The sequence below is a fragment of the Hymenobacter sp. CRA2 genome, assembly GCF_002007105.1.
Lineage (GTDB): Bacteria > Bacteroidota > Bacteroidia > Cytophagales > Hymenobacteraceae > Solirubrum.
This window is the reverse complement of record NZ_MVBC01000001.1, coordinates 689,344-747,014: the sequence shown is the minus strand read 5'-3', so window position 1 is coordinate 747,014 and position 57,671 is coordinate 689,344. Positions and strand designations below refer to the sequence as shown.

50 protein-coding genes (2 of these 50 only partly in view) are annotated in these 57,671 nt (G+C 60.7%); 40 read left to right on the top strand and 10 right to left on the bottom strand.

From position 1 onward, the window contains the following. The 3 genes from B0919_RS03010 to B0919_RS03000 all read left to right on the top strand — a co-directional run. A protein-coding gene (locus B0919_RS03010; RefSeq protein WP_078010698.1) for a thioredoxin family protein crosses the window boundary here: on the top strand, positions 1 to 462 show its 3' portion. Its footprint begins 159 nt before the window's first position; the window shows 462 of its 621 coding nt (coding positions 160–621); its start codon lies beyond the left edge, outside the window; its stop codon occupies positions 460 to 462. Positions 463 to 530: 68 nt separating this feature from the next. Further along, a complete protein-coding gene (locus tag B0919_RS03005) occupies positions 531 to 1,118 on the top strand; it encodes a nitroreductase family protein (protein WP_078010697.1) in 588 nt (195 codons plus the stop codon). 81 nt (positions 1,119 to 1,199) lie between these two features. Continuing rightward, complete coding sequence (locus B0919_RS03000) at positions 1,200 to 1,910, top strand: pirin family protein (RefSeq protein ID WP_078010696.1); 711 nt, start codon at positions 1,200 to 1,202, stop codon at positions 1,908 to 1,910. Between the two features lie 83 nt (positions 1,911 to 1,993). Here the strand turns inward: B0919_RS03000 and B0919_RS02995 are convergent, their stop codons facing one another. Then, positions 1,994 to 2,842 (bottom strand): DUF4382 domain-containing protein, encoded by an 849-nt coding sequence (locus B0919_RS02995; RefSeq protein ID WP_176132826.1) that lies wholly within the window; start codon positions 2,840 to 2,842, stop codon positions 1,994 to 1,996. Positions 2,843 to 3,218: 376 nt separating this feature from the next. Further along, positions 3,219 to 6,314, bottom strand: coding sequence for an AsmA family protein (locus B0919_RS02990; protein ID WP_078010694.1), 3,096 nt, complete (start codon positions 6,312 to 6,314; stop codon positions 3,219 to 3,221). A 154-nt stretch (positions 6,315 to 6,468) separates the two neighbouring features. Here B0919_RS02990 and B0919_RS02985 point away from each other — a divergent pair, with 154 nt between their 5' ends. After that, positions 6,469 to 7,539, top strand: a complete 1,071-nt coding sequence (locus tag B0919_RS02985) for a PorP/SprF family type IX secretion system membrane protein (RefSeq protein ID WP_078010693.1) — start codon at positions 6,469 to 6,471, stop codon at positions 7,537 to 7,539. Between the two features lie 71 nt (positions 7,540 to 7,610). Beyond that, positions 7,611 to 8,879 carry an SUMF1/EgtB/PvdO family nonheme iron enzyme gene (locus tag B0919_RS02980; protein ID WP_078010692.1) on the top strand — a complete coding sequence of 423 codons (1,269 nt, stop codon included), beginning with the start codon at positions 7,611 to 7,613 and terminating at the stop codon, positions 8,877 to 8,879. Between the two features lie 82 nt (positions 8,880 to 8,961). On the opposite strand, the gene B0919_RS02975 is transcribed toward B0919_RS02980, so the two are convergent. Continuing rightward, positions 8,962 to 9,663: a ComF family protein gene (locus tag B0919_RS02975; RefSeq protein ID WP_078010691.1), complete on the bottom strand. Its 702-nt coding sequence runs from the start codon at positions 9,661 to 9,663 to the stop codon at positions 8,962 to 8,964. A 170-nt stretch (positions 9,664 to 9,833) separates the two neighbouring features. On the opposite strand from B0919_RS02975, the gene B0919_RS02970 reads away from it, so the two are divergent. From B0919_RS02970 to B0919_RS02910, 15 genes are all read left to right on the top strand, one after another. After that, positions 9,834 to 10,217 (top strand): carboxymuconolactone decarboxylase family protein, encoded by a 384-nt coding sequence (locus B0919_RS02970; protein ID WP_078010690.1) that lies wholly within the window; start codon positions 9,834 to 9,836, stop codon positions 10,215 to 10,217. After that, a complete protein-coding gene (locus B0919_RS02965; protein WP_078010689.1) occupies positions 10,217 to 10,582 on the top strand; it encodes a hypothetical protein in 366 nt (121 codons plus the stop codon). The genes B0919_RS02970 and B0919_RS02965 overlap by 1 nt, the downstream gene beginning before the upstream one ends. Before the next feature lie 136 nt (positions 10,583 to 10,718). Beyond that, positions 10,719 to 11,483 carry an exodeoxyribonuclease III gene (locus tag B0919_RS02960; RefSeq protein WP_078010688.1) on the top strand — a complete coding sequence of 255 codons (765 nt, stop codon included), beginning with the start codon at positions 10,719 to 10,721 and terminating at the stop codon, positions 11,481 to 11,483. Positions 11,484 to 11,633: 150 nt separating this feature from the next. Next, positions 11,634 to 15,050 (top strand): DUF4175 family protein, encoded by a 3,417-nt coding sequence (locus tag B0919_RS02955; RefSeq protein WP_078010687.1) that lies wholly within the window; start codon positions 11,634 to 11,636, stop codon positions 15,048 to 15,050. Between the two features lie 42 nt (positions 15,051 to 15,092). Further along, on the top strand, positions 15,093 to 15,530 hold the full coding sequence (locus tag B0919_RS02950) for an ATP-binding protein (RefSeq protein WP_078010686.1): 438 nt from the start codon (positions 15,093 to 15,095) through the stop codon (positions 15,528 to 15,530). 100 nt (positions 15,531 to 15,630) lie between these two features. Next, positions 15,631 to 16,065, top strand: coding sequence for an rRNA maturation RNase YbeY (ybeY, locus tag B0919_RS02945; protein WP_139361893.1), 435 nt, complete (start codon positions 15,631 to 15,633; stop codon positions 16,063 to 16,065). Between the two features lie 78 nt (positions 16,066 to 16,143). Further along, entirely contained in the window at positions 16,144 to 16,872 is a 729-nt protein-coding gene (locus B0919_RS02940; protein ID WP_254846461.1) for a GNAT family N-acetyltransferase, read from the top strand. Between the two features lie 309 nt (positions 16,873 to 17,181). Then, entirely contained in the window at positions 17,182 to 19,044 is a 1,863-nt protein-coding gene (gene mnmG / locus B0919_RS02935) for a tRNA uridine-5-carboxymethylaminomethyl(34) synthesis enzyme MnmG (protein ID WP_078010893.1), read from the top strand. A gap of 20 nt (positions 19,045 to 19,064) precedes the next feature. Next, positions 19,065 to 19,436: a hypothetical protein gene (locus B0919_RS02930; protein WP_139361864.1), complete on the top strand. Its 372-nt coding sequence runs from the start codon at positions 19,065 to 19,067 to the stop codon at positions 19,434 to 19,436. A 324-nt stretch (positions 19,437 to 19,760) separates the two neighbouring features. Then, entirely contained in the window at positions 19,761 to 20,075 is a 315-nt protein-coding gene (locus B0919_RS25485; RefSeq protein WP_139361863.1) for a hypothetical protein, read from the top strand. 183 nt (positions 20,076 to 20,258) lie between these two features. Further along, positions 20,259 to 21,113 carry a class I SAM-dependent methyltransferase gene (locus B0919_RS02925; protein ID WP_254846460.1) on the top strand — a complete coding sequence of 285 codons (855 nt, stop codon included), beginning with the start codon at positions 20,259 to 20,261 and terminating at the stop codon, positions 21,111 to 21,113. Positions 21,114 to 21,168: 55 nt separating this feature from the next. After that, positions 21,169 to 21,486 carry a hypothetical protein gene (locus B0919_RS25115; protein WP_176132824.1) on the top strand — a complete coding sequence of 106 codons (318 nt, stop codon included), beginning with the start codon at positions 21,169 to 21,171 and terminating at the stop codon, positions 21,484 to 21,486. Next, complete coding sequence (locus B0919_RS02920) at positions 21,470 to 23,095, top strand: Ig-like domain-containing protein (protein WP_176132823.1); 1,626 nt, start codon at positions 21,470 to 21,472, stop codon at positions 23,093 to 23,095. The genes B0919_RS25115 and B0919_RS02920 overlap by 17 nt, the downstream gene beginning before the upstream one ends. Before the next feature lie 929 nt (positions 23,096 to 24,024). Beyond that, a complete protein-coding gene (locus B0919_RS02915) occupies positions 24,025 to 24,516 on the top strand; it encodes a DUF4385 domain-containing protein (RefSeq protein WP_078010682.1) in 492 nt (163 codons plus the stop codon). Between the two features lie 120 nt (positions 24,517 to 24,636). Beyond that, positions 24,637 to 25,116, top strand: a complete 480-nt coding sequence (locus B0919_RS02910) for a hypothetical protein (protein ID WP_078010681.1) — start codon at positions 24,637 to 24,639, stop codon at positions 25,114 to 25,116. Between the two features lie 201 nt (positions 25,117 to 25,317). Here B0919_RS02910 and B0919_RS02905 read toward each other — a convergent pair whose 3' ends face one another. Further along, positions 25,318 to 26,718 carry an inorganic phosphate transporter gene (locus B0919_RS02905; RefSeq protein ID WP_078010680.1) on the bottom strand — a complete coding sequence of 467 codons (1,401 nt, stop codon included), beginning with the start codon at positions 26,716 to 26,718 and terminating at the stop codon, positions 25,318 to 25,320. A gap of 341 nt (positions 26,719 to 27,059) precedes the next feature. Between B0919_RS02905 and B0919_RS02900 the strand changes: the two genes are divergently transcribed. Beyond that, positions 27,060 to 28,580, top strand: coding sequence for a glycine--tRNA ligase (locus B0919_RS02900; protein WP_078010679.1), 1,521 nt, complete (start codon positions 27,060 to 27,062; stop codon positions 28,578 to 28,580). A gap of 75 nt (positions 28,581 to 28,655) precedes the next feature. Here the strand turns inward: B0919_RS02900 and B0919_RS02895 are convergent, their stop codons facing one another. After that, complete coding sequence (locus B0919_RS02895; RefSeq protein WP_078010678.1) at positions 28,656 to 29,060, bottom strand: hypothetical protein; 405 nt, start codon at positions 29,058 to 29,060, stop codon at positions 28,656 to 28,658. A 198-nt stretch (positions 29,061 to 29,258) separates the two neighbouring features. On the opposite strand from B0919_RS02895, the gene B0919_RS02890 reads away from it, so the two are divergent. The 6 genes from B0919_RS02890 to B0919_RS02870 all read left to right on the top strand — a co-directional run bounded on the left by B0919_RS02890 (position 29,259) and on the right by B0919_RS02870 (position 39,454). Continuing rightward, positions 29,259 to 31,793: an efflux RND transporter permease subunit gene (locus B0919_RS02890; RefSeq protein WP_078010677.1), complete on the top strand. Its 2,535-nt coding sequence runs from the start codon at positions 29,259 to 29,261 to the stop codon at positions 31,791 to 31,793. A 147-nt stretch (positions 31,794 to 31,940) separates the two neighbouring features. Then, the gene (ileS, locus tag B0919_RS02885) at positions 31,941 to 35,378 is read left to right on the top strand and encodes an isoleucine--tRNA ligase (RefSeq protein WP_078010676.1); all 3,438 of its coding nucleotides are present in this window, start codon (positions 31,941 to 31,943) and stop codon (positions 35,376 to 35,378) included. Between the two features lie 358 nt (positions 35,379 to 35,736). Next, on the top strand, positions 35,737 to 36,375 hold the full coding sequence (locus B0919_RS02880; protein WP_078010675.1) for a lipoprotein signal peptidase: 639 nt from the start codon (positions 35,737 to 35,739) through the stop codon (positions 36,373 to 36,375). A gap of 164 nt (positions 36,376 to 36,539) precedes the next feature. Beyond that, positions 36,540 to 36,920, top strand: a complete 381-nt coding sequence (locus B0919_RS24555; RefSeq protein WP_139361862.1) for a hypothetical protein — start codon at positions 36,540 to 36,542, stop codon at positions 36,918 to 36,920. Positions 36,921 to 36,985: 65 nt separating this feature from the next. Next, positions 36,986 to 37,372 (top strand): hypothetical protein, encoded by a 387-nt coding sequence (locus tag B0919_RS02875; RefSeq protein WP_254846459.1) that lies wholly within the window; start codon positions 36,986 to 36,988, stop codon positions 37,370 to 37,372. Positions 37,373 to 37,471: 99 nt separating this feature from the next. Continuing rightward, positions 37,472 to 39,454, top strand: coding sequence for an ABC transporter ATP-binding protein (locus tag B0919_RS02870; RefSeq protein ID WP_254846458.1), 1,983 nt, complete (start codon positions 37,472 to 37,474; stop codon positions 39,452 to 39,454). 130 nt (positions 39,455 to 39,584) lie between these two features. Here the strand turns inward: B0919_RS02870 and B0919_RS02865 are convergent, their stop codons facing one another. Then, positions 39,585 to 40,082, bottom strand: coding sequence for a DUF2199 domain-containing protein (locus B0919_RS02865; RefSeq protein ID WP_078010672.1), 498 nt, complete (start codon positions 40,080 to 40,082; stop codon positions 39,585 to 39,587). Positions 40,083 to 40,479: 397 nt separating this feature from the next. Here B0919_RS02865 and rnr point away from each other — a divergent pair, with 397 nt between their 5' ends. Further along, entirely contained in the window at positions 40,480 to 43,125 is a 2,646-nt protein-coding gene (gene rnr, locus B0919_RS02860; RefSeq protein ID WP_078010671.1) for a ribonuclease R, read from the top strand. Between the two features lie 288 nt (positions 43,126 to 43,413). Here rnr and B0919_RS02855 read toward each other — a convergent pair whose 3' ends face one another. Next, the gene (locus tag B0919_RS02855) at positions 43,414 to 43,932 is read right to left on the bottom strand and encodes an energy transducer TonB (RefSeq protein ID WP_176132822.1); all 519 of its coding nucleotides are present in this window, start codon (positions 43,930 to 43,932) and stop codon (positions 43,414 to 43,416) included. A 510-nt stretch (positions 43,933 to 44,442) separates the two neighbouring features. On the opposite strand from B0919_RS02855, the gene B0919_RS02850 reads away from it, so the two are divergent. From B0919_RS02850 to B0919_RS25480, 3 genes are all read left to right on the top strand, one after another. Then, a complete protein-coding gene (locus B0919_RS02850) occupies positions 44,443 to 45,420 on the top strand; it encodes a polyprenyl synthetase family protein (protein ID WP_078010669.1) in 978 nt (325 codons plus the stop codon). A 44-nt stretch (positions 45,421 to 45,464) separates the two neighbouring features. Beyond that, complete coding sequence (locus B0919_RS02845) at positions 45,465 to 46,100, top strand: rhomboid family intramembrane serine protease (RefSeq protein ID WP_317043879.1); 636 nt, start codon at positions 45,465 to 45,467, stop codon at positions 46,098 to 46,100. Between the two features lie 107 nt (positions 46,101 to 46,207). After that, positions 46,208 to 46,489 (top strand): PLD nuclease N-terminal domain-containing protein, encoded by a 282-nt coding sequence (locus B0919_RS25480; RefSeq protein ID WP_217700987.1) that lies wholly within the window; start codon positions 46,208 to 46,210, stop codon positions 46,487 to 46,489. Positions 46,490 to 46,571: 82 nt separating this feature from the next. Here B0919_RS25480 and B0919_RS02835 read toward each other — a convergent pair whose 3' ends face one another. Continuing rightward, the gene (locus B0919_RS02835) at positions 46,572 to 47,201 is read right to left on the bottom strand and encodes a DUF2939 domain-containing protein (protein ID WP_139361861.1); all 630 of its coding nucleotides are present in this window, start codon (positions 47,199 to 47,201) and stop codon (positions 46,572 to 46,574) included. 194 nt (positions 47,202 to 47,395) lie between these two features. Here B0919_RS02835 and B0919_RS02830 point away from each other — a divergent pair, with 194 nt between their 5' ends. Then, on the top strand, positions 47,396 to 48,250 hold the full coding sequence (locus B0919_RS02830; RefSeq protein ID WP_078010667.1) for a glycerophosphodiester phosphodiesterase family protein: 855 nt from the start codon (positions 47,396 to 47,398) through the stop codon (positions 48,248 to 48,250). Between the two features lie 323 nt (positions 48,251 to 48,573). Continuing rightward, positions 48,574 to 48,948, top strand: coding sequence for a hypothetical protein (locus B0919_RS24550; protein WP_139361860.1), 375 nt, complete (start codon positions 48,574 to 48,576; stop codon positions 48,946 to 48,948). 398 nt (positions 48,949 to 49,346) lie between these two features. Here the strand turns inward: B0919_RS24550 and B0919_RS02825 are convergent, their stop codons facing one another. Beyond that, complete coding sequence (locus B0919_RS02825) at positions 49,347 to 49,664, bottom strand: DUF721 domain-containing protein (protein WP_078010666.1); 318 nt, start codon at positions 49,662 to 49,664, stop codon at positions 49,347 to 49,349. 83 nt (positions 49,665 to 49,747) lie between these two features. Continuing rightward, the gene (gene recF, locus B0919_RS02820) at positions 49,748 to 50,860 is read right to left on the bottom strand and encodes a DNA replication/repair protein RecF (RefSeq protein ID WP_078010665.1); all 1,113 of its coding nucleotides are present in this window, start codon (positions 50,858 to 50,860) and stop codon (positions 49,748 to 49,750) included. A gap of 75 nt (positions 50,861 to 50,935) precedes the next feature. Between recF and pdhA the strand changes: the two genes are divergently transcribed. The 7 genes from pdhA to B0919_RS02785 all read left to right on the top strand — a co-directional run. Next, positions 50,936 to 52,099: a pyruvate dehydrogenase (acetyl-transferring) E1 component subunit alpha gene (gene pdhA / locus B0919_RS02815; protein WP_254846457.1), complete on the top strand. Its 1,164-nt coding sequence runs from the start codon at positions 50,936 to 50,938 to the stop codon at positions 52,097 to 52,099. A 61-nt stretch (positions 52,100 to 52,160) separates the two neighbouring features. Continuing rightward, positions 52,161 to 52,934 carry a tetratricopeptide repeat protein gene (locus tag B0919_RS02810; RefSeq protein WP_139361859.1) on the top strand — a complete coding sequence of 258 codons (774 nt, stop codon included), beginning with the start codon at positions 52,161 to 52,163 and terminating at the stop codon, positions 52,932 to 52,934. Between the two features lie 135 nt (positions 52,935 to 53,069). Further along, a complete protein-coding gene (gene ribH / locus B0919_RS02805) occupies positions 53,070 to 53,546 on the top strand; it encodes a 6,7-dimethyl-8-ribityllumazine synthase (protein WP_078010664.1) in 477 nt (158 codons plus the stop codon). A 231-nt stretch (positions 53,547 to 53,777) separates the two neighbouring features. Continuing rightward, positions 53,778 to 54,161, top strand: coding sequence for a TraR/DksA family transcriptional regulator (locus B0919_RS02800; protein ID WP_078010663.1), 384 nt, complete (start codon positions 53,778 to 53,780; stop codon positions 54,159 to 54,161). 204 nt (positions 54,162 to 54,365) lie between these two features. After that, on the top strand, positions 54,366 to 56,189 hold the full coding sequence (locus B0919_RS02795) for a pseudouridine synthase (protein WP_254846456.1): 1,824 nt from the start codon (positions 54,366 to 54,368) through the stop codon (positions 56,187 to 56,189). Between the two features lie 81 nt (positions 56,190 to 56,270). After that, positions 56,271 to 57,014, top strand: coding sequence for a type III pantothenate kinase (locus tag B0919_RS02790; protein WP_078010662.1), 744 nt, complete (start codon positions 56,271 to 56,273; stop codon positions 57,012 to 57,014). Between the two features lie 13 nt (positions 57,015 to 57,027). Further along, positions 57,028 to 57,671: the beginning of a hypothetical protein gene (locus B0919_RS02785; protein ID WP_139361858.1), read on the top strand. The gene runs 673 nt beyond the window's last position; the window shows 644 of its 1,317 coding nt (coding positions 1–644); it begins with the start codon at positions 57,028 to 57,030; its stop codon lies off the right edge, out of view.

Genomic DNA, 57,671 nt, shown 5'->3' with positions numbered 1-57,671 from the left:
GAGCAGCGCATGTCGCGCATCGACAAAACCATTCAGCTGCTGCCCGAAGTGCAGGCCGAGCTGCAGCGCCTGCAGGGCCGCTACGTGTGGCTGGTACTCACCGAAGGCTGGTGCGGCGACGCGGCCCAGATTGTGCCCGCCCTCGAGGCCATTGCCCAGGCCAGCCAGGGCAAGCTGACCAGCCACTACCTGCTGCGCGACGAAAACCTCGACCTGATGGACCGCTACCTCACGGGTGGGGGCCGCTCCATTCCCAAGCTCATCATCCTGCAGGCCGACACCCTGACGGAGGTGGCCACCTGGGGCCCGCGCCCCGCGCCGGCGCAGGAGCTGTTTCAGTCGCTGAAAGACCAGCAGGTGCCCTACGAGGAATTCGTGACCCAGCTCCACGGCTGGTACGCCAAGGACAAAACCCGCAGCACCCAGCAGGAAATCCTGGGCCTGTTGCAGCGTCTTGCTTGATCTAGCCTGTATTTTTCGGCCGATTTTTCGCCCCCGGCCTAAGTGGGCCGGTCGTATTCCTTCTTTACATGTCGCACAAACCCGCACAAACCCACTTTCCCGTCGCCGATTTTATTAAGCACCGCTGGAGCCCACGCGCTTTCACGTCGCAGCCCATCGAAGACGACGCGCTGCGCACGCTGTTCGAAGCCGCCGCCTGGGCCCCCAGCGCCATGAACGAGCAGCCCTGGCAGTTCATCTACGCCCACCGCGAGCAAACGGAAGCCTTCCAGAAAGTCTGGAACTGCCTGCTGCCCGGCAATCAGCCCTGGGCCAAAAACGCGGCGGTGCTCGTCATCGTGTTGGCCCGCAAGAGCTTCTCTTCCAACGGCGCCGACAACCGCCACTACCTGCACGACGTGGGCATGGCCACCGCCAACCTGCTGCTGCAGGCCGGCACCATGGGCATCCACGGCCACGTGATGGGCGGCTTTGACTTGGCCAAAACGCAGCAGGAGTTCGGCCTGCCCACCGACCTGGAGCCGGCCACGTTCCTGGCGCTGGGCTACGTAGGCACGGCCGAGCAGCTGGAGGAACCGTTCCGCTCGCGCGAGCTGGCCGGCCGTTCGCGCAAGCCGCTCGACGAGTTCGTGTTCGAAAACCAGTTGTCCGCCTAGAAACGCGCCTTGCGCCGGCGCGCGGCGGATTCAGCCCAACGATTGAGGCGCAAGCAGGCGTCTCTACATGCCCTTACTTCCATGCACACCCAACGCTTCCCCGCCACTGAGCGCGGCCTCAAAGACATCGGCTGGCTGCAAAGCAACTTCACGTTCAGCTTCAGCTCGTATCCGAACCCCGTGCGGGCCGGGTTTGGGCTGCTGCGCGTCTTCAACGACGATTTTGTGCAGCAAGGGGGCGGCTTCGGCATTCACCCGCACCAAAACATGGAAATCATCTCGGTGATGCTCGCCGGCCAGATGAACCACATCGACTCGCTGGGCTACAAGGAAGTGGTGCAGCAGGACTGGGTGCAGATCATGAGTGCCGGCTCGGGCCTGCGCCACGAGGAGCACAACGTAGGCGACGACACGGTGAACTTCCTGCAGATCTGGATTGAGCCGAAGCTGCAGAACGTCAACCCGCGCTACCAGCGCCGGCAGTTTCCGCGCGAGAAGCGGCGCAACCAGCTTACCACCGTCGTCTCGAACGAGGAGGGGCAGGTGCACTGCTGGATCAACCAGAACGCCAAGCTCAGCCTCGGTTACTTCGAGGCTGGCCGCACGGTGACGTACGCGCTGAACCCGACCAACAAGTGCGTGTTCGTTTTCGTCATCGAGGGCGAAATCCGCATCGGCGACGACACGGTGCCGCAGCGCGACGCCCTCGGGCTGTGGGACACGGCTGAGTTCAGCATCGAGAGCCGGACGGAAAGCCAGTTTCTGATCATCGAAGTGCCCATCAATCATTAGGCGGTCCGGCTTAACACACAAAAAAGGCCCGGCTGGTACTACCAGCCGGGCCGTTTGGCTTAATCAAAGTGTACCACTAAGGCTTACTGCAGCGCCGTGGAGCCCAGGTCGGTGGTAGCGTTGTTGGTCACCGTTACGCCCGCGCGCGTGACTTCGCGGTAGGGCGTCTGGTTGGCGGGGGCCGAAGTAGTGGGGAAGTACTTCACGGTGTAGGTACCCGCGGGCAGGCTCAGCAGCTGGTAGGCGCCGCTGGCATCGGCCATGGTGCTGAAGGTATCAGGCACGGTGATGCTGGAGCGGATGGCCAGCACCTGCGGCGCGGCCGCTGTAGGCGTGACGGTGCCGCGGATGACGCCGTTCAGCTCCTGCGCCACCACCCGTATGACGGGCTTCAGCAGGTACCGCTCGTTGGGGTTGTTGCCATTGCCATTGCCGCGCTCCACAATGGACTTGGCCACGTCGAAATCGAGCAGCAGCTGGTAGGTCTGGCCGGCCTGCAGGTTCACGTTCTGCAGCTTGAGCTTCACGCCCGAGGTCTGGCCGCTGGGCGTTTTCAGCGCGTAGGTGCGCCCATCACGGGCCAGCACCGTGTTGTTGGGGCCGAGCACCAAGCGGATTTCCTGGGGCGTGCCGGGGTTGAAGTCCGTATCCACCAGCAGGGCCGAGCGGCCGTTCACGTACTCCAGCACGTTGATGGTTTGGGGCGTGAAGGGCAGCGTCTGCCAGCCGTTGGGGTCGTTTTCGGCGTTCAGGTGCAGCTCGATGCTGCGCACATCGAGGTTGACGGCCCGGAAGTCGCCGGGCGCGTCGGTGAGGCGGATTTGCAGCTTAGCGGCCCCGTTGTCGTTATCGTTGTCCTTGCCGCAGCTGGCCAGGCTCAGCAGGGTGCCCATTGCCAGGGCTGAGGTCAGGAAAGAAAAGGTCGGTTTCATCGGCGGGGAGAAGTCGTTACATGAATAATGCAAGCCCATATAGGCTTTGCACGATGCTGACAAAAGCGCCGGCAATAAATATACCATTTACTCCGGCCAGCTCAGTACAGGCTCGTAACGCAGGCCATTCGCTGAAGGATACGCTGGGCGCACGAAAAAGCCCCGTTGGGTGCTGGGGGCCTTCCACATCCCAAGTCCGTTGTCAGCATTGGCTAAGTAGGGACCAACTACCGGGCATCAAAAGGTTTGGCGCATCCAACGGGAAGGCGAAGCCAGTGGTGCCGATGTCCACGTGGCCACGCCTTCAGCAAGAAACCGCCTCACCAAACCTGTACAGGATTCAGCGAGGCGGCTTCAATTGCCGGCTCCGGTAAGGCTATTTGCCGCCGGCTTTGGCCGTGTCGGCCTTGGCCGGCTCCTGCGTCGGCGCTGGCTGGGCCGGCTGAGCAGGCTTCTTGGGCTTGCCGAACAGGTTGTTCAGGCCCTGCTGGGCTTTCTGCTTGAGCTTGGCTTCGGCTTCGAGGCGCTTCTTCTCGATTTCCTGCTGAGCCTTGGCTTGCAACTCCAGCTGCTTCTTTTCCAGCTCCTTACGGGCGCTATCTTGGGCTACCTGGGCTTTGGCGGCCAGCTTCAGCTTGGCGTCGTCCACCTTGCTTTGCACCACGCTGGTTACCAGGTTTTTCGCTAGTTCCTTGGCCTGGGCCTTGGTGCCGGCCGTCGTCAGCTTCACCTCGGGGTTGGTGATGGATCCGCCGATTTTCAGGCCCATGGTCACGCGTTCGGTGCCCTTGATGTCCTGCACGCCCGTGAGCTGCGTCAGCTTGGCATTCAGGGCGTTGCCCACTTTGCCGGTGGGCACGTCCAGCGCCATTACGTAGTCCACGCCCCCGCCCACGTTCGAGGAGCCGCCCACCGTGGCCTTGATCTGGCCCACGGCAAAGTCGAAAGGCTTCACGATGAGGTTGCCGTTGAGCATTTCGGCCGCCACGTCCTTGTTGTTCACGGCGAAGTTCTTCAGTTCCTGCAGCTGGGTGAGGTTGCTGATTTTGGTCAGCACCGGCGAGGCGCCCACGGCCGCGCGCACCACCTCAAACAGGCCTTTGCCCGTGAGCGTGCTGTACACCGGCATCATGTCCTGGCCCATTTCGCCGCTCACCGAGAAGTTGGTGCCGAAGATGCCCTCCACCTGCTGGGCCAGCGGCAGCAGCTTCTTCACCGAGGGGAAGGCCGCAAACGCGTTCTGGAAGTTCAGGTTCTTGATGTTCAGCCCGAAGTTGAATTTGGGGTGTTGCAGGTCCTTGCTGCTGTAGCTGCCGTTGGTAGCAAACTGCCCGCCCAGGGTATTGAAGGTCAGTCCGTTCAGGTTCACCGCCTCGTCTTTCACCGCCACGGTACCCTTCAGGTTGTCCAGCTTAAGGTTGTCGTACACCACCTGGTCGGCATTGGCATTCAGCTTCAGGTCGAAGAACTTCGGAATCTGCAGCACGCCGTCGGCCGCAGCCGGGGCGGTGGGCGCTTTAGCGGCCGTTTTGGCGCCGGCCGAAGCCTTCCCGTCGGGCTCCACCATCCACTCGTTCACGTTGAAGCGGCGCGAGTTGACCGTCAGGTTGCCGCGCAGGGGCTGGCCGGGCGTAAACAGGTATCCCATGTAGTTCGAGATGGTACCCGAGGCCGCCACGTCCGACGAGCCCACGAAGCCCGTCATGTTCTGCAGTACGATATTGGCGTTGTTGAACGTGGCCGTCGCGGCCGTCACTTTCATGCCCTGCGGCAGGTCGGTGCTCTTGTAGGTCACGTTCTGCGCCTGCACCGTGCCCGAGGCCACGATGTTCTGGTAGCGCTCCGCCTCGATGTCGGCCATGCTGCCCTTGGCGGCGATGTTGCCGTTCAGGCGCCCGGTCACCGTCATGCCTTCCAGCGGGAAGATCTTGGTCATCTTGGTCAGGTCGATGATGCCCTTCACGTTGGCGTCGAACACCGGCTTGTCGATGTTCTGGGCCGCCAGCCGGCCTTCCAGCGGCTCGCCGTCGAGCAGCATCCGGAACTGGGGAATATCGATGCGCGTGTCGTTGACCTGGCCCGTAGTATTCACCACCGTACCGTTCAGCGTCAGGTTCTCAATCGGGGCCGGGAAGGCTTTGGCTTTCACGTAGCCGTTGGTCAGGCGCATCACGGCCCGCGTCACCGGCATCTGGGTTTTGGAGTAGGTGCCCTTGGCCGTAGCATCCACCGCCAGCAGGCCGCGCAGCAGCATATCCGGCACAGGGTACACCTTGGTAGCCTCGGCCAGGTCGATGTTGGCCTTCACGCGGCCGTCCACTTTCATCGGCTCCAGCCCGTCCACGATGACGTTGCCGTCCACGGGGTTCTTGCCCAGGTCGAGGTGAAACTTCTTCACGTTCACCTTCACGTTGTTGGTGAAGCCCGAGGGGTTGTCCACCTGCATGTCCACGTTGATATTGCGGGCCGCCTGCGGCAGGCTCGGGTACTTAAACATGCCGTTGCTAACCACCAGGTTTACCCCGTAGCCCGGCATTTTCACCGCGTTCTGTACGCCCTTGAAGTAGCCGTCGAAGGCCACTTTGCCCGACGTTTCAATGTCCTTGAAATCCTTCGTAAACACGCCCGGTACTAGGCTCAGAATGTTCTTGAAGTCGGTTTCCAGTGCCTTAAACGTCAGGTCGTAGGTGATATCCGTAGCGTTGGGTAGCCCGATCTGACCCTGGAAGCTGAACGGAAAGTCGTTCAGCCGTACCTGATTGTCCTTGAAGGTGAAGAGCATCTTGCCAAGGTCCATACCCATGGTCACGTCGGCCGTCAGCTTTTTCTTCTCGATGTACTTGGTCCCGTCGTAAACCATCGTCAGCGCCTCGGCCGTGGTCTTCGAGTCCATGTCGAACACATCCTCGGCGAAGTCGCCGGAGCCCGAGTGGTTTACCCCACGCAGCTCCATGGCAAAGGGAATAGTCAGGTCCTCGTAGCGGATGTGCCCGTCGTCGATTTTCCAACCCTTAATGGCAATCTTGGGCGAGGCCGTCGTGTCCACGCCCTTGGTCGCCAGCGCCGAGTCCGGAATGACAATGTCCCAGTTGGCACGGCCGCTCTTGAGCACTTTGGCTTTGATGTCGGGCCGCTCCAGGTTCACGGAGTTGATCTTGATTTCGTCGCCGCTGATGACGCTCATCAGATCCAGCCCGATGTCGAGGCGCGGCAGATAAGCCAGCGTGTCGCGGGCAAAGGAATCCTGCCCAATCACCCGCAGCTGCTCGATGCTCAGGTCGAGGTCGGGGAAGGTGCGGATCAGGCTTACGCTCACGTTTTCGGGCTGGTACTCCACCCGCGCCGCGAGCTTTTGCGCCAGCTGCTTGTCGAGCGCAGCCTTGAGCTTGTCTTTGAAGAGCACCGGCGTCAGCGCCACGGCAGCTACTACTACCACGAGGAAAATGAGTAGCCCCAGAAAAAATTTTCGCATGCGTTAATGAGTTGACAACTAGCTTACAGCTCCCTAAAGAGTCGCATGGCCTAGTCGAGGTGGCAACTTAGACAGGAGCGAATTTGCAATTTTAGTTCCGCCACCCAGCAACCGCGCACCAAACGCGCGTCACCGGCCGTTAGAGCACCCACTTATGCGCGCCACTTTTCTGCCGCTTTTCCTGCCTCGCCGGCGGCCCCGGCCCGCGGCTGTGTGCGCCGGTGTTACGCTCCTGCTGACGAGCTTGGCCCTGATGCCTACGGCCCAGGCGCAGGACGTGTTCTATTCCCAGCCCTACGCCACCCGGCTGCAGCTCAACCCCGCCTTCACCGGCCTGTTCAACGACGCGAGCGTCACGCTGGCTTACCGCAATCAGTACCCCACGCTCATTGGCACGCTGCAGTCCAGCCAGCTCGCGGCCGATTACCGCTTCCAGAACCAGCGTAGCGCCGTGGGCCTGCTCATCAACGCCGACCGCGGCGGCGCCCTCGACCTCACCCGTTTCGAAGGGGGCTTCACTTACGCTTACCGCACCAAGATTGCGCCCGAGGTCTACGTTAGCGCCGGTGCCCACGCGGCCTACGGTTCGCAGCGCATCAGCTACGGCAATCTGCTCTTCGGCGACCAGGTCGACGGCAACGGCCAGGTCGGCGGCCCCTCCGCCGAGCCCATTCCGCAGGTCTACGACCCGGTGAAATACTTTACCCTCGGCGTGGGCGGGCTCCTCTACACCGGCAACGTGTGGCTCGGGGCGTCCGCCGCGCACCTGAATCAGCCGCAGGTCGGGCGGGCCAACAATGCTACCCTGCCGTTTCGCCTGTCTTTGCACGGCGGCTACAAATACTATTTCCTGAAGACCACCGTTAAGAGGCAGTACCGCGAGGTAAGCCTCTCGCCCACGGCCGCTTACACCTACCAGGGCGGCTCGGAGCGGGCCGAAATTGGTCTGTACGGTACCTGGACTCCCCTGACCGCCGGCCTCATCTGGCGGGGTGCTACGCCCGGCCCGGGCAAAACCCAACAGACCCTCGTTGCCCTTGTGGGCGTGGCCTGGAACGGTTTCCGCCTCGGCTACAGTTACGACGTGAGTCTCAGCCGCTTCAGCCGCGAAGTCGGCGGCGCGCACGAGCTCACATTGTGTTTAGAAAAGATTGACTTGCTCGAAGCCGCGAACCGTCGTCTCAGGCGCAAAAATTACGCGGCTCCCCCTTGTCCCACCTTTTGAAACTTCGTAACATTGCGTTCAGATTGCCTTTCCCAAGCCTTTTTCGCTCAAGGAGTTCCACGTAAACAAGTATGAATCTTTCTAAGTACCTGCTATTGGCCGGTGTCGGCGCCTGCGCCCTGTCGGCTTGCAAAAGCGGTCCGCCGTCGGCTCAGAAGCCCGGTAAGTACTCGTCCACTACGGGCATCGAGTACAACACCGAGGAGGGCATGAAGGTGGCTGACTACCAAGGCATTCCGGAAGGACCCGGCCTGGTGTTCATCGAAGGCGGCCGTACCGTGCTGGGTTCGGGCGAGGAAGATGTGGCCATGACCCACGACAACCTCGAGCGTACCGTGACAGTGGCCTCGTTCTACATGGACGAAGCGGAAGTAGCTAACATCCACTGGCTTGAGTACCTGCACTACGTGCGCAAAGACTCGTCGGAGGAGTTCTACCAGTCGGCCCTGCCCGACACCACGGTGTGGGCCCGCGACCTGTCGTTCAACGACCCCTACGTCGACTACTACCTGCGTTACCCCGGCTTCCGCTTCTTCCCCGTAGTGGGTGTGAGCTGGCTGCAAGCCAATGACTTCTGCACCTGGCGTACCGCCAAGGTGAACGAAAACCTCGCCGGCGAAGCTGGTGAAGGCGACGCTCCCAAGAAGAAGGGCGGCCTCTTCGGCAAGAAGAACAAGGGCGGTGATGCTGCCGACGGTGCTGAAGGCACGGCTGCTGGTACGGAGGAGGGCAAGACCCGCATTTCCATCGAGAACGGCAACACCCTGCCGAACTACCGCCTGCCCACCGAAGCTGAATGGGAATACGCTGCTCAGGCTATGATCGGCACCCAGGAAGTGGGCAACGAGAACCAGGAAAACAAGCGCGTATACCCGTGGGATGGCCGCCAGGTGCGGAACAACTACGGCAAGAAGATGGGTCAGTTCCTGGCCAACTTCAAGCGCGGCCGCGGTGACTACGCCGGTATTGCCGGTTCGCTGAACGACGGCGCTATGATCACCGAGTACGTATACGCTTACCCCCCGAACGACTACGGCCTCTACAACATGGCTGGCAACGTGAACGAGTGGGTGCAGGACGTATACCGCCCGCTGTCGTTTGAAGACATGGAAGACCTGAACCCCTTCCGCCGCAACGGCGTGCTTGACGAAGAAACCAAGTACGACAAGAAAGGCTACCAGTCGCTGATCGACGACCACGTACGCGTTTACAAAGGCGGTTCGTGGAAGGACGTAGCTTACTGGCTCTCGCCTGGCACGCGTCGCTTCATGTCTGAAGACTCGGCTACGGCCAGCATCGGCTTCCGCTGCGCGATGATCAACCCCGGCTCGAACAAGTAAGCCTTACGGGTTACCCAATTACCGAAACGGCCCGGACTCTCGTAGTCCGGGCCGTTTTGCGTTTATGCTTCTGTCGGGCAGCTTAGTGTTCGGCGCAGGCGATGGTAGCTACGCTGACGGCTGCGGCGCCGGCTTCGAGCAACTTGATGGCGCAGGCTTCCAGGGTAGCCCCGGTCGTGAGCACGTCGTCCACCACCAGTACGTGCTTGCCGAGCACAGCTTCGGGTTGGGCTACTTCGAATACCTCGGCCACATTCTGCCACCGTTCCGCGCGGCTCTTGCGCGTCTGGGAGGCGGTAAAGCTGACGCGGCGTAGCGCAGTGGTCGACCACGGCACTTGTAGGCTCAGAGCCAGACCTTCGGCGAAGGTGTCGGATTGATTGTAGCCGCGCTTGGCTAGCTTGCGCCGGTGCAGCGGCACGGGCACGATGAGGTCGATATCGGAGCCCAGGCCGCTGTCCGCTAGCTCCTGCCCGTACATCTGGCCCAGCGCTGTGCCCACTTCCTGCTGGCCCTGGTACTTGAGCTGGTGCAGTAAGTGCTGCACGCGGCCACGGCGCAGGAAACGGAGGTAGCTCAGCACATACTGCACGGGCACACGCCCCCAGAAGCGGCGCGCCAGCGGGTTACCGGTGGGGGAGAGGCGGTGGTAATCGGTGTAGGGTAACTGGGTGCGGCAGGCAGTACACAGGTGCGTTTCGCCGCGGGCCAAGGACTGCTGGCAGGCCAGGCAGGTGCGGGGAAAGATCAGCGAGACAAAATCGGCTAAAGCAGAGGAAAGCATAGTGCGTTTAGGATTCAGGCAAAACCAAACGCAATAGGTGGGGTAAGAAGATGCCGCGGAACGAGGCGTCGGAGCGTGGGTAATTGACGGTTAATATAAACCTTTGCGCCGCGAATTTCCTTTTGCAAGACCACGTCGGGCTACCGACTGCTTACTACCTACAACTCAACATGAGCCTCGTCACCGAATTCAACGACTACCGCTCGCGCATGAACGAGAAGATCATGGCGGCGGACAACAAAGTCATCAAGCGTTTCTTCAACCTCGACACCAATACCTACCAGGCCGGCGCCCTGGACGTGAAAACCAAGGAAATCGTGGGCCTGGCCTGCTCCATGGTGCTGCGCTGCGACGACTGCATCAAGTATCACCTGGGCAAATGCTACGAGGAAGGCCTGACCGACGCGGAGGTGTACGAGGTGTTTGCCATTGCCAACCTCATCGGCGGCAGCATCGTGATTCCGCACTTCCGCCGCGCCGTGGAGTACTGGGAAGCCTTGAAGGAAGAAGCCGCCACGCCGGCCCCGCCCCACGCCGAACACGCCGCCGAGTAATGCTTGATCCGCAGGAAACCGAAGCGCAGTTTGAGCACCGCTGGTGGCTGCTGATGACCGAACTTAAGGCGCGCTTCGGCAAGAAACCCGACCTGAACGCGCTGCTGCTGCTCATCGGCGTGCAGGAGCTGGGGCAGGGCCTGGGGCCGTTCAGCAAGGAGCAGAAGCAGGACCTGATGCACATTGCCACCTGCCGGCTCTTCAGCATCTCGGGTTACTACGAGCTGGAGCGCGTGGACGAGGACGGCTGGCCGCACTACCGGCTGGTGCAGCCCGTGCCCTTCGCCACGCTCAAGGAGCAGGAGCGCATGCTGAAGTGGCACATCTTGGAATACTTCGCGCAGCAGGAGAATTTGAACGAATAGTCGTTTAGTCTGTCATCCCGAGGCGTAGCCGAAGGACTTTTCCATGCTGGAACGACAATCGTTGAAACGACTTGTTCTCACGTTACAAGGTCCTTCGGCTACGCCTCGGGATGACAGGCCTTTTTCGAATACAGCTTTGAAAATCATTTCCTACAACGTTAACGGGCTGCGCTCGGCCATGAGCAAGGGGCTGCTGGACTGGGTGCAGGAAGCTCAGCCGGACGTGCTCTGCCTACAGGAAATCAAGGCGGGGCGCGAGGCGCTGGACGTGGCCGGCTTCGAGGCTCTGGGCTACCACGCCTACCTGTATCCGGCGCAGAAGCCCGGTTACAGCGGCGTGGCCATCTTCACCAAGCGCGTGCCGAAGGCCATTACCAAAGGCTGCGGCCACGAGGCCTACGACTACGAGGGCCGGGTGCTGCGCCTGGATTTTGAGGACGTGTCGGTGCTGAACGTGTACATGCCTTCGGGCACCAGCGGCGACGAGCGGCAGGCGTTCAAGCTCGAATGGCTGCAGTGGTTTACCAAGTACGTGCTGGCTTTGCGCCACTCGGTGCCGCCGCTCATTATCTGCGGCGACTTCAACTGCTGCCCCACGCCCATCGACCTGCACAACCCCAAGGCCAACCAGAACTCGCCCGGCTACACCCCGGCCGAGCGGGCGTGGTTTGCCGAGCTCCTGGGCCACGGCTTCACCGATTCCTTCCGTCACCACCACGGCGACGCCCCGCACCACTATTCCTGGTGGAGCTACCGTGCCGGCTCGCGCCAGCGCAACGTGGGCTGGCGGCTGGATTATCTGCTGGCCGACAACGCCCTGCAACCCCGCCTGGCCGCCGCCGGTCTTTTGCCCGACGCGGTGCATTCCGACCACTGCCCAGCTTTTGTGGAACTGGCCTAAGCTACCAGAAGCGGCGCGGAGCTAGTCTCGGCGCCGCTTCGGCACTTATTGCGGGGCGGTTGAGGTTAGGAGCACAGCGGCCTTGCGGCGCGCAGCCGCGGCTGCGGGTTTCGCCGTATCTTTCTCCGTTTCGTCTGTGTGAGGTCCGATATGCCGGTTACCCAATCTGTACCCTCCGCTTCCGCGGCTACTACGACCTCCTGGCAGGCCGTGCGGCAGCACCTGGAAGCTTTTAAGCGTAAGTTTTACCTCAGCCTGCTGGTGCGCGGTGGGCTGGTGGCGGGCGGTTTGCTGCTGACGCTGTTTGTCGTCTTCAACCTGCTCGAATACTTCCTGTACCTGCCCACCTGGGTGCGGGGCGGGCTGCTGTTCGGCTTCCTGGGGCTGACGGTCTGGGCCTTCGTGCGCTGGATCTGGCAGCCGCTGGCCGCCCTCACCAACCTGCGCCGCCTGCTCTCCGACGAGCAAGCCGCCCAGCACGTGGGGCAGCTGTACCCCGAGGTGCAGGACAAGCTGCTGAACGCGCTGCAGCTACAGGGCCAGGCCCGCGACAACGCCTTGATTGCGGCCAGCCTGGAGCAGCGCGCCGGGCAGCTCTCGGGCCTGGAGTTTGCCGACCGCATCCGCATCAAGGACGAAACCCGGCCGCTGTGGAAGTACGCCGCCATTCCGGCCGTGGTAGCGGCGGGCCTGCTGCTGGTGTGGCCCAGCCTGTTCGTGCAGGGCACGGAGCGCATTTTCCACTACAGCCGCGCCTACGCCCGGCCGATGCCTTTCCGCTTCGTGCTGACCAACAAAGCGCTGCAGACCTTCAAGAACGAAGATTTCAAGCTGGAAGTCGAGGTGGAAGGCAATGCGCTGCCCAATGAAGTGTCGGTGCTCTACGACGGCCGGGAGCGGCGCCTGACCAAGGTGGCCCCGGGCCGCTTTGCCTTCACGTTCCGGCAGCCCCAGCGCAGCACCGAGTTTCAGCTGGCCGCCGCCGGCTTCACCTCCGACGACTACCAGCTGCGCGTGCTGGAGCGCCCCAACCTGCGCAACTTCACCGTGCGCGCCGAGTACCCCGCCTACCTGCGCCGCGCCGCCGAAAACCTCAGCAACGACGGCAACCTCACCGTGCCCGAAGGCACCCGCCTGACCTGGCAGTTCAATACCGCCGCCACCGAAACGGTGAAGCTGCTGTTTCGCGACCCCAGCGAAACCGTAGCGGCCCAGGCTGCCGATGACGACCAGTTCACCGTCACGCGCCAGGTGCTGCGCAGCCAGCCCTACCGCGTGGATCTGCGCAATAGCATCAGCCCCAACCGGGACCCCATCGAGTACCAGCTTACCGTGGTACCCGACCAGGCACCCAGCATCACCCTCGAAGCCTTTGCCGACACGGCCACCCGCCGCTACCTGGCGCTGGCCGGCACCCTGCGCGACGACTACGGCCTGACGCGCCTGGCCCTGCACTACCGCGTGGGCACCGCCCGCCAGCCCGGCAGCTGGCGTACGGCCCCCATTGCCCTGGCCAGCACCGGCCCGGCCCAGACTTACACGCACCAGTGGGATTTGGCCCCGCTGCGCCTCAAAGCCGGCGACCAGCTGGAATACGCCGTGGAAGTGTGGGACAACGACGGTCTGCACGGTCCGAAATCGGCCCGCACGCGGCCCGTTACCTACCGACTGCCCAACCGCGCCGAAATGCGCGAGCAGCTGAATGCCGATTCGCAGTCGATGCAGAACAAAATGACCAGCGCCCAGGAGCAGAACAAGAAGCTGCAGCGGGAGCTGGCCAAGGCCGAAGCCAAGCTCAAAACCAAGCGGGAGCTGAGCTACTCCGACCGCAAGGAAATGCAGCAGATGCTGGAGCAAAAGCAGCAAATGGACCAGCAGCTCACGCAGATGAAGCAGATGTTTGAGCAGCTGCAGCAGAAGCAGGAACAGATGGACCCACGCAGCCAGCAGCTGGCCGAAAAGGCCCAGGAGCTGCAGAAGCTCATGGACTCCATGATGGACCCCGAGACCAAGAAGCTCTACGAGGAGCTGCAGAAGCTGCTGCAACAGCAGAAAGCCCCCGACTCGGAAATCCAGAAGCTGCTCGACAAGCTCGAGAACAAGGAGGAAACCATGGAGAAGGAGCTCGAGCGCGCCATGGACCTGTTTAAGCAGCTGCAGTTGGAACAGAAGATGGAAAGCACCACCGAGCAGCTGGAAAAGCTGGCCGAGGAGCAACAGAAGCTGGCCGAGCAAACCGAAAAGGCCGCCGACAAGCCCAACGACCAGCGCAAGCAGGAAAACGAGCAGCTCAAGCAGCAGCAGCAGGACGCCCAGAAGGAGTTTCAGGACGTGAAAAAGGAGCTGCAGGAGCTGCAGAAGATGGATCAGCAGCTGGACAACCAGAATAACCTGGACCCCATGCAGCAGGAGCAGCAGGAAACCGAGCAGCAAATGCAGGACAGCCAGGAGCAGCTCTCGAAAAATCAGAACCAGAAAGCCAGCCAGAACCAGAAGCAGGCCGCCCAGAACATGAAGGAAATGGCGCAGAAGATGCGCCAGCAGATGGAAGAGGAGGAGTCCGATCAGCAGCAGGAAAACATCGACCACCTGCGCGACATCCTCGAAAACCTGCTCAAGCTCTCCTTCGACCAGGAAAATCTGATGAAGCAGTTCCGGCAGGTAGACCAGTCGGACCCGCGCTACCAGCAGCTAAGCCAGAACCAGCGCAAGCTCCGCGACGACGCCGTGGTCATTCAGGACTCGCTCTACGCCCTGGCCAAGCGCGTCTTCCAGCTGCAGTCGTTCGTGACGCGCGAAGTAGGGGAGATGAACGGGCAGATGGACCAGGCTATGCAGCAACTCCTGCAGCGCAACGTACCCCGCGCCACCGGCTCGCAGCAGCTGGCCATGACGAGCATGAACAACCTGGCCCTGATGCTCAACGACGCCCTGCAGCAGATGCAGGAGCAGCAGCGCCAAGCCCAGCAACAGAAGTCGGGCGGCGGCAAACCGGGCAGCAAGAAGAAAAAGGGCCAGCAGCAGAGCCCAGGCATGGGCCAGATGGGCAAATTGCAGCAGCAGCTCAACCAGCAGATTCAGCAGCTGCAGCAAAGCGGCAAGCAAGGCCGGCAGCTCTCCGAAGACCTGGCCAAGATGGCCGCCCAACAGCAAGCCCTGCGCGAAGCCCTGCAGCAGCTGGAGAAAATGCAGCAGCAGGCGGCCAAGCAAGGCAAGGACGGCAAGGAGAAAGGAGACCAGGGCATGGGCGGCCTCGGAGACCTGAAAAAGATGATGGAACAAACCGAACAGGACCTCGTAAATAAGCGCTTGACGGAGCAAACCGTTATGCGCCAGCGTCAGATCCTGAGCCGCCTGCTGGAAGCCGAGAAATCGGCCCGGGAGCGGGACCTCGACAACAAGCGCGAAGCCGAGACGGCCAAGACGGTGCCGCCCGGTTTTCCGCCTGCGTTTGAGAAATATCGGGAGCAACGTAACCGCCAAACGGAGTTGCTACGTACGGTACCGCCGGCCCTCACTCCGTATTATCAGCGGGAGGTGAGCGAGTATTTTCAGAAAATGAAATAGCGCTGCCTATTTTTACCGCCCGTTGCCCCCTTCCCCCACTCCATGAAGCAGGTTAAAATCCAGATTCCTTCCCTCGTTGAGAACATCCGCGTGGTCGAAAGCTTTATCGACAACTCCAAGGATACCTTCCACATCGAGGACGACATCTACGGCAACATCATGGTAGCCGTCACGGAGGCGGTCAACAACGCCATCCGCCACGGCAACAAGTTCGACAAGGACAAGAATGTGCTCTTGTGCCTCTCCGTCGACCAGGACCGCGTGAAGTTTGAAATCGAGGACCAGGGTCCCGGCTTCGACTTCAACAACCTGCTCGACCCGACGGCACCCGAAAACCTGGAAAACCCCGGTGGCCGCGGCATCTTCCTGATCCGCCACCTGGCCGACGAGGTGGAATTCACCAAAGACGGCCGCAAGGTGGAGCTGACGTTCTTCCTGCCGCCTTCTAACGGGGAGTCGCAGGGCCACGCTGTGGCCTAACACGCTGCCCGTTTCCGTTCTTACCCCACGCTTACCTAGTTCCATGTCCGAACACGACCAGCTGCCGCCCGTCCACGACGACGGGTCTGACTACGACCCCATGCACGACGCGCCGGGCATCGAGTTCGTCGTGGAAGACGTGGATTTTGAGCTGAGCGACGCGGCCGACCTAACGGAATGGATTGAGCGCGTGGCGGCCGTGCACGAACACAAAATCGTGCAGCTGACCTACATCTTCTGCTCCGACGAGTACCTGCACAAGGTAAACGTGGAGTACCTCGACCACGACACGTACACCGACGTCATCACCTTCGACAACGCCGACGACGCGGACATCATCGAGGGCGACGTGTTCATCTCCGTGGACCGCATCCGCGAAAACGCCGAGACGCACCACGTCAGCTTCCGCGACGAGCTGCACCGCGTGATGATCCACGGCGTGCTGCACCTGCTGGGCTACAAAGACAAAGACCTGCTGAGCCAAACGGCCATGCGCAAGAAGGAAGACGACTGCCTGTCGCTGCGCACGTTTTAGCCGCTTTTTATCGATATTGGATTAGCAAACGCCCGCCTACCCGCGGGCGTTTGCTTTATCCACGCCGTTGCCATTCGTATGTCTGCTACGCCCGCTTCGCCGCTGCTCATTCCCGGCGACATGCTGGACTTTTACCTGGGGCAGGGCTATTACCGCATGCACCAGGACCTGTTTACCTGCCGGTTTCTGCCCATAGCCGGCGAGCTGTACACGGTGCACTGGCTGCGTTACGTACTGGCCGATGTCACCTTCGACAGCAAGCAGCGCCGCCTGCTGCGCCTCGGAGAGCAGTTCACGACCACGCTGCATCCCTTCCAGCTCACCGAGGAGTATGAGGCGCTGTACGCCCGCTACCGGCAGTCCATCGACTTTGACGCGCCCGACACGGTGGAAGCCTTCACCCTGGCCGGCGCCCGGCACAACGTATTTCCCTCCGAGGTCCTGGAGGTGCGCGACGGGCAACGGTTGATTGCCGTGGGCATCTTTGACCCGGGCGTGCGCAGCCTGGCCGGCATCATGAACTTCTACGACCCGGACTACCGCAAATACAGCCTGGGCAAGTACCTGATGCTACTGAAGCTGCAGCACGCCCGGCAGCTGGGCATGACGTACTACTACCCCGGCTACGTGGTGCACCGCTACCCCAAGTTCGACTACAAGCTGTTCGTGTGCCCCGCCGCCACCGAAGTATTCGACTGCGTAGCCGGCCGCTGGCTACCCTTTTCCTGGGACGCGGTAGCGGCTCAATCGACTGATCTACTGAAGGATTGGCTGCTGAAGGAGTACGACGAAGACGAGGACGAATAACCCTACCTACAGCGCAAAAAGCCGCGGAGTGCGTATCTTTGCGCACGTTCTGAGCGGGTTAGCCTCGCATTTCACCTTGAAATTCGACCAACCGTTTCCGCCGAGCGTGGAAACGGTTTTTGCTTTTCAGCCGACGTCCAGAACGTCATGCAGAGGCGCAGCCGAAGCATCTCGCTAGATGGGCATGTACTATCTGCCATCAGCACGCGAGATTCCTCGACTTCGCTCGACATGATGTTCTGAGACAACTCACGGCACAAAACGCGGGCTAACGCTGTTCATACCCTCCGAAACAACCCTCCAGCTATGCTGACCCAGGAATACGATGTAATTGTGGTAGGCGCCGGCCACGCCGGTTGCGAAGCGGCCGCCGCGGCAGCCAACCTTGGCTCCAAGGTGCTGCTCATCACCATGAACATGAACACCATCGCGCAGATGTCGTGCAACCCGGCCATGGGCGGGGTGGCCAAGGGGCAGATTGTGCGCGAGGTGGACGCGCTGGGCGGGCAGTCGGGCATCATCACCGACAAAACCATGATTCAGTTCCGGATGCTCAACCGCTCGAAGGGCCCCGCCATGTGGAGCCCCCGCGCCCAGAGCGACCGGATGCGCTTCGCCGAGGAGTGGCGCCTGACGCTGGAAGGCATCAGCAACGTGGATTTCTGGCAGGAGGCCGTAACTGGCCTGCTGGTGGAAGGCGACGTGTGCGTAGGCGTGCGCACCCAGCTGGGCATCGAGTTCCGGAGCAAAACGGTGGTGCTCACCAACGGCACCTTCCTGAACGGGCTCATTCACATCGGCGAGAAAAACTTCGGCGGCGGCCGCGCGGCCGAGAGCAAGAGCACCGGCATCACCGAGCAACTGCGCGAACTGGGCTTCGAGACGGGCCGCATGAAGACGGGCACCCCGCCCCGCGTGGACGGCCGTACCCTCGACTACTCGAAAATGGAGGAGCAGCCCGGCGACGAAAACCCGAGCAAGTTCTCCTACCTCGATACGCCCACGCTGGCCAAGCAGCGCCCCTGCTACATCACGTACACCAACGACAAGGTGCACGAGATTCTGCGCACCGGCTTTGAGAAGTCGCCCATGTTCCAGGGCCGCATCAAGGGCCTGGGGCCGCGCTACTGCCCCTCGGTGGAAGACAAAATCAACCGCTTCGCCGACAAGGACCGCCACCAGATTTTTGTGGAGCCGGAAGGCTGGAGCACGGTGGAAGTGTACGTGAACGGCTTTAGCTCCTCGCTGCCCGAGGACGTGCAGTACAACGCCCTACGCCAGATAGCCGGCTTCGAAAACGCGAAGATGTTCCGCCCCGGCTACGCCATTGAGTACGACTTCTTCCCGCCCACTCAGCTGCACCTGACGCTGGAGACCAAGCCCGTGCGCAACCTCTACTTTGCGGGCCAGATCAACGGCACCACGGGCTACGAGGAAGCCGCCTGCCAGGGCCTGATGGCCGGCATCAACGCCCACCAGCGGGTGCGCGACCTGGAGCCGTTCATCCTGCGCCGCTCGGAGGCCTACATCGGCGTGCTCATCGATGACCTGGTGAACAAAGGCACCGACGAGCCTTACCGCATGTTCACCTCGCGCGCCGAGCACCGCATTCTGCTGCGCCAAGACAACGCCGACCTGCGCCTCACTCCGCTGGCCCACAAGCTGGGCTTGGCCTCGGATGAGCGCATGGCTCGCGTGGAACAAAAGCGCCAGCAAACGGCCGATGTGCTGGAATACCTGACTAAGAAGCCCGTGGAGCCGGGCGAAATCAACGGTATGCTCGAAGAGCTGGGTTCGGCCCCGATCAGCGAGAAAACCCGCGCCGTGAACCTGCTGCGCCGCCCCCAGATCGACCTGCCCGACCTGCAGCGCGCCCTGCCCGAGCTGAACCAGTACCTGCAGACCTACGGGGCGGAGGCGCTGGAGCAGGCTAGCATCCACGTCAAGTACGAAACCTACATCGAGAAGGAAAACCAGCAGGCCCAGCGCATGGGCGAGATGGAAGATCTGCGCATCGTGGGCAAGCTCGATTACAAAGCCATGCCCGCCCTCTCGCACGAAGCCCGCGAAAAGCTGCTGCGTATTCAGCCCGAAACCATCGGGCAGGCCTCACGCATCAGCGGCATCTCGCCGGCCGATATTTCGGTGCTGATGGTGTACTTAGGTAAGTAATAAATAGGGCAGGGGCTATCATGGAAGTATCCGCCGCCCCGTTACAACCAGCCCGACGAACCAACTATTTAGGTTGGTTTGTCGGGCTGGTTGTTTGTTTAAGCCTCGTCTTCGTGCTGGCGCTGGCCTACATCGTAGCGTTTCAGTGGGGGCATCCCCACCTCGATATTACGTGGGCTGATAACATCATCATGGCCGCCTGCGCCTTGCAAGCGCCACTGGCCTTTTGGGGGCTAGTTGGTACCATTCGCGCCGTCTGGCACCGGCGCTTCAGCCGGGCAGTGCTGTGGCTGCTGTTCACCGCCTGGGCGCTGCTGCTGCTTGGGGGCAGCGTTTTGATAGGCGTGGCGGTCATTGGAGTACCCTACATTGACGAGCGGCCGGGCATGTGAATCAGCAAAGTAATCGGTGGCTTCGCCGTAGTCAATTTGGAACTTGCCGATGCTGCGGCAACTGCGAGTCGGCCGCAGCCGCGCAGCGGCGCCATATTGATGGAATACGAGCTACCAGCTCGATTGGAAGCTGCAGCGTAGCGGCATCTGTTAGCCCCGCTGACCTTCGGTTGTTGACGTCCACGCTGCGCCGCGTGGCTTTTTCTGTTTCGGTACTTTAAGGCATGCAAGTCGCGGAATCGTCGGCAGCAGAGCGGTTCGGATGAATACGCCGAAACGGTAGCCCTTCGAGAATGGCGGGACCAGTGGCTAGCCTAGCGGCTGATGGATCAAGCGCGTTTACTCACGAAGTCGTTTAGAAAGTCTTTCGCTCATCGTACGGAACTTGATGGAGCATCTGTTCCCGCTTTGCTGACTCGTCCAGTGACGATGCATCGATACGCCTTGCATGACAACCTGACACCTGCCGAAAATTTTCTAAACAGCTTCTGCGCAAAACAACGCGTTAAATTTGCGCAAACGTTTGCGCAAAATAATGGGGCGTGGAAAGCCATTGCATTCGTTTTATACCTTTCAGTTACACTTTCCAGGATTCTGCGCGAGCATAAAATCCGCGCCCGTTTTATACCAAGCGAGTAGTTATCCACATTCTTTCTCACTAATAGTCGTTCGCTACTTGTCGGCTGTTAGCCATATTTTTGTAGAAGTAGTTGCAGCTTGCCCGCCGCTAGCTGTTTTGTTTGCCGTCTGAATTGCTTTTTGGTGTCGTACGAACGCGTTGAACAGTGCCCGGTCTGCGGGAAAAGTGACTTCCGTCCGAAAATGGTGGTCGAGGATCATTCCGTCAGCCACGAAAGCTTTGCCATCGTGCAGTGCACCAATTGCAGCTTTCTGCTAACCAACCCGCGCCCCGATGCCGCCAGCATCGGCCGCTACTACGAGAGCGAGGACTACGTGTCGCACTCCGACTCGAACCAGGGCCTGATCAACCAGGTGTACCAAGTGGCGCGCACTTTCACCGTGCGCCAGAAAGTGTCGTTGGTCAATAAGCAGGCCCCGCGCCGCGGCCGCCTGCTCGACTACGGCTGCGGCACCGGCTATTTCTTGGCGGCTTGCCAGAAATCCGGCTGGCAGGTATCGGGCCTGGAGCCCAACGAAACCGCCCGCAAGCTGGCCGAGCACAACACCGGACAGCCCATCAACGCCGGCGACCTGAGCCTGTTCGAAACGGCCTCTTTCGACGCTATTACACTCTGGCACGTGCTCGAACACGTGCACGACCTCAACGGCACCCTCAAGCAGCTGACCCGCATTCTGAAGCCCGACGGCGTGCTGGTGGTGGCCGTGCCCAACGCCGAAAGCCCCGACGCGCAGTACTACCGCGAGCAGTGGGCCGCCTTCGACGTGCCGCGGCATCTGTATCACTTTACGGCCAAGACGATTACCAAGCTCTTCCGCAAGCATCACTTGCAGCTGCGCCAGACCTTGCCCATGAAGCTGGACGCGTTTTACGTGAGCATGCTCAGCGAAAAGTACCGCGCCGAGCGCAACGGCGGCCTGTTGGCAGCTTTGCGGGCCGGTTATAAGTCGAATCGGCAGGCGGCACAGAATGGCGGGCAGTACTCCAGCCTGATCTACGTAGCCAGCAAGGACAAACCCGCGCCGGCTGCTTCCTAAAAGCGCCCGGTGGGGTAGGGGAGGGGCCAACCCGCTTTCAATCACGCGCGTACCGATGCCAGCCTTGCCGCCCACCTTGCGCCTTTGCTGCCGCCGCTGGCTGGTACTAACCGCCTTGGGTGCGGCGTTAATGGCCGAGCTGCCCAGCCCTGCAGCTGCCCAAACGCCGGTACTGCGGCCCGATTCGGCCGTTGTACCTTCGCCCGCCGCGCCGCCCGATACCGTGCGGGCGGCCGCGGTGCCGGCCGAACCGGTACCCGATGCCGACCCCGCGCCGGCGCCGGTGTCGCCACGGGCCCGCTGGACCATTCTGGGCGCCTGCGCCCTGCTTACGCTTTCCACGTTGCTGCTCTACAATGTCCGTTCGCGCTAATTTCCTGCTTCTGCTTCCCGTTGGCTTGGTGCTGGTCGGCTGCGCGGCCATCAGCCAGCCCGAAGGCGGTGCGCGCGACACCGAAGCGCCCAAGCTCGTCGGGACCAACCCCAAAAACGGCGCCACCAACGTCGCGGAGCAGAACATCCGCTTCGAGTTTTCCGAGTCGGTGCAGCTGAAGGACCTGAGCAAAAACCTGCTCATCACGCCCAGCATCCCCGACGAAAACAAGTACAAAATCCGGGAGGAGCGCAACGCCTTCGAACTGCGCTTCGACAAGCCGCTGGCCGCGAATACGACCTATGTGTTCAACTTTCGCGACGCGGTAACGGACATCACCGAAAACAACCCGGCCCGCAACGTCATCCTGGCCTTCAGCACCGGCGCGGCGCTGGACTCGGGCCGCGTCAGCGGCTCGGTGACGCAGCTGCTCACCGGCACGCCCGAGGCCGACGCCACCATTGCCCTGTACCCGGCCGGCGATACGGCCGACATCCGCCGCAGCCGGCCGTATTACCAGACGCGCACGGAAAAGAGCGGCAGTTTCGAGTTGCGCAACATCCGCGAGGGCAGCTACCGCATCTACGCGCTCATCGACAAAAACCAGAACAGCCGCTACGACGAGCCGGAGCGCATAGCCTACCTGCCGGCGCCCGTGCTGGTGCAGCCGCGGCGCGACTCGTTGCGCCTGCTCACCGTGCGCCCCGATACCAGACGGCCGCTTATCCGCTCGCAGCAGGGCACCACCACGCAGTTCAAGGTCGAGTACAGCGAAGGGCTGCGGCAGTTCACCCTGGCCGCTCTCGGCCAGGCGCCCACACCGGCGCTGAGCGAAACGACCATCCTGCAGGACCGGGGCCGCTCCGTCACCATTTTTCGGGCGCCAGTAGTGGCGCCGGGCCGCTACTTGCTGTCGGTGGCCGATAGCGCCGGCAATGCGGGCGTGGATACCATCAATGTGCGCTTCGACGGGCCCAACGCCCCGGCGCGGCGCGGTCCGGCCTACCAGGTGGCGGGCAGTCCGCGCGAGGTATACCGGCAGGGCCAGCTCAAGTTCCAGTTTACCGAGCCTGTGCGCTTGGCTCCGGGCAAGCCCTTCGGCACCTTGCAGGAAGATTCCACGGCCCGTCGGCCATTGCGCGCCCCCGCCGATGGCGCCCTCAGCCCGGACCGCCTGACGCTTACCGTCAACGTGAACACCAAGGCCAAGAAGACTGTCACCTTCTTGCCTGATTCCACGGCGCTGGTGGCCATCAGCGGGCAGTCGTTGCGCTTACGGCCGCTGCGCCTGCGCGTGTCGGACACCGACGCGGCTGGCACGGGCAGCCTCGCCGGCCGGGTGCAGACCACAGCCAAAGCCTACGAGCTGCAGCTGCTGGATCAGAGCGGCCAGATCGTGACGACGCTGCCCAGTCCGCGCACCTTCCGCTTCGACAACCTGCCGCCCGGCACCTACCGCTTCCGCGTGCTCATCGACGCCGACAACGACGGGCGGTGGCGCGGCGGCGACCCGCAGCTGCGCGTGCCGGCCGAGCCCGTGTGGCTTTCGCCGCAGCCGCAGCCGGTACGCGCCAACTTCGAAATCGAAGACCTCGTCCTGAGCTTCTGATAGGCCGTTCAACGCCCTCACCTGTTCAGCCCCGTCGCATTGCGGCGGGGCTTTTTCGTGCTCCTGCTACTTCGGTTTTGGCCACTTTGGTGGTAGCTGCCTTAGGCCCCCGGGCAGCGGGCAGGTATACAAAAGGCGCACGGCACTCTGGTTACTGATTTGGGGCTGATTTTTCGGCTGTAAGTAACTTCCACCTGATTATCAGGGGGGTTGTTTGGGCTTGATTATCAGTTATCCACGTATCCACAGGCCAATGTGGAATACTTTGGCGCTCAGACGGGGGTGCCGGGCTAACCTGGGGATAATGCGTGGATAACGCCCGGATAACCGTGGACAGCCGTGGAGAAATAGCGGATAAGTTTTTTTGGCCCTTTACCGCGCTTACCAGTGCCGAAGCGGTGTGGACAGCCGTGGACAACTTCCCCACGGAATCGACGCTATCCACGACGCCGAGGAATGTGAATTCACACCCTTGTGCACAAGTATGTGGATTGTCTAAAAAGCTGTTAATTGCTTGTTTATCAGCGTAATGATTTGCACACCCTATGTGGATAGCCGGTGTATAAATCCGTTCTTGTACACATGTTATCAAGCCCTGTGCATAAGCCGTTTTTTTATCCACTTATGAACAGCCCTAACAACTGAAGACAAAAAAGATTCTTAAAATTTTATTTAGTGAAAAGTTATTAGGCACGTGGATAAGTCGGGCTGACGGAAAAGCGGGCTTTCAGAATGAAGCGAGCCGAACCTTGGCTTGGACGGGAAAGCAGGCTCCGGAAAAAGGCGGGGGCCGCGCTTAGGCAGAACACCCACCGTTCGTATGCGTCCGGCTAAGGCAAGCTGGCCTGAGCGAAGCAGTGCGGCTGCACCGGCTAGGACACCTTCCGGGGCGGCTTGCGTATACAGCCCTTCGTAGCTGCCGCGCCCGTATGCCCTTTGATTACAACCAGGATTTCCGCCAAGTCGACTTCCGCCAGCACCCCGAATGCTACCGGGTGGGCAAGGGTGAGCAGGGCGTTTTGCTCGTGCAGCCCTATAAGAGCGAAATCCTGCCCTTCTGGCGCTTTAAGACGCCCGCCATAGCCCGCGAGTCCTCCGAGACGATTTACGGGCTGTTTCTGGCCTATTTGGCCGCCAAGGATTTTGTGGGAGCCGACATGGCCCGCAAGTTTCTGCAGATGGGCTTCACCCGGGCCCGGCGCTACGCCAATCACCGCGGCGGCAAAAAGTACGCGGGCCCGGTGCCCGACGATAAAAAAGGCCAGAGCGGCGCCCACGGCCGGGCCGAGCTGCCACGCGACCCCGAAGACCCGGAAAAGGCCGAAGCTGCGGCCATCTTCAAAGCCAAATGGGACGAGGCCAAACAGCACCCCGATTACCTGCAGCAGAAAGCCGACTTCGAGCAGCGCTATGGAAAATGAACGGATGAAAGGTTGATTGTTCTCGTGACACCGACACGACCAGCCATTTAATCATCCAACCATTTAGCCATTCCTCTCACCTACCTTTACCCCGCTACCAACCTCCCAAACCCTACTGATATGAACACGCCCCAACCCCGCAGCACCGAGGAAAACGAAATCGTGTTGGGCCAAGGCATGGGCCCGCTGAAGTTCGGTGCCAGCATGGACGAAGTACGCGCCCTGATGGGCGAACCAGAAGAAATTGAAGAGTCGGAGGACGACGACGAGTTCGAGCACCAGGCCTGGAACTACCTGGAAGAAGGCTACTCGCTGTATTTCGACCGCGAAGACGATTACCGCCTCTCCTGCATCGAAACCGACCATCCCGGCATGCGCCTCTACGGCGAGCCGATTCACGGCAAGTCGCCGGAAGAAATCCAGGCCCTGATGCGCCGCCACGGGCACGAGCAGGGCGAGGTGGAAAAGGTGGATACCGGCGAAGTGCGCCTCTCCTACGAGAAGGAGATGATTGACTTATACTTCGATGAAGGCGAGCTGCAGTTCGTCAATTTCGGGGTGTACATCAACGATGATCTGGAGGTGCAGTGGCCTGCTTAAGGCTTAGGTTATCCACAAATCAGCCGTATTTTGTTGTTGATAAGTGGATAAGTAGCTGAATGTAAAGATTCAGCGGTGCAAAGGCAACCGAATAAGTCAATTTACCGTACAACCCTGCTTCGGTACGCATAAACTGCCAAACAAAAAAGCCGCCCCGGTCAGGAGCGGCTTTTTTGTGTTTAAGCGGGTCGGCGGCCGAGCTTACAGCAGGGCGCGGAACAACAGAAATATCACGCCCGACAGCACCATGGTCACCGGCAGCGTAAGCACCCAGGCCAGGGCGATGTTGCGCACCATCTGCGGGTTCAGGTTTTTAATGCCGCGGTTGGCCACCATGGAGCCGGCAATGGCCGACGACAGCACGTGCGTGGTGGAAGAGGGCAGGTGGAGCTGCGTGCTGGCCCCGATCATGGCAGCCGCAATCAGCTCCGACGAAGCGCCCTGCGCGTAAGTCAGGTGTTCCTTGCCGATCCGCTCACCGATAGTTACCACGATGCGCTTCCAGCCGATCATGGTGCCCAGGCCCAGCGAGAGCGACACAATCAGGATAACCCACTTGGGGGCGTAGTCGGTGAAGCCGCGCATGTTCTCGATGGCGCCTTCGTAGACTTTGCGGTCCTGCGGGCTCAGGCTCACCCGCTCGCTGCCCATGAGCTTCTTGGCGCGGGTGTAGGTGAGCAGGATGGCCTTGCGAATCTGGAACCGGTCGGCTTCGGGCAGCTGCTTCACGTCGGTTTTGCCGGCGAAGATGCGGTCCAGCGTGGCCGTTTGCTGGTTGACTTCCTGCAGCGCTTCCTGCTCGTCGGGCGCCAGTTCGGCGGCGTTGACGCGGCTCATCACCTGCTCCACCTGGGCCAGCGAGGCGCGCATGTCCAGCGGGTTCTTCGACGCGTCAAGGGCGAACTTGAAGGGCAGGATGCCAATCAGGATGAGCATGATCAGGCCCACGCCCTTCTGGCCGTCGTTGGAGCCGTGGAAAAAGCTCACCAGCGTGCAGGTGGCAATCAGGATGAGGCGGATCCAGAGGGGTGGCGGCTTGCGCTTGTGCGGCTCCTTAAAAATGGCCTTGGACTTGACGAACCGCTTCAGGATGAACATCAGGATGATGGTCAGGGTGAAGCCGAACAGCGGGCCGACGAGCAGGGCAATGCCGGTTTCGGAGGCCTTGCTCCAGTTGACGGCGGCGCCGTTGGTATCGGGCAGCAGGGAAAAGGCAATGCCCACGCCGAGGATGGAGCCGATGAGCGCGTGCGAGGACGAGGCCGGGATGCCGTAGTACCACGTGCCCACGTTCCAGATGATGGCCGCCAGAATCAGGGCGCCCACCATGGCTATGCCGTGGTAGATGTTCTGATCGACCAGACTCTCGACGGGCAGCAGGTACACAATACCCATGGCCACGCCGATGCCGCCGCCGAACACGCCGATGAAGTTCCAGAACGCCGACCAGATGACGGCCACCCAGGGCCGCAGGGTATTGGTGTAAATGACGGTTGCTACGGCGTTGGCCGTGTCGTGAAAGCCGTTGACGAATTCGAACGCGCAAGCGGCAATCAGGCACACCAGCAGCAGCAGGAGCACTTGAGGCTCTAAGCCAAGCATATGGGAAAGGGTTGGTGAGCGAAGGGAAATGGGCCGCCAAAAGTACGGGCAGCAAAAAGGGGCGCAAGATTATGAAATTGTTACTCAATGCGCTGCCCCGGGCGCCTGCGGGTCAGGCCTTGTACCAAGGCTTCTGCAAAAAGTTTAACAATAGTAGCTTACCAGCCCCGTACTTCGCACGCACGGGCCGGGGCCGCGCCGTGCGGCCCTTCGCATCTTCGCCCTACTTTTGCCCCTGATCCAAGAAGTGAGAAGTCAGTACAGAGAGGTGAGACCCTTGCCAAACCTGGCTGAAGTCCCTTCTCACTTCTTACTTCTCGCTTCTCACTTCTACTCTACCCATGAGCAAGCCCGCGCAGCAAGCCGCCAATACCACCGAAGGCACCCTGGCCGATATCGTGGCCCACGCCAAGGAATACGGCTTTGTATTCCCCTCCTCCGAAATCTACGACGGCCTGGCCGCCGTGTACGACTACGGCCCCAACGGCGTGGAGCTGAAGAATAACCTGAAGCAGCTCTGGTGGAAGGCCATGACCCAGCTCAACCAGAACGTGGTGGGCATCGACGCGGCCATCTTCATGCATCCGACCACCTGGAAAGCCTCCGGCCACGTCGACGGCTTTTCGGACCCGCTCATCGACAACCTCGACAGCAAGAAGCGCTACCGCGCCGACGTGCTGATCGAAGACAAAGCCGCCGAGTACGAGAAGAACGGCGAACTGGCCCGCGCCGAAACCCTGCTGGCCGAGCTGGGCCGCCTACTGACGGTGAACGACCTGCCGGGCGTGAAGCAGCTCATCATCGACGAGCAGATCCTCTGCCCGATCAGCAAAACGGCGAACTGGACCGATGTGCGCCAGTTCAACCTGATGTTCTCCACGCAGATGGGGGCCGTGGCCGAGGGCTCCAGCGAAATCTACCTGCGCCCCGAAACCGCTCAGGGCATTTTCGTGAACTTCCTGAACGTGCAGAAGTCGGCCCGCCAGAAGGTGCCGTTCGGCATTGCCCAGATCGGCAAGGCCTTCCGCAACGAGATTGTGGCCCGGCAGTTCATCTTCCGCATGCGGGAGTTTGAGCAGATGGAAATGCAGTTCTTCGTGCGCCCTGGCACCGAGGGCGAGTGGTATGAGCACTGGAAAGCCGCCCGCCGCCGCTGGCACGAGGTGATGGGCCTGCCCGCCGACAAGCTGCGCTTCCACGACCACGAAAAGCTGGCCCACTACGCCAAGGCTGCCGTCGACATCGAGTACGAATTCCCCTTCGGCTTCAAGGAAATCGAGGGCATCCACTCCCGCTCCGACTTCGACCTGACCCAGCACCAGCAGTACAGCCGCAAAAAGCAGCAGTACTTCGACAACGACGTGAACCCCGAAACCGGCAAGCCCTACGGCAACTACGTGCCCTACGTGGTGGAAACCTCTGTGGGCGCCGACCGCCTGTTCCTGGCCACGCTCTGCCAGGCCTACCAGGAAGAAACCATTACCGAGGGCGAAGGCGAGGAGCAGAAGACCAAAACCCGCAAGCTGCTGCGCCTGCACCCGGCCGTGGCGCCCATCAAGGCGGCCATCTTCCCGCTGGTGAAAAAGGACGGGCTGCCCCAGAAGGCCAACGAAATCTACAACTCGCTGCGCCACGACTTCCGCCTCGTGGTGGAGGAGAAGGACAGCATCGGCACGCGCTACACCCGCCAGGACCTCATCGGTACGCCCTTCTGCATTGCCGTCGACCACCAGACGCTGGAAGACGAGACCGTGACGGTGCGCCACCGCGACTCGCGCGAGCAGACGCGCATGCCCATCAGCGAGCTGCGCGGCTACATCGGTGAGGCCGTGAGCCTTTCGCGCATCTTCGACCAGCTGTAAAAGCAGCGAACTGCTAAACAGCAAAAAGGCCCCGGACCAACGTCCGGGGCCTTTTTGCTGCAATCTATGGTGGGGTTATTGCCCGTTGAGCCAAGCGGCGGCTTCGCGGCGGGAGGTGAAGTAGTTGAACTCCACTTGCTCGGGAATGAAGGTGGTACCGCTGGTGGGGCAGTTGCTGATCTGGTATTGGTATTGGCCTTCGCTGAGCACGGCGGCAATGAACACCGGGCGGCTGATGCGCGTCGGTAGGTGCGCCTGCAACGGCTCTACCAGCCACTGCTCGTGGTCGTCGGCCGGCGGGGCGTTGCGCTTCAGGTCGAGTAGGAGCTTGGCCACGTTTTTGTCCAGCATTTCCTGTAGGGCGCACTGGTAGGCCTGCCCAAAGGACAGATCGAGGTGCGTGGCGTTAAAGCTCAGGTGCAGGGTGTCGTCGGCCGCGTTGTACGTCAGCGAGGCTGCGGGCGAGTGGTAAAGCGTCATTGTGGTCTAGGAGCCGGCGCAGAGGCAAAAGGTTGCACGGGTCCGGCAGGAAAAGTACGGGCTTCTACGCGCTTTTCAACATACTGGTTTTCAGATACTTGTTCAAAGTCTGAATTTTCCTGCCGGGGTGCTATTTGCCCCCGAAAAATACCCCGCTACCCATTGTGTACCTTTGCCCCAATTTTCCTGCTGTAGCCGATGTGGAGTAAGCTTGCCCTGCTGATTATCAAGAACCGCCGCCTGCTCGTCGGGCTGCTGGCCATCATCACCGCGTTTATGGCCTGGAAGGCCAAGGACGTGGAAATGACCTACGACTTTGCCCAGGTCGTATCGCCCGACGACCCGGACATGGTGTACTTCCAGCAGTTCAAAAATACCTTCGGCGAGGACGGCAATGTGCTCGTGCTCGGGCTGCAGGACAGCTCGGTGTACCGGCTCGGCAACTTCAACGAGCTGCGCCTGCTCACCGACACGCTGAGCAAGGTGGAGGGCGTGAGCGGGGTGCTGTCGGTGACCAAGCTCATTCAGCTCACCAAGGACACCACCAACCAGCGCTTCGCCACGGCGCCCATCTTCCGCACCTTCCCGCAAACGCAGCGGGAGCTGGATTCGCTGATGCAAATCGTGAACCGGCAGGAGTTCTACAAGGGCCAGCTCATCAGTCCCACCACCGGGGCCACGCTGCTGGCCCTGACGATGGACCCGAAGTACCTGAACTCCTCGAAGCGGCAGGCGGTGATGAAGAACGTGCTGGGCCACGCCGAGCGCTTCACCAAGAAAACCAACATCCGCCTGCACTACGCCGGCCTGCCTTACGTGCGCTCCACCATGACCACCAAGGTAGCGGGCGAAATGAAGTTCTTCCTGATGCTGGCCGCCCTGGTGACCAGCGCCACGCTGCTGGTGTTCTTCCGCACGTGGTCGGCGGTGGTATTTCCGCTGCTGATTGTGGGTGTAGCCGTTATCTGGTGTGTGGGCACCATCGTGCTGCTGGGCTACAAAATCACCCTGCTCACGGGCCTGATTCCGAGCATTCTCATCGTAATCGGCATCCCGAACTGCACTTACCTGCTCTCCCGCTACCACTACGACTACCGCATTTCGGGCAACCAGGTGCTGGCCATGGTGCGCGTAGTGCGCAAAATCGGGCTGGTGACCCTGATGAACAACACGGCCACGGCCACCGGCTTTTTCGTGTTCTGCTTCACCAACATTGCCATCCTGTACCAGTTCGGCTGGGTGGCCACGCTGAGCATTTTCGCGGCCTTCTTCATCTCGATTATCCTCATCCCGATAGTCTTTACCTACCTGCCGCCGCCCACGCCCAAGCAGCTGGAGCACCTCGATGCCAAGCCGCTGACCAAGCTGCTGGAGTTCTTCGACTACCTCGTTCTGGAGCGCCGCGGCACGGTCTACGGCATTGCTTTCGTGCTCTGCGCGCTGGGTGCGCTGGGCGCTTCGCGCCTGCAGGCCGTGTCGTACATGGTGGATGATTTGCCGAAAAACTCGTCGGTCAACTCCGACTTGAAGTTCTTCGAGGAGCACTTCAACGGGGTGATGCCGCTGGAAATCGTGGTGGACACGGGCAAGAAGCGCGGCATCCTGAAGCTGAGCAATCTGGAGCGCATCGACCGGCTTGAAAACTACCTGCGCACCCAGCCCGAACTGACCTCGCCCATCAGCATCGTGACCTTCCTGAAGGCCGCTACGCAGACCTTCTACAACGGCGACCCGAGCTATTACCGCCTGCCTGACAACTCCGAGCGCAACTTCATCCTGAGCTACCTGGCCCGTTCGCGCGGGGCCATTGCGGCCCCGACCGATAGCGCCGTAGCCAGCACCGCTGGCACCAAAACCGCGGCCGCCAGTCCCAAATTATCCACCGGAATGGACGACAAGCTGCTGCGTTCTTTCACCGATTCGTTGGGTCAGAAAGCCCGTATCAGCCTCAAAATCGCCGATATCGGCTCCCGCAACCTCGATACCCTGCTGCTGACCAAAATCCAGCCGCAGATCAACGAAATCTTCACGGGCACGGGCATGGAGGTGAAGATGACCGGCACCACCATCCTCTTCACCAAGGGCAACGAGTACGTTATCGGCACGCTGCGCAACAGCCTGATTCACGCCTTCGGACTGGTGGGTTTGATTGTGCTCCTGTTGTTCCGCTCCATCCGCTCGGTGTTCTTTACCCTAGTGCCCAACTTCGTGACGCTGCTGCTTACGGCCGGCATCATGGGCTTTTTCGGCATTGCGCTGAAGCCCGCCACGGCCCTGATTTTCTGCATCGCGCTGGGCATCGACGGCGACAACTCCATTCACCTGCTAGCCAAGTTCCGACAGGAAATGGCCGCCAACGGGCGCCGCGTGCGGGCCGCCATCAGCACCACGCTGAGCGAGGCCGGCACCAGCATGATCTACACCAGCATCGTGCTCTTCGTGGGCTTCAGCATCTTCGCCTTCTCCGAATTTGGCGGCACCAAGGCGCTGGGTTTGCTCATGTCGGCTTCGCTGCTGATTACCAACTTCTCCAACCTGATCTTGCTGCCGGCCCTGCTCGTCACCTTCGAGCACGGCAAGGACGAAACCATCGACAGCGCCCTGATTCAGCACTACGACGAGCAGTACCACGAGGAGGACGACGACCTGGAGCTCAACCTGAACCGCATCAAGGTGAAGCCCGGCGCCTCGCTGCCGCCCGCCTCGTTGCCCCAAAGCGGGGAGCTTAGCTAGACGTTAAGGGCTGCTTGTGAGCCTTTTCGCCGCCATCTTTGTTTGCTTTCGATAACCGACTTCCTTAGCCCAAACCAGAGCTGAAAAACCAGCGCCCGGAGCGGCTCCCAAGCGGGGAGCTGGCCCGCCGCTGAGGCCTTCTGACCGATGAAATACCCCGAATACAAACAGCCCTTCGACTACGCCAAAGTCGGCTCCGACATCCTGAGCTGGTGGCAGCAGAACCACATCTTCGAGAAGAGCGTGTCGACCCGCGAGGGCCGCGACACCTTCGTGTTCTACGAAGGCCCGCCCTCGGCCAACGGCGCCCCCGGCATTCACCACGTCATGGCCCGGACGGTAAAGGACATCTTCTGCCGCTACCAGACGCTCAACGGCAAGCAGGTAAACCGCAAAGGCGGCTGGGACACCCACGGCTTGCCCATCGAGCTGCAGGTGGAAAAGGAGCTGGGCATCACCAAGGAGGACATCGGCAAGAAAATCAGCGTCGAGGAGTACAACCAGCGCTGCCGCGAAACGGTGATGCGCTTCAAGCACCAGTGGGACGAGCTGACGGAGAAGATGGGCTACTGGGTCGACCTGAGCGACCCGTACATCACCTTCGAGCCTGAGTACATCGAAAGCTGCTGGGCGCTGCTCAAGAAGCTCTACGACAAGGGCCTGCTCTACAAGGGCTACACCATCCAGCCGTATTCCCCGGCCGCCGGCACCGGCTTGTCCTCGCACGAGCTGAACCAGCCCGGCACCTACAAGGACGTGAAAGACACGACCATCGTGGCCGAGTTCAAGGTGATTTGGGATGAGAAGTCGGAGGCTTTACTCGACGGACCTTACGGTGAGCAGGATGTATTCATCCTTGCCTGGACAACTACGCCCTGGACCTTACCCGCTAACACTGGTTTGGCTGTTGGCAAGAACATCCGCTACCTGCTGGTAAGAACCATCAATCAGTACACCAAGGAGGAGCAGCTTGTAGTGCTTGCGAAGGATTTGTTCGGGAAGTATTTCGCCACCAGCGCGGAAAACAACCTGGACAATTCGACAATGAACTGGAATGCGGATGAGCCGATTGTCAATGGCAAAGGGCTGCTGACGCGTTGGGTTATCAACGAAGAATTTACTGGTGCTGACTTGGCTGGCGTCAAGTACGAGCGTCTGTTCAACCAAGAAGCCGGTTTCCCGGCTTTCGAAGGGGAGGAGCGGGCCTTCCGCGTCATCGTGGGTGACTTCGTGACTACCGAGGACGGCACCGGCATCGTGCACATCTCGCCGACCTTCGGCGCCGACGACTTCCGGGTAGCTCAGCAAAACGACGTGCCCGCCCTGCTGGTCAGCGACGACCAGGGCAAGCTCGGGCCCATCGTAGACCGCACCGGGCGCTACGTAGCGCAGATGGGCGAATTCGGCGGGCGCTGGGTGAAAAACTACGACGGCCACGATGAATCGGCGGCCGACTACCGCACCCTCGACGTGGACATCAGCGTGCGCCTGAAGGAGCGCGGCCGGGCCTTCAAGGTGGAAAAGTACGAGCACACCTACCCGCACTGCTGGCGCACGGATAAGCCCGTGCTCTACTACCCGCTCGACTCGTGGTTTATCAAGACCACGGCCGTGAAGGACCGCCTCATCGAGCTAAACAAAACCATCAACTGGAAGCCCGAAAGCACCGGCACCGGCCGCTTCGGCAACTGGCTGGAAAACCTGGTCGACTGGAACCTGAGCCGCTCGCGCTACTGGGGCACCCCGCTGCCCATCTGGCGCACCCAGGACGGCTCGGAGGAGCTGTGCATCGGCTCCATCGCCGAGCTGAGCGCCGAAATCGACAAGGCCGTGGCCGCCGAGGTGATGACGCATAACCCCATTGCCAGCGGGGAAATGACCGATTTGCACCGGCCCTACGTGGACGATATTTTCCTCGTCTCGCCCTCCGGCCAGCCCATGTACCGCGAAACGGACCTCATCGACGTGTGGTTCGACTCGGGCGCCATGCCCTACGCGCAGTGGCACTACCCCTTCGAAAACCACGAGAAATTCCAGCGCAATTTCCCGGCGGATTTCATCGCCGAGGGCGTCGACCAGACCCGCGGCTGGTTCTTCACCCTGCACGCGCTGGGCGTGATGCTGGAGGACTCGGTGGCGTTCAAGAACGTCATTGCCAACGGCTTGGTGCTCGATAAGAACGGCAACAAGATGTCGAAGCGCCTCGGCAACGCCATCGACCCGTTCAAGACGATTGACCAGTACGGCCCCGATGCCACGCGCTGGTATATGATTGCCAACGCCCAGCCCTGGGACAACCTCAAGTTTGACCTTGCGGGCATCACGGAGGTGCAGCGCCGCTTCTTCGGCACGTTGTTCAATACCTACTCGTTCTACGCCCTTTACGCCAACCTCGACGAGTTCCAGGCCCGCGAATTCGACCGCGTACCCCTGACTGAGCTGACCGAGCTGGACCGGTGGATTCTGTCGAAGCTACAGTCGCTCATCCTCGAAGTGCGTGGCCATTTCGATAACTACGACCCGACGAAAGCCGCCCGCGCCATCCAGGATTTCGTCACCGACCAGCTTTCCAACTGGTACGTGCGCCTCTCGCGCGGCCGCTTCCGCAAGGGCGAGCTGACGGCCGATAAGAAAGCCGCCTTCGAGACCCTACAGCAGTGCTTGGTGGTGGTGGCGCAGCTGATGTCGCCCATCGCGCCCTTCTTCGGCGAGTGGCTGTACAAGAACATGACCGACGGCATGCGCGCCGAGGCCACGGAGAAATCCACGCCCCTGCGCTACGAATCGGTGCACCTGACGGAGCTGGTGCAGGCCGAAGAAAACCTCATTGATAAGGCTCTGGAAGAGCGCATGGAGTTGGCCCAGCGCATTAGCTCTTTGACGCACTCCCTGCGCAAGAAGTCGGTGCTGAAGGTGCGCCAGCCGTTGCAGCGCATCCTCGTGCCGGTGCTGACGGAAACGACCCGCGAGCAGGTCGGCAAGGTCGAAGATTTGATCTGCGCCGAGGTAAACGTGAAGCACGTGGAGTTCCTCGACGATACCTCGGGGGTGCTGGTGAAGTCGGTGAAGCCCAACTTCAAGCGTTTGGGCCAGCAGTTCGGCCCGCGCCTCAAGGCCGTGGCCGCCCGCATCCAGCAGATGACGCCGGAGGAAATCAGCCAGCTCGAAAAGGCTGGTCAGCTCGCGGTAGAGGTTGACGGTCAGCCGGTAACGCTCACGCCCGAGGACGTGGAAATCCGCACCGAGGATTTGCCCGGCTGGCTGGTGGCCACCGACGGGCCGCTGACCGTGGCCCTCGATGTGACCCTGACCGATGAGCTGCGCCACGAAGGCGTGGCCCGCGAATTGGTGAACCGCCTGCAGAACCTGCGCAAGGATTCGGGCTTGGAAGTGCAGGACAAAATCCGCGTCACGCTCGGCGCCGATCAGCCCGAGCTGGTGCAGGCCGTGGAGAATTTCGGCGACTACATCCGCACCGAAGTGCAGGCCGTTTCGCTGGATCTGGTCAGCGGTTTCGCCGACGGTTCGGTGCTTGAATTCGACGAGTACAAGGTGCCCGCGCAGCTGGAAGTTGTCAAGAACTAATAAACGAACCCCTAGAACGTCATTCCGAGCGAAGCAGAGGAATCTCGCGTGCTGACTTCCACTGGTAATTCATTCTTTCACAGGTGAATTACTATCCAGCGAGACGTCTCGACTTCGCTCGACATGACGTTCTGATTTTTGACGGGCAACTCCCGTTAAATTCGTCGCCCGGCACACCGACGCACATAATGCCGGCCGTTTAGTCTGAAACAGTCCAAAGTCCACGTTTCCGGCCCGCCCAGGCCGAAATCATCAGCATAAATCCCCGCCGAGTTTTGTGCCGGGGCAGCATAAGATTGGGGTGAGCGTTGTGCTTTGCACTGTGCAATTTCATCCCGGTCGCCAAATCCGCGAATTCATGAAATACTGGAAGTACTACCTGTTTGCCTTGCTCGTAATTGCCATCGACCAACTCTCGAAGTGGGCCGTGCACACCTACATGCAGCCGGGCATGCCGGGCGAAATCCCGCTGATTGGCGACTGGTTTAAGCTGCACTACACGCTGAATCCCGGCATGGCTTTCGGCGTGGAACTGCCGCCGCCCTACGGCAAAGTCATCCTCACCCTGTTTCGCCTGCTGGCCGTGACAGGCATAGCCTACTATATCTACAAGCTGTGGACATCCGCCGCTCCGCGCGGCCTGATCTGGTGCATTGCCGCCATCCTCGGCGGGGCCATCGGCAACCTAGTTGACTCTATTTTCTACGGCATCATCTACAACAACGCCCCCTTCGGCGCGCCCACGCCCTGGCTGCACGGGCAGGTTATCGACATGCTTTACCTCGACCTGTACGAGGGCTTTTTGCCCGCCTCCTGGCCGCTGGTGGGCAACATGCACCTCTCGCTCTGGCCCATATTCAACATCGCCGACTCGGCCATTTTTATGGGCGTGGTCTTCATCCTGCTGAACCAGGGTAAGTTCTTTAAGCACCACGAGGAGCAGAACGCCCAGTCGAACGAGCACCGGCCGGACGCGGAAGCGGCGGAGGTGATGTAGAAACTGCTTAGAAGCTGAATTTCAACAGCCCGCGCCGTTTGGTGCGGGCTGTTTACTTTGCCCCCTTTTGAAAAATCAGCTCTTGAATACTATGAAATCAGAAAGTGGTATCGACTTGAAGGTGCTCAACCTGGGTGATGATGACGGACTTATGCTATATCAGGATGGAGTTTTCTAATGGGGAAAATGCTTCTTATCTAGAATTTTGGGCTTACGATGATGCCTTTCTGGAATTTGGTCAGAAACTAAATGAGTTTCCACAATCAGTTGAAAGCACAGTTACCTTTCAACTTGGCGAAGAAGACCTCGCGGCCGGTCTGGGCGCAGGTTATGCGCATTACTTGCTCTTGCAGCTTAGCTACCATAAAAGGCAGAATGTATTTGCCATCCATGTTCGAGTGAAAAAGGCTGATGAGAAGCCATTTCACTACCAGAGCGAGTTTTTTATCTGGACTCATCCGGCTCAACTCAATCGGTGGGGGCAGAAGCTGAGCACCTGGAAGCCACATGAAGAACAGGAGTTGCAGTGGGTGCTGGAGCTGTAGTGAGAGCTTAACAGCTGATTTCTGCCATATTTCCTGACGAACTTGCTGCTAACCCAGTTATTCCCATGCTCCGCAAACAGAAATTCATCACTCGCGAAGACCTGCAAGCCAACCCCGATACGCTCTACGTCTTCGGTGACAACGAGCGGCGGCGCGGGTACGGCGGGCAGGCCAAGGCCATGCGCGGCGAGCCAAACGCGGTAGGAGTGAGGACCAAGCGCAAGCCCGCCCGTACTTCGCCCGACGACTTCTGGACCGACGATACTTACGAGCAGAACTGCCGCCTAATTGCCGAGGACTTAGCCCCGGTTTTCGCGCACCTGCGGGCCGGCGGCCACGTGGTGCTGCCCGAAGACGGCTTGGGCACCGGCCTGGCCGAGCTGCCTACCCGCGCCCCGCGTACCTTTGCGTATCTACAGGAGCAGCTGCAGCGGCTGGAAACTACCGCCTAAGCGCTTTTCAGCCCTACTACGCGCCCCGAAGACTGTAACCCGAGCCTCACCCCACAATCGTCCACGAAATCCGTGCAATCCGTCAAATCCGAAAAATCCGTGCTTCTCGACGTCCGCGACCTGACTATCGACTTTGCCTCGCAGTACGGCCTGACGCGGGCCGTGGAGGGCGTGTCGTTTCAGCTGCGCGCCGGCGAGACGGTGGCCATCGTGGGCGAGTCGGGTTCGGGCAAGTCCGTGACGTCGCTGGCTATGCTAGGGCTGATTCCAATGCCGCCCGGCCGGCTGAGTGGGGGAGAAGCGCGCTTTCAGTCCGAGGCCCTGGGCGGCGAGGTGGATTTGCTGCGCCTCTCCGAAGCCGAGCTGCAGCGGGTGCGCGGCAACGAAATATCGTTCATCTTCCAGGAGCCCATGACCTCCTTGAACCCCGTACACACCTGCGGGGCGCAAGTCGTGGAAGCTCTGCGGCTGCACACCACGCTGAGCAAGCAGGAAGCGGAGGCGCGCACCATCGAGCTGTTCACCGAAGCCCAGCTGCCGCGCCCGGAGAAAATCTTCAAGAGCTACCCGCATGAAATCAGCGGCGGGCAGAAGCAGCGCGTGATGATTGCCATGGCCATGGCCTGCCAGCCCGCCATCCTCATTGCCGACGAGCCCACCACCGCCCTCGACGTGACGGTGCAGGCCCGCATCCTGCAGCTCATCGACGACCTACGCCGGCAGCGCAACACCGCCGTGCTGTTCATCACCCACGACCTGGGCGTAGTGGCCGAAATTGCCGACCGCATTCTGGTGATGTACCGCGGCAAGGTGGTGGAGCAGGGCACGGTGCTCGACATCTTCACCAATCCGCAGCACCCCTACACCAAAGGCCTGCTGGCCTGCCGCCCAAAACTTTCATTGGGCCGAAAAAAACTTCCGACGGTAGCTGATTTCATGCAGGAAGATGCCTCGGGTGTCTTTTCCGTTACTAAAACGGCCAACTTGCAAAGCCCTGCTAACGAACTGGCTGCGCAAACGGTCGAGTCCCCTCAGAGTAGCCCGGACATTGACAAATTGTTTCCCGTGGAACATTCGGCTGTTCCACGGCTCGACAATACCCTGGCAGGCTTTGAAAATGCGCCTTTGCTGGAAACCGGACAGGTAACGCCAGCTGCTTCGTCGGCACCCGTTGACTTCGTCCCGGCCGATACGTCGGCGCCGTCGTTCAGCCGCACGGCGGCCAAAGCTGCAAATGCAACCCTAACCAATGAGGTGCTGTTGCGCGTGCAGGATCTGCGCGTGCACTACCCCGTGCGCAAGGGTTTCTTTGGTCGGGCCACCGAAGTAGTGCGCGCCGTCGATGGCGTGAGCTTCGACATCCGCCGCGGCGAGACGGTGGGCCTGGTAGGCGAGTCGGGTTGTGGCAAGACCACGCTCGGTCGCACGCTCTTGCGCCTAGTGGAACCAACCAGCGGCCAGATTCTGTTCGAAGGGGATGATTGGGCCAAGCTCTCAACCGGGGAGCTGCGCCGTCGTCGCCGCGACTTTCAGATGGTTTTCCAGGACCCCTACGCGGCGCTCAACCCCATGCTCACCGTGGGCGAGGCCATTTTGGAGCCTATGCGGGTGCACAACGTCGGTGGCACTAAAGCGCAGCAAAAAGACCGCGTATTAGAGCTGTTGCGCACCGTCGGGCTGAAGGAGGAGCACTACCTGCGCTACCCACACGAGTTCAGCGGCGGGCAGCGGCAACGCATCTGCATTGCCCGGGCGCTGGCCTTGCAGCCGAAGTGCATCATCTGCGACGAATCCGTCTCGGCGCTGGACGTCTCGGTGCAGGCGCAGGTGCTCAACCTGCTCAACGACCTCAAGCGTGACTTCGGCATCACCTACCTCTTCATCACCCACGACCTCTCCGTGGCCCGCTTCATGTCGGACCGCCTGTTGGTGATGAACGCCGGGCAAATCGTAGAGCAAGGCAACGCCGCCGACATCTACGCCAACCCCCAGCACGAGTACACCAAGCGCCTGCTGGCCGCCATTCCGAAGGACACCCCGGAGGATATCAAAGCTGCCGTGGCGAGGCGGCAGCTGGCGTAGGAGAGAAGTGGGACTCAGTCAACTCTAGCCCGTCATGTCGAGCGAAGCCGAGACATCTCGCGGGCGTCGTTGAACGACCACACCAGCACGTCATGCTGAGCGCAGTCGAAGCATCTCTACCGCTTCGTTGCTAATGCAGCAAGGGGGTAACGAGTTCGATAACGCGTTCCATCGAAATGCCTTGTTGTTGGTCCAGCGTTAAGCGGTGACCTTCTTCGATGACCTCCACCCGCGGAATGGTACCGACAGGCTGGGTGTGAACGAAGGTGCGGATGTTGAGCGTTTCGGGGTAGCCGGGAATTACCGTCTGCAACCAGCCGAAATAGGGCGGCTCATGCACGCGCTCGGGGTCGTGCCAAAATTCCTGGGAACGGATGAAGTTGCCTTCACTTAACGACGTCCAGACATTCCAGCAGAAAAGCTCGTCGGAACCATGTACCGGAATTTCAATGCGGCCTCGGATAAAGAAATGGTCTTCATCTACCACGCACCAATCCTTTGAATACTCAATTCGCTTTTCCCGCTCTTGTGGGGGAACACTAAAATAATAATCTGGAAAGTCGGCTCCGAAGCACATCGGAAGCTCTTCGTGGTACTCTCCGCAAGTAGAACAAGTGAAGCCATGCATAAGTAGTCGGATACTTTTGGTCGAAGCTACACCATTACAACCCGTTTAAGCCATTCGATTTCTTTACCTCACTTCCGCCACGCCTACTACCTTAAGTGTAGCGTATAGCGCCCCAAAACGGCCTGATTATTTACCCGCTGTCCTTCGCGTATCACCCCTCGCGGCGCCCTTGCAACTGCTGATATATTCAGAAGTTCTTTTCTTTCGCACAACTTAACCCGGTCAGCTCACGAACACTAGGCTGACTACCTCGCGCCGAACGCAACAAAATCTGCCCGACGCGCATATTCATCCCGCAGGCCCGCCCTTTCTGGCGCGACACCTTGCCTGCCTTTTTTCAGCTAATTCGCCGCCCGTCAGAGATACCCAAAGCAGCCCGGCGGCGACCCTTTTCACCATGAGAAGAAACAACGACTCGGATGCCCCGCGCCCTAAGCGCGACCCGGCCCGCCGCCGCGACCAAGCCGCTCAGCCGGCCGTCATCAACAAAACCCAGGTCTTCCGCATCTTCGCCGAAAACCCCGGCAAGGTGTTCAACTACCGTCAGCTCGCTCGCCGCCTCGGCGTGGTGGAGAAAGAACAGCGCGACGAACTGTTCGACACCCTTAAGGCCCTCAAGAAAAGCGGGCACATTGCCCTGCTCCAAAACGACGACTACCGCCTGGTAGAAATTCCTGGCCGCGCCCAGCAGGAGCGGCCCGACCACGACGTGCCCGCCAAAGACCGCGGCCCGCGCCGCCCCCGCGGGGGCGAAGCCGAAACGGCCGAAGGCGGCTACCAGCCCCGCCGTCAGCGCCCCATGGAGACGCCTGGCGAGGAGCTGGAAACCGGCGGCCCCATCGTGCACCGCCGCCGCTCGGCCGGCTTCGACATGCCCGGTACCCACGACCGCAGCGCGCGGCCCGGCTCGTACCGGGAGCGGCGCGAGTCGAGCTACCAGGCCGGACCGACCATCACCGGCACCGTGGACCTGGCCACGCCCAAGTTCGCCTTCATCGTGAGCGACGAGCTGCCCGAGGATCTGCGCATCTACACCGACCGCCTGGCCTTCGCTATGGACGGCGACACGGTGCGCGTGCGCCTCGGCCAGAACCGCGACGGGAAGCCCACCGGCGACGTGGTCGAAATCGTGGAGCGCGTGAAAGAGGAAGTCGTAGGGCGCCTGCAGGTGCAGGGTGGCTTCGGCTTCGTGCACCCCGACTACAAGAAACTCTACTTCGACGTGTTCGTGCCCGGCCACGCCTTGAACGGCGCGGAGAACGGCGACAAGGTGCTCGTTAAGGTAACCGAGTGGCCCACCGAGGCCGGCCGCCAGCCCGTGGGCGAGGTGGTGCGCAGCTTCGGTCAGGCCGGCGGCCACGAGGCGGAAATTAACGCTATCATGGCCGAGTACGGCCTGCCCTTCGAATTCCCGGAGGAAGTGGAAGCCGAGGCCAACGCCATTCCGGCCAGCATCACGCAGGCCGAAATCAGCAAGCGCCGCGACTTCCGTCCCATCACCACCTTCACCATCGACCCTGTCGACGCGAAGGACTTCGACGACGCCCTCTCGATTCAGCAGCTCGAAAACGGGCACTGGGAAATCGGCGTGCACATTGCCGACGTGACCCACTACGTGCAGCCCGGCACCCGCCTGGAGAAAGAAGCCAAGCACCGCGCTACCTCGGTGTACTTGGTCGACCGCACCATCCCGATGCTGCCGGAGCGCCTCTCGAACGGGCTCTGCTCGCTACGCCCCAACGAGGACAAGTTGACCTTCTCGGCTGTGTTTGAACTGGACGAAAAAGGCAAGCTCTACGACTCGTGGTACGGCCGCACGGTCATTCACTCCGACCGCCGCTTCACCTACGAGGAGGCCCAGGAGCGCATCGAGTCGGGTGAGGGCGACTACGCCACGGAAATCAATCTGCTGAACTCGATTGCCAAGAAGCTGCAGGCCGAGCGGTTCCGCAAAGGGGCCATCAGCTTCGAGGCGCCGGAGGTGAAGTTCAAGCTCGACGCGGACGGCAAGCCGCTCGGCGTGTTCATCAAGGAGCGCAAGGATGCGCACAAGCTCATCGAGGAATTCATGCTGCTGGCCAACCGCAAGGTGGCCGAGTTCGTGTTCCGCCTGAAGCCCCGCAAGCCGCGCCTCACCATGGTCTACCGCACTCACGACGCCCCGGACCCGGAGCGTCTGGAGAACTTCGCGCAGTTTGCCCGGCAGTTCGGCCACGCGCTCAACTTCGGCGAAAACGCCAACGTGAGCAAGGAGCTGAACAATCTGACGGCCGCCGTGGAGGGCAAGCCCGAGCAGTCGGTGATTCAGGCGCTGGCGGTGCGGGCCATGTCCAAGGCCATCTACACCACCGAGGCGCTGGGTCACTTCGGCCTGGCCTTCGACCACTACTCGCACTTCACCTCGCCCATCCGTCGCTACCCCGACATGATGGCCCACCGCCTGCTCGAAGACTACCTGCACGGGGCCAAGAGCGCCGACGCGGTGGAGCTGGAAGCCGACTGCAAGCACTCCTCGGAGCGCGAGAAGCGGGCCGCCCAGGCCGAGCGGGCCAGCATCAAGTACAAGCAGGTCGAGTTCATGGCCGAGCACGTGGGCGAGCAGTTCACCGGCGTGGTGTCGGGCTTCAACGAGCGCGGCATGTACGTGGAGATGGGCGAAACCAAGAGCGAAGGCATGGTGCGCCTCTCCGACATCGACGAGGACTACTTCGAGTATGACAAGGAGCGCATGCGCATGGTGGGCCAGCGCACCGGCCGCATCATCAAGTTCGGCGACAACGTGCAGGTCATCATTAAAGCCGCCAACCTGCTCGACCGCACCATCGACCTGGACCTGGTGACGGCCACCACCGGCACCAACCAGCGCCGCGCCGGCCGCTCGAAGTCCGATGGCTACGCCGCCCGCGACGAGCGGGGCGCGGGCCGAGACCGGGGCCGCTCCGGCTCGGGTGGCCGCGACGGTGATAAGCCCGCCCGCAACCGCCCGCCCAAATCGGGCAAAGGTGGCGGTGGCAAGAAAGGCCGCAGCCGCTTCCACGAGTAAGGCCTTAGTGGCTCCGTTATCCGCCCCGTTGGCTCTGCCGGCGGGGCGGATTTTCGTTATGGGCTGCGTTGGCTTTGGCGCAGAATCCCAAACCCATGCTTCAACCCGCCAAAGCCTCGCCGCATCCGGCCCCGATCCTCCGCAGGCTGGTTCCAGTCGTCGCAAGCCCGGACTCAATCGTTCGCACACCAGTCCCGATGGTCGCAAGCCGGGACGCAACCGTTCGCATGCCAGCTCCGGTCGTCACAAGCCCGGCCCCAATAACACGAACATCGGCCGCCGGCGCCGCTACCGGAACTCCACCGGCAGGGTTACTTCCAGGTCGGCCGGCTCGCCGTTGCGCCGGCCTCCGCTGAAGCCTTTCAGCTCGCTGATGACCTGCACCGCCGCCGCGTCGTAACGCGCATCCAGCCCGGTGCCGGGCCTGACGTGGGCATTGGCCACCGTGCCGTTCTGCAGCACGGTAAACGTCACCTGCACCGGCCCCGATAGCCGGGGTGAGCCTTTGGGCCGCTGCAAGTGCTTGCGGATGTACTGCTGCATAGCCTCGTGCCCGCCCGGGTACACCGGCATCTGCTCGACGCGTAAAAACACCGCTTTGCCCCCAACGGAATCTGGCTGTCGGTACGCGGGCGCGGGTGCTGGTTGGGGCTTGGCAGCTGGCTTGGGCTTCCGGGCTTCCGGCGCGGGCCGGCCGCTGTTGGGGTTCACCCAGTTGTTGTAGGCACGCTGCGCCGTGGCCGAAAGCGGCAGCGTGAGCAGCAGCGCCACCGGCAGCCAGCGCAATGGAGGAAGGGCATCGTTCATAGCCGTAGCGTCAAGGTTTGCAAACAACGTCAGGCGGCGCCGATATCGTTTAACCATCCCGCCGTCACCACACCGGCGCGGCAGATTTTGCGGCCGGCCCTCACGTTTTTTGCTCAAGAATCCCAAAGCCCGGCTCCAGTCATCCAAAGCCTAGCCGTAATCATCCAAAGCTCGGCCCCGGTCATCCAAAGTTGGGTCACACGCGTCCAAAGCCCCGCCTCAACCTCCCAAAGCCCGGCCCCAATCCTTCAAAGCCCAGTTATACCCGTCCTGAGCCCAGCCCGCCCTCCCAAGCCCCAGTCACGACCCTCCAAAGCATAACCCCAGTCGTCCAAAGCCCGGCCGCCCCCTGTTGTCAGTCTTAAGCGAAGCGCAGACTGACCGACGCCCAACAGGAGCAAGTCTTTGACTTGCCTGGCAACGCGCCGCCAGGCTGTATACCTCCGCCCGTTCCGCCGCGTGCCGCCCTCCCTCCGTACCTTGCAAGCCACCATACGCCGCCTCTCATCTGTGGATATTACCCCTTTCTTCACGCCCCTCACCCAGGCCCTGGCCGCCCAGCAATACGGCACCGAGCCTCTCGAACTCTACGAGCCCATTCGCTACAGCATGAGCATGGGCGGTAAGCGCATTCGCCCGTTGCTCACCCTGCTCGGTGCTTACCTCTACTCGGACCACTGGGAGCAGCTGGCCCTGAAGCCTGCCCTGGCCATCGAAGTATTCCACAACTTCACCCTGCTCCACGACGACATCATGGACCAGGCCCCGCTGCGCCGCGGCCAGCCCACCGTGCACATGAAGTGGAACCCCAACGTGGCCATCCTCTCCGGCGACGTGATGCTGGTGCGCGCCTACGAACTGCTCTTCGACATCGAGCCAGCCCTGCTGCGCGAGTCCCTCCAGCGCTTCAGCCAGACGGCCGCCGAAGTCTGCGAAGGCCAGCAGCTCGACATGAACTTCGAGACGCGCCCCCAGGTCAGCATCCCCGAGTACCTCGACATGATCCGCCTGAAAACCGCCGTGCTCCTCGGCTTCGCGCTGGAGCTGGGTGCCCGCCTCGGCGGCGCTTCCGCGGAGGATGCCGACCACCTGCGCCGCTTCGGCGTCGACATCGGCCTGGCCTTCCAGCTGCGCGACGATTTGCTCGACGTCTATGGCGACGCGGCCACCTTCGGCAAGCGCGTTGGCGGCGACATCGTCAGTGATAAGAAGACCTATCTGCTCCTTACTGCGCTGGAGCGCGCAAACCAGGCCCAGGAAGCCACGCTGCGCCACTGGCTGGGGCAGAACTCAGAAGAAATCGCCGAAGCCAAGGTAACGGCCGTAACGGCCGTTTACGACCAGCTTGCCATCCGGGCCAGTACCGAGGCTCTCATCAACGACTACTTCCAGGATGCCCTGGCTCACCTTGATGCCGTGCAGGCCCCCGCTGAACGCAAAGCCCTGCTGCGCGGGTTAGCCCTGCAGCTGATGGAGCGCGAGAACTGATGTTCCTGCGTGTTTGCCATTCCCTCTGATTTTCTTCCCTGCCAATGCTGAACCCCGTTCTGATCCTGATTGCGCTTACCTGCGGCATTTCCATCTACGCCTGGAACAATCACAGCCTGCTGGACCGCTGGATCTTCAGCCCCTACCGCGTGCGCCAGCACCACGAGTGGTACCGCTTCCTCACCTCCGGCTTCCTGCACGCCGATTTCATGCACCTTTTCTTCAACATGTTTGCCTTCTACTCCTTCGGGCAACTGGTGCTGGGACGGTTCATCAATGAGTCAGGTGTGCTCTATGGGCTGCTTACGTTCCTGCTGCTATACCTGGGCGGCATCATCCTTTCCGACGTGCCCACCTACCTGCGCCACAACAAGGATGCGCAATACCGCAGCCTCGGCGCCTCCGGCGGCGTCGCCTCGGTGGTGTTTGCTTCGGTGCTGCTCTTCCCCGTCAGCGAACGGGGCGGCATCTACATCTTCCCTATCCCTTTCCCGATTCAGCCCTTCCTGTTCGGCTTTCTCTACTTGGCGTACTCCTACTTCCAGGGCCGCCGCTCCGGCGACAACATCAACCACGACGCCCACTTTTACGGTGCCCTCTACGGCGTACTGCTCACCAGCCTGCTTCACCCCACTGCCATTCTCGAATTTTGGCAACAAATAAGTGATAAATACCTGTAAATCAATTATTTGATTGATAACCAATAGTCCTGGTTATATCCATTGCGGCATGCTTGCGTAAGAGAAGCACCAAAACCCTTCTCCTTACCTCCAAACCAAGCACCTCCATGAACCGCATTGCAAACCTTCGTTCTTCCTTCGGGCCGTTAGCTACGCTGATGGCCTTCTTTTCGACCCTGACTCTCTCCAGCTGCAGCCGCCGCAACGACGCCGGTAGCTACACCATGTGGGGCGCGCTCGTTCTGATTCTTGACGTGGTGGCCATGATCGACGCGCTGCGTCAGCCGTGGTCCTTGGGCAAGAAGCTGCTGTGGATAGCCATCATTTATCTGCTGCCAGTCCTGGGTCTGATTCTCTACTACCTGATTTCGGGTCGCGGCAAATCCTAAGCCCGAGCTGATACTACCAAACGAAGAGGCCCCGACGCACATCGCGTCGGGGCCTCTTCGTTTAAAGAAGTCTTAGTTCAGCTTACTGTTTACCGCCCAGTAGCCGTTGCTTTTCCATGCGTGCCACGTGTGCCAGCGTCTGCCCTAGGTTGGTGATTTCCGTTACCTGCCAGTACTCGCCCCGGTCGCGCATCTTCACTTCCAGCACCATCGTCGTGTCGAACTTCGGCTGCGTAAACTCCAACCCCACCAGCGCCTGCTCACCCTGCTCGTTCACGTATTTCACGCCCTTGAAGGAACTCTCCGGGCTGATGACCTTGCTGGCCAAACCCGCCAATGAGACCTTTACCAGGCGTTGCGGCTGGCTTTCGGCTGCGGCTTCCAGGGAGCCTGTTTCCACGAAGCGCTGGACCTCCTTACGAGCAGCCTTAGCAAGCTGCGGCTTAGCCAGGCCCAGCATACCCTTAGCCACTAGTCCACCGCCCGGCAGCATCATACCAAGCGCTTTGCCCTGATCAGCGACCTGATCCACTAGGCTACCAGTCACGCTTTCTACGTCCACATACTTTTCGAAGCTGCTCACGTCGTGGTCGTGCACAGCCTTGGCGGCCTGCCCCAAGGCAAACTTGGGCCCGGTAGTCAGGTCGCGGTAATACAAGTAGCCGCCCACCACGAGCACCACTAAGACCAAAATCAATAGAAGACGTTTCATGCCGACGCTTAGGGAAGAGTATTAAAGTGAAGTGAACAAAAATATAGTCGGTTTGCTCTACCACAGTCTTATTTTCTGATTAAGGGTAGCTGCTTTTGTCGGTGTAGTGGTCAAATAAGGCTCAGTATGGTGCGCTGAGCAGGCCCTGCGCGTGGTTGTCTTCTCTGCCAAGGCTAATCATCGTACAAGGCTGTATGAGCAGCATCAATCCACCTTCACGTCCCCTTATTTACGGCCACCGCGGTTGCCGCGGTCTGCGGCCCGAGAATACCATTCCGGCGTTTCTGCACGCGCTGGAATGGGGCGTGGATGGCCTCGAACTGGACGTGGTAATAGCTGCTACCGGAGAGGTCGTCGTCTCCCACGAGCCCTGGCTCAACGCTGACATCTGCACTGCCCCGAATGGACAAGTGCTTACCGCCGCGGCTGGGCAAGCCTTCAACCTATACCAGACCGATTACGCCACCATCCGGCGTTACGATTGTGGCACCCGCCGGCACCCGCGCTTTCCTGAGCAGGCCACAGAACCGGCTTTTAAACCCTTGCTCAGCGAAGTTTTTGCGGCCGTAGCAGCCCGTTGCTCCCACTTGCAGCGGCCCTTGCCCGCGTATTCCATCGAGTTGAAAAGCGCCCTCGGCGGCGACGGTATTTTCCATCCCAGCCCGGCAGCTTTCGTGACCAGCGTTGCTCAGGTTATTGCCGATGCGGCGGGCGCAGGCTTGGCTCCGTCAACAGTGCTGTTAATGTCCTTCGACCATCGTGTCGTGCAGGCCGCTCGCCAACTCACACCGCACTGCGTTTGCTTGCTCATCGAGGACGCGCGTGCGCTGCCTGAGCACATCGCTCAGCTAGGGTTCTTGCCCGATGTTGTCGGCCCGGATTTCGCCTTGCTTTCCGAGGAGTTGAGGAGCTACTGCCGGCAGCACCGGTTACCCATAGTGACCTGGACCGTCAACGATAAAGAGGCTCTGCTGCGTGTTGCGCAATCGGGTGTACAGGGTATCACAACTGATTATCCGAACCGAGCCGCCGAGGTATTCCACCACTGAAGCTTCCTTCTCAGTTTCCACGCTTTTACCCAGCCGGCCCTAACAGGTCGAGCTGTTTTGTTACAGCAAAAGCCTGCTTCAAGGGTCACCGCAGCGAAATCAGGGTGCAGAAGCATCATAATTGCTACACAAACAGGTGTATGTTACAGGTTGTGTAAAATGAACACTATTGTTACTGTATCGATTGATGTGTTACACTGTTGCATATGTGCTGCTGTTACAAAACATCTGTCACTTGTAACACAGTTAAATTTGTACGCTGCTTTTGATACATCTAACAATTTTGACATCTTTACACCCTAGCTCTTTTACGACTCTTTTACATGACCCACCAAGGCGAAATCCTGCAGGAAGCCATTAAAAACAGTGGTATTTCTATTAGTCGTCTCGTGCAGGAGCTGGGTATTACACGTCCTACCATTTATCGTAAATTCAAAGAGACAACTTTGGATTACAGCTTTGTTAAGCGTGTTGGTGAGGTGATACAACATGACTTTACAAATGATTTTGATACACCTGTACAGTCTCAATTACACTTTACACCTGTGCCTGTAACAGGTACTGTGCCTGTTAGACAACATGCGTTACAGTCTGTAGATCAGGACCCTACAAAGGCCTTACTGGCCCTCCAAGCAAAGTATATTGCCCTGCTAGAGGCTTATAATGAGCTCCTGTTAAAAGTCTACGGTCCTAAGTGAACAGTAATGTTTCACGTGGAACATTTTGTAGCACGGGAAGGCAGCGGCTGTATCCGTTCAGCTGAACAATAATCAGGCGAGCTAACTTTTCTGAGGTGAGGGAAGACGGGCTCAACTCGATCCTTTCTAAAGCCACTCAGACAACAAGACAGTGCGGAGGGGCCTTGTGTAAGTACCTTCATTATGGAGCGCTACTTCCCAGGTCGGGTGTAAGAAACAGCGAGAGAACGGTAGCTGTGTTACTGCCTTCTTTGTTGAGTCAAGGAAGGGTAGGGGAGAGGAACAATACCCGTATGATTCCAGCTACTACCCCAAAAAGCAGTACTCCCATTGACAGCTGGCCTAAGACCAAGCTGTCAATGGGAGTACTGCTTTTAAGCAGGAAGAAGATGCTGCCCCTACAAGAAGACAATCTCCTTGATTAGCTCCTCGCCAACTTCTGCATTGATGATTTCTGCTACCCGCGTTTTGGCCATGAAGAGTTCATGCTTTAATGGTGCTGAGGTGAGGCGGACAAAGAGCTTCCCGTTCCGGAAGTACACCTCTTGGGTTTTGAGTGCTACCGCCCGGCCCATTATCCGTTCCCAAGACGATACCACATACACCTCGTTCATCTTACCCTGCAGCCGGTAAGCTTTTAGCAACGCCTGAATGCCATCCTTCAGGGGGACAACATCCGCTTGGCGGGAAAACTCCGGGTTGTGGCGGGATTTCAAGGTGTTGATGGCTACTATATACGCGAAACCAGCCCCAGGCGGAAAAGCCTGAGTTGGGCTGCAAAGGTACTGTAGCTATACGGTTAAAGTGGGCGAACGGTGCCGTTTTCTACCCGAAACCGGGCCACCTGTTCCGATAGCCCCGCCAACGCTTGGTCAGTACGTTCCAGGTGGGTATCGGTCAGAAAAACCTGGCCGAAGGTGTGGTTGGCCACCAGCTGCAGAAGCCGCTTGATACGACGCTCGTCTAGGCGGTCAAAGATGTCATCTAGTAGCAGCAGAGGCTTGTGCTTTTTACTGTTCGATAGAATCTCAAATTGCGCCAGCTTAAGCGCAATTGCGTACGATTTTTGCTGCCCCTGCGAGCCGAAAGCCTTAACTGCCAGCCCATCGTTCATGAGGAAGACGAAGTCATCCTTATGCGGCCCAACAGTAGTCCGTTGCAGCGCGATATCCTTTCGCTCCTGCAAGCGCAGTAGTTCCGCAAAGTCCTGCTCAATCAGTTGAGTCTTGTATTCCAGGGTCACCGATTCCCGACTGTCAGCTAGCTCCAGGTAGTGGCGCTGAAAGATGGGGATGAACTCTTCCAGGAAACGCTGCCGTAGCTGCACGAGCTGGGAACCTGCCGCTACCAATTGCTCGTTCAGAATCTGCAGGTAGTCGCGGTCAAAAGTATGCCGTTCGGCGAACTGCTTGAGCAGCGCATTACGTTGCTTGAGCGAGAAGCTGTACTGGATGAGTAGCTCTAGGTAAGAATGGTCGAGCTGGGAAATGAGGCTGTCGAAGTAGCGCCGGCGTTCCTCGCTGCCCTGCCGGATGAGGTCGGTGTCGTAGGGGGAAATCAGCACCACTGGGTAACGCCCGATGTGGTCGGAGATACGCTCGTAAGGTTGCTTGTTGTGCGTGATGAGCTTCTTCTGGCCTACCCGCAGGCTGCACTGAATGGTGTCGGGGGTGGGGGAGTCGGGCAGTGAAAAGAGGCCCTTGGCCACAAAAAAATCGGCGCCTTGCTTGATGCACTGGGCATCGGTAGCCGCGAAGGCGCTCTTGGTCATCGACAGGTAATGGATAGCGTCCAGCAAGTTGGTCTTGCCGCTGCCATTCTCTCCGATAAAGCAATTGATGTGAGGCGAAAGAGCCAAGTTGGCTTCATCGTAATTCTTGAAAAAGAGCAGGTGCAGCGAGTCAAGCGTCATGCAAGGCGTAGGTTTCGGAGTTGCAATGCTTTTACGTACTTTCGCATTCCAAAACCCGAACTAGAACAGCAACTAATGGCGGATACGAAGGTAAAGGCTGCCTCGAAGGCATCCAATTCGACCAGCAAGGCGAAGTCCAAGGCCCAGCAGTCGGCACAGGAGCCGCTGGTACCCACCCCGCCGCAGCCCGACTCTGAGCTGCAGCCGACGCCCCAAGGCGCGGCCGCTGCTAAAAGCCCGGCCGCGCAAAACCAGGCATTCGACAAGGATACGTACATGCGCTGGTACGAGAGCATGATGCTGATGCGCCGCTTCGAAGAGAAGGCGGGTCAGCTCTACGGCCAGCAGAAGATCCGCGGTTTCTGCCACCTTTACATCGGGCAGGAAGCGTGCGTAGCCGGTGCCGTCTCGGCGCTGCGCAAAGGTGATAAGTACATCACGGCTTACCGCGACCACGCCCACCCGCTGGCACTCGGCACTTCGCCCAACGCCCTTATGGCCGAGCTCTTCGCCAAAGAAACGGGCTGCTCCAAGGGCAAAGGCGGCTCCATGCACATGTTCGACAAGAGCGTGGGCTTCATGGGCGGCCACGGCATCGTGGGCGGTCAGGTACCGCTGGGTGCCGGCATTGCCTTTGCCGAGAAGTACAACAAGACTGGCAACCTCTGCATCTGCTACATGGGCGACGGGGCCGTGCGCCAAGGTGCCCTGCACGAAGCCTTCAACATGGCTATGCTGTGGAAGCTGCCTGTCATCTTCGTAGTGGAGAACAACGGCTACGCCATGGGTACCTCTGTGCAGCGTACGTCGAACGTGACGGACCTCTATACCCTCGGCGAGGCTTACGATATGCCCTCCGAGCCGGTAGACGCCATGCAGGTGGAGGAAGTGCACCAAGCCGTGGCCCGTGCCGCCGAGCGTGCCCGCGCCGGTGAAGGCCCGACCTTCCTCGAGTTTAAGACCTACCGCTACAAAGGCCACTCCATGTCGGACCCGGCCAAGTACCGCACCAAGGAAGAAGTAGAAGGCTACCGCCAGCGCGATACCATCGAGAACGTGCGGGCCGTGATTCTGGAGCGCCAGTTCGCTACGGAGCAGGAGTTGGAGGCCATTGATGAGCGCATCAAGGCACAGGTAGCCGAGTCGGTGGAATTTGCGGAGAACTCGCCGTTCCCGCCCGCCGAGGAGCTGTTCCAGGACGTGTACGTGCAGGCGGACTACCCCTACATCCGCGAGTAACCCCAACGCTTAAGCTAAAGCCGGACGGCCGGCCTTGTACGGCCGTCCCTTTTCTTCTCTCATGTCGAAGATTCCATTTACGCGCAACTCGCCGCAGGCGCGCCAGAACCAGACGCCCCAGCAGCCAGTAGAGGGTCAGCCGGACCCGAATGCGCCCGCCGTGCACCCACTGTTGGAAGACCCCAACGCTCTGGCTACGCGGCTGGAGGATTCTGAGCTGTTCGTCCGTCGCAACAAGAGCATCGTCTTCGGACTGTTGGCTGCACTCGTGCTGCTAGTGGTCGGGGGCTTCGGCTACTACACTTGGCGCAAGTCGCAAGACGACAAGGCGCAGGCAGCCATGTTCCAGGCCGTGAACTACTGGGAAGCCGATTCCCTGAAGAAGGCCCTGAAAGGCGACGGTCAGTACGACGGTATGGAGAACGTTGCCAGCGAGTACAGCGGTACCAAGGCTGGTAACCTGGCTAACTTCTACGCTGGTGCTGCCGCCCTGAAAGAGGGAAAGTACGATCAGGCCATCGACTACCTCGAAGACTTTACCTCCGACGACCTGTTGCTGCAAGCTCGGGCCTATGCCCTGATCGGCGACGCCAACATGGAGCTGAAGAAGTATAAGGAAGCAGCCGACTACTACCAGAAGGCTGCCGACTACAAAGCCAACGAGTACTTCACGCCTGGCTACCTCATGAAGCTGGCCTTGGCCCGCGAGATGCAGAAGGACCTGACGGGTGCTGCCGAAGCGTATGCCAAAATCATCAGTGACTACCCGACGGCTGCCGAGCTGAACGACGCCAAAATCTACCAAGCCCGCAACAAGGCCATGGCTGGTAAGTAAGCTAAGCGCCACACCAGGCTTTTAATCAGCGCTGCTTCCCTAACAAGGGAGCGGCGCTGCTGTTTATAGGCCCGGCTGCATCTGTGCGAAGAAGCTGATATTTGCGGCTTGAACTTTTACCCCGCCTAATTCCCCATGGCCTCATCCCTGAAAAACCTCAGCTCGTATACCTCCGATCAATTTCCCGATATCAGCGACAAACGCTTCGGGCTGGTGGTAGCCGAGTGGAACCGCACCATCACCGATACCCTGTGCCAGGGCGCCTACGAAACGCTGCTGAAGCATGGTGCCAAAGAGGAGAACATCTACCGCAATACGGTACCCGGTAGCTTTGAGCTTGGGCTTGGCGCGCAGCTGCTGGCCCAGCATGAGGAAATCGACGCCGTGATTTGCCTTGGCGTAATCATCAAAGGCGAAACCCGCCACGACGAATTTATTGCTCATGCCGTAGCGCAGGGGCTGATGAATGTTGGGCTGAAGTTCAACAAGCCCGTTATCTTCGGGGTACTGACCACCGAGGATGAAGCGCAGGCCTGGGACCGGGCCGGCGGCAAGCACGGCAACAAAGGCGTGGAAGCTGCGGTAACGGCCATCCATATGCTGGGTTTCTGAACCTTACATGAACAAACGTGGTTAGAGTGCCATCAAAAGCGTAGCTTTGCGGCCGGAAAACCGGGCTGTCTGAGTACTTAGGATATCCATAAGGCGTTGAAGCACTGTAGATTACAGCACTCATCGGAGCTGGCTACTTTGTCTCTGTACTTGCCAACGGCTATTCAGGTGCTAAGCATACTTGGTAAGCCACTTATCTTCAACTGATTACATCTTTTTCCTGCCCCCACCATGAGTGAAGAAAACCTGCGCTACTCCCGGGAAGAGCTGGCTGAATTTGAAGCCATCATTCAGGAAAAGCTGGCCGCTGCCCGGAAAGAAGTAGCTTTTATCAAAGAAACCCTCAGCCGCCGCAACGACTCGGGTACCGACACGACGGCTTCGCCCTCGAAGGTGCTGGAGGACGGCGCTGACACCGCCGAGAAGGAAAGCCTGAACCAACTGGCCTCGCGCCAGATGAAGTTCATCCAGCAACTGGAAAATGCGCTCATCCGCATTAAGAACGGGACCTACGGCGTGTGCATTGGCACGGGCAAACTGATTCCGAAGGAGCGCCTGCGCGCCGTACCGCACACGCAGCATTCCATCGAAGCTAAGATGGCCCGCCGCGACTAATCGCGCCGCGTCGCCGCAGCCAACCGCCCGGACTCGCGCGGTCGGTGCACCTGCCTTAAGGTAGGGCGCCGCTCGCGCGAGTCCGGGCGCTGTTTTCAGGGCGCCTGGTGCGCACCAAAATCATTCCGACAGCGTTTGCCATCGGACCGCATACCGAATTACTCCACTTGCCCGGCAGCGATGCCGTGCGTCTGAACAATACCCATGGGTAAGCAGCATTCTTCTGGCCCCGGCAACCGCCGGCCTGGCCGCCCCGACTCGGCCCCGCAACGCGGCGGCAAACCTTTCACGCCTCGTGGGGGCGATGACCGCCGCCCGAGCGGCAACCGCCGCGAAGGCGGGGAGTTCCCGTCGCGGCCGCCGTTTGGCCGGCCGGCTGGTGGCCCCGGCGCTGGTGGCTACAGCAACAATCGCCCGAGCTACGGCAACCGGTTTAACGACGGCGACGACCGTCGTTCCGAGCGTCCCCGTCGTTCGTTTGAGAAGCCGGAGGAGCGCGACGACGCGGCCGACTTCATGCGCGGCCGCCTGAACAAGCCCGAGTTCCGCAAATCGGAGCGCCCCGAAGGTGAGCAAGGCGCCCCGCGCCGCAGCTTTGGCTCGGACCGCGGCGAACGGCCCAGCTACGGCCGCCGCCCCGAAGGCAACGACCAAGAGCGCCCGCGCCGCAGCTTTAGCAATGACCGGGGAGGGGAGCGTGGAGGCTTCGGCGGTGGCAGCCGCCCGAATTTTGGCGGCCCGAAAGGAGGCCAGTTCGGCGAAAACCGTTTTGAGCGCGGCGAACGGCCCGCCCGCCGCTTCGACGATAACCGGGAGGAGCGCCCGCGCCGTAGCTTCCGGCCCTCCGAGGGCAACGAGGGCGAAGCCCGCCCCGAGCGTGGCTTTGGGCGTGATGCCAGCGGTGAGCAGCGCCCGCCCCGCGGCCAGCGCACCAGCTTTTCCGACGAGACGCGCGCCAAGCGCCGCTTCGAAGGCGACGACCAGCGCGGTGAGAACCGCTTTGCCCGCCCGGCCGAAGGCGAGCGGCCGCGCTACGGGGCCAACCGCTTTGAACGTGGCAACGACCGTAGTGAACGGCCCAGCCGCGATGACCGCGGTGGTCGTCCGGAGCGCTTCGGACGCGACGAGCGGCCGGCATTCGGCCGCAAGCCCGGGCGCGACACCTTCACCAGCAAGCCCGGCCTGAAGAAAGGTTCGCGCGATACGCGCTTCGGCCAGAACCAGGAGCAGAGCGAAGCCCCGGCCTACAACAACCTGCGCTACTACGAAGAGGACAAGACCCGCGGCAACAAGCGTCGCCGGGAGGAAACGGAAAACGACGGCACGATCCGCCTGAACCGCTACATCGCCAACGCGGGCGTTTGCTCGCGCCGCGAGGCAGATGCGCTGATCGAGTCCGGCGAAATCCGGGTGAATGGCGAAGTAGTGACGGAGCTGGGCTACAAAGTGCAGCCCTCCGACACGGTGCACTACGGCAAGACGAACCTGAAGCGTGAGAAGCAGGTGTACGTGCTGCTGAACAAGCCCAAGGACTTCCTCACCACCACCGATGACCCGGAAGGCCGCAAGACCGTGATGGACCTCGTGGCCAACGCCTCGAAGGAGCGCATCTTCCCCGTAGGGCGCCTCGACCGCAACACCACCGGCCTGCTGCTCTTCACCAACGACGGCGAGGTAGCGCAGAAACTCAGCCACCCCTCGCACCGCAACAAAAAGGTGTACCAGGTGGAGCTGGACAAGCCGCTGACCGAAGAGCACCTCGGGCAGATTGCGGCCGGGTTGGAGCTGGAAGACGGCAAAGCTGAAGTGGACGACGTGGCTGTAGTGGCCGACAACCCGCGCTTCGTGGGTGTGGAAATTCACATCGGTCGCAACCGCATCGTGCGCCGTATCTTCGAGCACCTGGGCTACGAGGTGAAGACGCTGGACCGCGTGCAGTACGCTGGCCTGACGAAGAAAGACCTGCCCCGCGGCAACTGGCGCTACCTAACCGAAAAGGAGGTTATCCGCCTGAAATATTTCATGTAAGCACGCAACCCCCGCGGCCTGGCCCGGGCTCTATACCAACGGCGGCCCAGCCTCTTCAGCGGGCCGCCGTTTTTGCACCCCATGACCTCTCTGGTTCTCGACATCGGCAACACGGCGGCCAAGTACGGCTGCTTCCAGGGTGCGGCACTGACCGAAGCCGGAAGCATAGCTACGCCCGCCGAACTGCTGGCCGTAGCCAAGCGCGTGGGGGCGGAGCGGGCCGTGCTGGCTTCGGTAGCGGCTCCGGCCGAACAATGGGCGCAGGAGCTAATGGACGCCGGCCTAGCGCAGGTGCTAATTTTCCGGCCGGGCCAGACGGCGGTGCCCCTGGCCAACACCTATGCCACGCCCCTGACCCTGGGTGCCGACCGACTGGCTGCCGCCGTAGGGGCTGCTTACCTGCTGCCCGGGCGGCCGCTGCTGGTGGTGGATGCCGGCACCTGCATCAAGTGCGACCTGGTGACGGCCGATACCACCTACCAAGGCGGCAGCATTGCGCCGGGGCTGCGTATGCGCCTGCAGGCCATGCATGCTTTCACGGGCCGCCTGCCGGAGTTGCCGCTGCCCACCGCAGCGCAGGCCAGCGAGCTAGCCTTGTGCGGCACCGACACCCGAACGGCCATGCTCAGCGGGGCGCTCAACGGCGCCGTGGCCGAGGTCAACGGCATGATTGCCAGTTACCGCGCGCAGCATCCCGGCCTGGCCGTGGTGCTGACGGGCGGCGACGCGGCGTTTTTTGAATCGCGGCTCAAAGGCCGCATCTTTGCAGTTTCCGAGCTCGTTCTGCTCGGCCTTCACCGAATATTGGTGCTTAATGTCGGCTAACAAACTGACCGCCTTGGCTCTACTGAGCTTTCTGGCAGCTTCTTCCGCTGCTTCGGCGCAGGGATTGGGCAACTCGCCTTACTCCCGCCTGGGCCTGGGTGACTTTTCTCCCAACACCGGCGGCGTCCGCCAGCAGGGGATGGGAGGCGTGGGCCTCGCGGCGCCCAACGCCGTGCAGGTCAACGACCTGAACCCCGCCCTGATCTACTACATCAACCGCACGACCTACGAAGTAGCGGGGACAGGCCAGGTCAAGACGCTGAGCAATGGCTCGACCTCGCAGCGCACGGGCAGTGGCTCGTTGGGCTACCTGTCGTTTGCCGTGCCCATTTCCCGCCGCTGGGCCGTGGCCGCTTCGTTGCGGCCGCTGACGACGGTGGACTACAAGTCCACGCAGACCGGTTCGGTAGCGGGCGACCCTACGGCCGTGGTGTACAACCAGTTTAGCGGTTCGGGCGGCCTGACGGAAGTAGCCCTGTCGCAGGGCGTGCGGCTGTTCAAAGGAATGACCGTGGGCCTGACCTCGTCGTACGTGTTCGGGGCCATCGACCGCTCTACCACGGCGCTGCTGGTGCCGGCGCAGCTGCAAGCCACCGAATCGTTGCGGCAGGCTGCTACCACCGACCACGTGCAGTATAACGACTTCCTGTTTCGGGT

What these genes read in the sequence shown, in the direction of transcription:
- pdhA (WP_254846457.1), top strand. Translation starts at nt 50,936, where the DNA reads ATGGCGGATACGAAGGTAAAGGCTGCCTCGAAGGCATCCAATTCGACC.
- B0919_RS02800 (WP_078010663.1), top strand. Translation starts at nt 53,778, where the DNA reads ATGAGTGAAGAAAACCTGCGCTACTCCCGGGAAGAGCTGGCTGAATTT.
- B0919_RS02980 (WP_078010692.1), top strand. Translation starts at nt 7,611, where the DNA reads ATGAATCTTTCTAAGTACCTGCTATTGGCCGGTGTCGGCGCCTGCGCC.
- ybeY (WP_139361893.1), top strand. Translation starts at nt 15,631, where the DNA reads ATGCACGACGCGCCGGGCATCGAGTTCGTCGTGGAAGACGTGGATTTT.
- B0919_RS02930 (WP_139361864.1), top strand. Translation starts at nt 19,065, where the DNA reads ATGGAAGTATCCGCCGCCCCGTTACAACCAGCCCGACGAACCAACTAT.
- B0919_RS02880 (WP_078010675.1), top strand. Translation starts at nt 35,737, where the DNA reads ATGAAATACTGGAAGTACTACCTGTTTGCCTTGCTCGTAATTGCCATC.
- B0919_RS24555 (WP_139361862.1), top strand. Translation starts at nt 36,540, where the DNA reads ATGGAGTTTTCTAATGGGGAAAATGCTTCTTATCTAGAATTTTGGGCT.
- B0919_RS24550 (WP_139361860.1), top strand. Translation starts at nt 48,574, where the DNA reads ATGACCCACCAAGGCGAAATCCTGCAGGAAGCCATTAAAAACAGTGGT.
- ribH (WP_078010664.1), top strand. Translation starts at nt 53,070, where the DNA reads ATGGCCTCATCCCTGAAAAACCTCAGCTCGTATACCTCCGATCAATTT.
- B0919_RS03005 (WP_078010697.1), top strand. Translation starts at nt 531, where the DNA reads ATGTCGCACAAACCCGCACAAACCCACTTTCCCGTCGCCGATTTTATT.
- B0919_RS02865 (WP_078010672.1), bottom strand. Translation starts at nt 40,082, where the DNA reads ATGCATGGCTTCACTTGTTCTACTTGCGGAGAGTACCACGAAGAGCTT.
- B0919_RS02955 (WP_078010687.1), top strand. Translation starts at nt 11,634, where the DNA reads ATGCCGGTTACCCAATCTGTACCCTCCGCTTCCGCGGCTACTACGACC.
- B0919_RS25115 (WP_176132824.1), top strand. Translation starts at nt 21,169, where the DNA reads ATGCCAGCCTTGCCGCCCACCTTGCGCCTTTGCTGCCGCCGCTGGCTG.
- B0919_RS02925 (WP_254846460.1), top strand. Translation starts at nt 20,259, where the DNA reads ATGGTGGTCGAGGATCATTCCGTCAGCCACGAAAGCTTTGCCATCGTG.
- B0919_RS02810 (WP_139361859.1), top strand. Translation starts at nt 52,161, where the DNA reads ATGTCGAAGATTCCATTTACGCGCAACTCGCCGCAGGCGCGCCAGAAC.
- B0919_RS02995 (WP_176132826.1), bottom strand. Translation starts at nt 2,842, where the DNA reads ATGAAACCGACCTTTTCTTTCCTGACCTCAGCCCTGGCAATGGGCACC.
- B0919_RS02895 (WP_078010678.1), bottom strand. Translation starts at nt 29,060, where the DNA reads ATGACGCTTTACCACTCGCCCGCAGCCTCGCTGACGTACAACGCGGCC.
- B0919_RS02920 (WP_176132823.1), top strand. Translation starts at nt 21,470, where the DNA reads ATGTCCGTTCGCGCTAATTTCCTGCTTCTGCTTCCCGTTGGCTTGGTG.
- recF (WP_078010665.1), bottom strand. Translation starts at nt 50,860, where the DNA reads ATGACGCTTGACTCGCTGCACCTGCTCTTTTTCAAGAATTACGATGAA.
- B0919_RS02790 (WP_078010662.1), top strand. Translation starts at nt 56,271, where the DNA reads ATGACCTCTCTGGTTCTCGACATCGGCAACACGGCGGCCAAGTACGGC.
- B0919_RS03000 (WP_078010696.1), top strand. Translation starts at nt 1,200, where the DNA reads ATGCACACCCAACGCTTCCCCGCCACTGAGCGCGGCCTCAAAGACATC.
- B0919_RS02900 (WP_078010679.1), top strand. Translation starts at nt 27,060, where the DNA reads ATGAGCAAGCCCGCGCAGCAAGCCGCCAATACCACCGAAGGCACCCTG.
- B0919_RS02905 (WP_078010680.1), bottom strand. Translation starts at nt 26,718, where the DNA reads ATGCTTGGCTTAGAGCCTCAAGTGCTCCTGCTGCTGCTGGTGTGCCTG.
- B0919_RS02830 (WP_078010667.1), top strand. Translation starts at nt 47,396, where the DNA reads ATGAGCAGCATCAATCCACCTTCACGTCCCCTTATTTACGGCCACCGC.
- B0919_RS02965 (WP_078010689.1), top strand. Translation starts at nt 10,217, where the DNA reads ATGCTTGATCCGCAGGAAACCGAAGCGCAGTTTGAGCACCGCTGGTGG.
- B0919_RS02875 (WP_254846459.1), top strand. Translation starts at nt 36,986, where the DNA reads ATGCTCCGCAAACAGAAATTCATCACTCGCGAAGACCTGCAAGCCAAC.
- B0919_RS02915 (WP_078010682.1), top strand. Translation starts at nt 24,025, where the DNA reads ATGCCCTTTGATTACAACCAGGATTTCCGCCAAGTCGACTTCCGCCAG.
- B0919_RS02950 (WP_078010686.1), top strand. Translation starts at nt 15,093, where the DNA reads ATGAAGCAGGTTAAAATCCAGATTCCTTCCCTCGTTGAGAACATCCGC.
- B0919_RS02845 (WP_317043879.1), top strand. Translation starts at nt 45,465, where the DNA reads ATGCTGAACCCCGTTCTGATCCTGATTGCGCTTACCTGCGGCATTTCC.
- ileS (WP_078010676.1), top strand. Translation starts at nt 31,941, where the DNA reads ATGAAATACCCCGAATACAAACAGCCCTTCGACTACGCCAAAGTCGGC.
- B0919_RS02975 (WP_078010691.1), bottom strand. Translation starts at nt 9,663, where the DNA reads ATGCTTTCCTCTGCTTTAGCCGATTTTGTCTCGCTGATCTTTCCCCGC.
- B0919_RS02795 (WP_254846456.1), top strand. Translation starts at nt 54,366, where the DNA reads ATGGGTAAGCAGCATTCTTCTGGCCCCGGCAACCGCCGGCCTGGCCGC.
- B0919_RS25480 (WP_217700987.1), top strand. Translation starts at nt 46,208, where the DNA reads ATGAACCGCATTGCAAACCTTCGTTCTTCCTTCGGGCCGTTAGCTACG.
- B0919_RS25485 (WP_139361863.1), top strand. Translation starts at nt 19,761, where the DNA reads ATGGATCAAGCGCGTTTACTCACGAAGTCGTTTAGAAAGTCTTTCGCT.
- B0919_RS02985 (WP_078010693.1), top strand. Translation starts at nt 6,469, where the DNA reads ATGCGCGCCACTTTTCTGCCGCTTTTCCTGCCTCGCCGGCGGCCCCGG.
- rnr (WP_078010671.1), top strand. Translation starts at nt 40,480, where the DNA reads ATGAGAAGAAACAACGACTCGGATGCCCCGCGCCCTAAGCGCGACCCG.
- B0919_RS02855 (WP_176132822.1), bottom strand. Translation starts at nt 43,932, where the DNA reads ATGAACGATGCCCTTCCTCCATTGCGCTGGCTGCCGGTGGCGCTGCTG.
- B0919_RS02990 (WP_078010694.1), bottom strand. Translation starts at nt 6,314, where the DNA reads ATGCGAAAATTTTTTCTGGGGCTACTCATTTTCCTCGTGGTAGTAGTA.
- B0919_RS02835 (WP_139361861.1), bottom strand. Translation starts at nt 47,201, where the DNA reads ATGAAACGTCTTCTATTGATTTTGGTCTTAGTGGTGCTCGTGGTGGGC.
- B0919_RS02940 (WP_254846461.1), top strand. Translation starts at nt 16,144, where the DNA reads ATGTCTGCTACGCCCGCTTCGCCGCTGCTCATTCCCGGCGACATGCTG.
- B0919_RS02910 (WP_078010681.1), top strand. Translation starts at nt 24,637, where the DNA reads ATGAACACGCCCCAACCCCGCAGCACCGAGGAAAACGAAATCGTGTTG.
- B0919_RS02970 (WP_078010690.1), top strand. Translation starts at nt 9,834, where the DNA reads ATGAGCCTCGTCACCGAATTCAACGACTACCGCTCGCGCATGAACGAG.
- B0919_RS02890 (WP_078010677.1), top strand. Translation starts at nt 29,259, where the DNA reads ATGTGGAGTAAGCTTGCCCTGCTGATTATCAAGAACCGCCGCCTGCTC.